Genomic DNA, 41760 nt, shown 5'->3' with positions numbered 1-41760 from the left:
GCGGCCTTGTCGAACAGCCCGTTGACCTCGGGGTCGTTCAGCTCGGTGTAGTTGTTGTTGCCGTTCGGCAGGATGAACGAGCCGTCGACCAGCGGGCCCGCCCCGCCCCGGCCGGAGCCGCGCTCCTCACCTCCGACGCCGCCGGTACGGCCCCGCCCGGGGGCCGGGTCGCCGAACGCCTCCGCCCCGCCGCCGAGCCGCCCGCCCGGGAGGCCGGACCCGCCGGCGGAGGAACGCGTACGGCCGGGGTCCGGGTCGTCGGACGACCGGCCGCCGCCGATCCGCCCGACGCCGATCCGCCCGACGGGGACCCGCGCCCCGGGACCGCCGGACCCCGCACCCCGCCGGAGGCGCCCCGGCGGATCGAGGGGCTGCTCCTCGGGCTCGCCGCCGGCGACGCGGCCGGCTGGCCCGCCGCCCGGCACCGGGCCAGCCGGATGCCCGAGTGGACCCGCCGCCTCACCCGCGAGCTCGACACCTTCGCCGAGCACAACGCCACCACCACCCTCCCCGTCCCCATCGCCCTGAACCAGCCCCCCGAGCCGCTGCGCCTCGGCCCGTCCGACGACGCCGAATGGGCGGCCTTCGCCGCCGAGTCCGTGCTCACCGCCGCCGGGGTGCTGCTCAGCGACCTCTCCCGGTCCCGCCGCATGCGCGCCGCCATCGACCTGGCCTGGAACGCCCTGGCCTCCGAGGTCGCCGCGGCGGCGGAACGCGCGCCCGAGGTCGAGTCGGCCGTCCTGCCGCTGCGCGCCCGGATCTCCGTCCGCGCCGGCCTCGGCAACCTCGCCGCAGGACTGCGCCCGCCCGCCACCGGCCACGACAACCCGCACTACTTCGACGACGCCGCCTGCGTCCGCGCCTGCGTCCTCGCCGTCGTCCACCCCGGCGACCCCCGGGCCGCCGCCGACCTCGCCGAGTTCGACGCCCGCTACACCCAGGACGGCGACGGAGTCCACGGTGCCCGCGCCATGGCGGCCGCCCTCGCCACCGCGCTCGGCGGCGCGGACACGGACGCCGCCGTCGACGCCGCCCTGCACCAGCTCCCCGGGTCCACCGAGATCGGCCGCAACGCCCGGCACGCCGTCGCCCTCGCCCGCGCCGAACCGGACGGCGGCGCCTTCGCCCTCGTACCGCTGCTGGAACACCAGATCGTCGACCACGTCTACAGCTACGGCATCGCCGCCGCCGAGACCGTCCCCGTCGCCCTCGCCCTGGCCACCGCCGCCCGCGGCCGGGTCTCCGAGGCCGTACCCGCCGCCGCCTGCCTCTCCCGCGTCGCGGACTCCGCCCCCGCCCTCGCGGGCGCCCTCACCGGAGCCCTCGGAGGCGGGGACTCCCTCCCCCCGTCCTGGCGCGAGGCCTGCCGCGTCCTGTCCGGCTGCGCCCTGCCCCGGCTCGCCGGAACGGACCTCGTCGAACTCGCCGCGCTCCTCACCCGCACGGAACTCACCTCACCCAAGGGATGATTCGGACATGACCCACACCCCCCTCACGCTCGACGACCGGGTGGCCGGCTGCCTGGTCGGGGCCGCCGTGGGAGACGCGCTCGGCGGCCCCGTGGAGGGCTGGTCCCCGGAGCAGATCGCCGAACGGCACGGCGGCCGCGTGCACGGCATCGTCGGCCCCTGGTACGAGGACTGGCGCACCGCCCGGCCCATCGCGCCGTACCACAAGGGCGACGGACACGTCACGGACGACACCCTCATGACGCACGCGCTGGTACGGGTCTACGCGGCCGTGCGCGACCACCTCGACGCCTACGCGATCGCCGAGCACCTCGTCCCCGACCTCATGTCCACCCCCCGCTGGATCCCCGAACTCGAAGCCGAGGCCCTCCCCCTCCAGCGGGTCTTCCTCGCCGAGAAGTGGATCGTGACCCGGATCCACTACGCCCACGCCGACCCGCGCGAAGCCGGCACCGGCAACATCGTCAACTGCGGCGCCGCGATGTACACGGCGCCGGTCGGGCTGGTCAACGCGGGCAACCCGGCGGCCGCGTACGCGGAGGCACTGGACGTCACCGGCGCGCACCAGTCCTCGTACGGACGGGAGGCCGCGGGCGTCTTCGCGGCGGCCGTCGCGGCCGCCTGCACCCCGGGCGCGACGGCGGCCTCGGTCGTGGAGACGGCCCTGTCCCTGGCCAAGGACGGCACCCGGTCCGCGATCGCCGCCGTCTGCGAAGTCGCCTCGCGGCACCGGGACTTCGAGTCGTCCCTCGTCCCGCTGCGCGCGGCGGTGGCCCCGTACGACTCGGTCGGCCCGGACTACCGCAACCCCTCCCTCGGCGCCCGCCGCCCGTCCCGCCTGCACTCGATCGAGGAACTCCCGGTCGCCCTCGGCATGCTGCTGATCGGGAACGGCTCCTACGAGACCTCCGTGCTCGGCGCGGTCAACTACGGCCGGGACTGCGACTCGACCGCGACGATGGCCGGGGCGATCGCCGGCGCGCTGGGCGGGGAGGGCGCGGTGCCGGCCGGCTGGGCGAAGCAGGTCGCCGAGGCCAGCCGCCTGGACCTGCACGCCCCGGCCGCGGAACTGGCCACCGTGGCGCGGGAGGTGTTCGCGCGGGACCGTGACCGGCGCCGCGCCCACGAGAGCGCCTTCACGGCGATGGCGTCCCCCCGGTGACGGGATCCCCCGCCGGGGATCCGGCGCCGCCGGCCGGCACCCGGCCCGCCCCCGGTGCGCCGGCGGGTCCGCCGGACGGGCCGGCCCCCGCCCACCTGGTACGGCTCACCTGGGCCCAGCCGGAGGACCTCCTCGGGCACGAGCTCCGCCAGGCCGCGGAGGACGGCCGCGATCCCGGCCCCGTCCTGCGCGCCTGGCTCGCGGCGGGCGGCCGCCCGGCCCCCGCCCGCGCCGGGGCCTCCCCCGCCCCGGCCCCGCCGGAACTGCGCGCCCTCGCCGCCCGCCTCCTGACGGACCTCGACGCCCTCCCCCTCCCCGCCCCCCACGACGAACCCGACACCTGGCCCGCCATCCAAGCCACCTGGCCCCCGGCCACGTCCCCGGCCGCCACCCCGCCCGGACGCGCGGCCTTCCCCGGCGGCTCGCCCGCCGCCCACCGCCCCGCACCCGCCCCGGGCCCGGTCGGGGCGCCCCCACCACCCGGGCCCGCCGACACGAACCGCACGCCCGGCCCCGGGCCCGGGGCCGGCCCGGGCGGCCGCGGCGTGGAGGGCGGGCTGCGGCGCAGGCTGGAGGCGGCGTGGGTCGGCCGCGCCGTCGGCTGCGTGCTCGGGAAGCCCGTCGAGAAGCTGCCGCTCGACGGGATCCGGGCCCTGGCCCGTGCCACCGGCAACTGGCCGCTGGACGACTGGTTCACCGCCCGCGGCGTCCCGGCGGAGCTCCTCGCCGCCCACCCGTGGAACCGCCGCTCCGCCGCCACCTCCCTCGCCGAGAACATCGACGGCGCGCCCGAGGACGACGACCTCAACTACCCCCTGCTCGGCCTGCTGCTGCTCCAACGGCACGGCAAGGGCTTCACCACCGCCGACGTCGGCCGGCTCTGGCTCGACGAACTCCCGGCGGGCCGGACCTTCACCGCCGAGCGGATCGCCTACCGCAACCTCCTCCAGGGCCTCGAACCCCCGCTCACGGCCCGCCACCACAACCCGTTCCGCGAGTGGATCGGCGCCCTCATCCGTGCCGACGTCCACGGCTGGACCAACCCCGGCGACCCGGCCGCCGCCGCCGCGCAGGCCCACCGTGACGCCGTGCTCACCCACACCGCCAACGGTGTCTACGCCGCCCTGTTCGTGGCCGCCGCGATCGCCGAGGCCGCCGGCGGCCGGGCCGACGTCCACGGGGCGCTCCGGGCCGGGCTGGCCGTCGTACCGCCCCGCTCGCGGCTCGCCGCGGCCGTGCGCTTCGGGATCCGTACCGCCCGCGACGAGGCGGACTTCGACCGGGTCGTGGACCGGCTCCACACCTGTTACGGCCACTACCACTGGGTACACGCCCTGCCGAACACCGCGCTGCTCGCGGCCGCCCTCACCCACGCGGACGGCGACTTCACCCACTCCGTGTGCCGGGCGGTGTCCGGCGGCTGGGACACCGACTCCAACGGCGCCACAGCCGGTTCGATCGCCGGGATCCTGGCGGGGTCCCCCGACCGGATCCCGGACCGGTGGACCGCCCCGCTGAAGAACCGGCTCGCCACGACCGTCCCCGGCTTCGACGGCATCGGCTTCGACACCCTCGCCCACCTCACCGCCCAGGAGGCAGCCCGCTCATGACGGCCATCGCCGTGCTCGGCAGTACGAACATGGACCTCGTCGCCTACGTGCCCAAGGCCCCCCGCCTCGGGGAGACCGTGACCGGCCGCGAGTTCCGCACCGTCCCCGGCGGAAAGGGCGCCAACCAGGCGGTCGCCGCCGCCCTCCTCGGCGGGGAGGTGGTGATGATCGGCGCGGTCGGGGCCGACGCGTTCGGGGTGCGGCTGCGCGCCGCGCTCTCCGCCTCCGGCGTCGACACGACCGCCCTGCGCACCGTCGAGGGCGCCAGCGGCACCGCCCACATCACCGTCGACGACGAGGGCGCGAACAGCATCATCGTCATCCCGGCCGCCAACGCCCTCGTCACCGGCCTGGAGGCGGGCGACGAGGCGCGGATCGGTTCCGCCGACTCCCTGCTCCTCCAGCTCGAACTCCCGCTGGAGGCCGTGGCCGCGGGCGCCCGGGCCGCCCGCGCCCACGGGGTCCGTACGGTCCTCACCCCGGCCCCCGCCCGCCCGCTGCCCCGCGACCTGCTGGAACTGGTCGACGTCCTGGTGCCCAACGAGCACGAGGCCGCCACCCTCACCGGTTTCACCGATCCCCTCGGGGCCGCCGAGGCGCTGCTGCGCGAGGTGCCGGAGGTGGTGGTCACGCTGGGCGCGGCCGGGGCCCTGTACGCGGCCCGGGGGCGGGAGCCGCTGACGGTGGCCGCGCCCCGGGTGCGGGCCGTGGACACCACCGCCGCCGGGGACACGTTCGTCGGCGCGCTCGCGGTGGCCCTGGGCGAAGGCCGTCCGATGCCGGAGGCCCTCGCCTGGGCCGCGTGCGGCGCCGCGCTGTCCGTGCAGCGGCCCGGCGCCCAGGACTCGATGCCCTCCCGTGCCGACCTCGTGGCGTTCGCCGCCGGACAGGGCATCCGCTGATGACCGCCCCCCTCGCGGCCGCCCGGCCCGGCTCCGGTCCCGGTCCCCTCGCCGGGCTCCGCGTCCTCGACCTGGCCACCCTCTTCGCCGGGCCGCTGGCCGCCACCCTGCTCGGCGACTTCGGTGCCGAGGTGGTCAAGGTGGAGCACCCCGGCCGCCCCGACCCGTCCCGCGGCCACGGTCCCGCCAAGGACGGGATCGGCCTGTGGTGGAAGCTGCTGGGCCGGAACAAGCGGACGATGACCCTCGACCTGTCCACGTCCGGCGGCCGGGACACCCTGCTGCGGCTCGCCGCCACCGCCGACGTCGTCATCGAGAACTTCCGCCCCGGCACCCTGGAGAAGTGGGGGCTGGGCTGGCCGGAGCTGTCGGCCGCCAACCCGCGCCTGGTCCTGGCCCGTGTCACGGCCTTCGGCCAGCACGGCCCGTACGCCCACCGTCCCGGGTTCGGGACCCTGGCCGAGGCCATGAGCGGCTTCGCGGCGATCACCGGGGAGCCGGACGGCCCGCCGACGCTGCCGCCCTTCGGGCTCGCGGACTCCATCGCCGCGCTGACCACCGCGTACGCGGTGATGACGGCCCTCGCCGGCCGCGACCGCACCGGGCACGGGCAGGTCGTGGACCTGGCCATCATCGAGCCGATGCTGGCCGTCCTCGGCCCGCACCCGCTCTGGTACGACCAGCTCGGCTACGTCCAGCCGCGCACCGGCAACCGGTCCACGAACAACGCCCCCCGCAACACCTACCGCAGCGCGGACGGCCGCTGGCTGGCGGTGTCCGCGTCCGCCCAGTCGGTCGCCGAGCGCGTCGTACGGCTGGTCGGGCGGCCCGAGCTGGCCGGCGAGCCCTGGTTCGCGACCGGCTCCGGCCGCGCCGCGCACGCGGACGTACTGGACGACGCGGTCGGCGGCTGGATCGCCCGGCACAAGGCGGACGAGGCGGTCGCGGCCTTCGAGGACGCCGAAGCGGCCGTCGCCCGGGTCTACGACGTACGGGACGTCATGGACGATCCGCAGTTCGCGGCCCTCGACACGGTCACCGAGGTCGAGGATCCCGAACTCGGTCCGATCCGCATGCAGAACGTCCTCTTCCGGCTCTCCGGGACCCCCGGCGGGATCCGCTGGGCGGGCCGCCCGCACGGAGCGGACACCGACGAGGTCCTCACCGGACTCGGCCTGACCGGGGACGAGATCGCCGCACTGCGCACCGAGGGGGCACTGTGATCCTGACCTGGCTCTACGCACCGGGCGACCGCCCGGAGGTGGTCGCGAAGGCGCTGCGCTGCGGGGCCGACGCCGTCATCGTGGACCTGGAGGACTCGGTGTCGGTCTCCCGCAAGGAGTACGCGCGCGCCGCCACCGCCGAGCTGCTCACCGAGCGGCCGCCGGTGCCCGTCCACGTCCGCGTCAACGCGCTGGGCTCGCCCTGGGCGGGCGCCGACATGACGGCGCTGGCCCGGCTGCACGGGCTCGCCGGGCTGCGCCTGCCCAAGATCGACGCCCCGGAGCAGATCACCCGCGTCGCCGACCGCACGGGCGGGGTGGCCCTGTACGCGCTGCTGGAGTCGGCGCTGGGCGTGGAGAGGGCGTACGAGATCGCCCGCGCCCACCCGTCGCTGCACGGGCTGACCCTCGGTGAGGCGGACCTGCGGGCCGACCTGGGGGTGAGCGCGGAGGCGGGGCTGGACTGGCCACGGTCCCGGGTGGTGGTCGCCGCCCGCGCGGCCGGGCTCGCGCCGCCGGCCCAGTCGGTGTTCCCCGACATCCGGGACCTGGAGGCGCTGGCCGCGTCCTGCGTGCGCGGCCGGTCGCTGGGTTTCCTGGGCCGGGCGGCGATCCATCCGCGCCAGCTCCCGGTCATCGAGCGGTCCTACCTGCCGGGGCCCGAGGAGGTCACCGCCGCCGAGGAGATCGTGTCGGCGGCCCGGGCGATGCCGGGGGCGCTGGCGCTGCCCGACGGCCGGTTCGTGGACCCGGCGGTGGTGGCGGCGGCGCACCGGACGCTGACCCTGTCGCGGCGGTCCGGGTAGCCGGAAGGGGGCGCCGCGACCCGCGACGCCCCCTTCCGGAGGAAACCCCTGGCGAAATCCCCGGCGAAGACCCCCGGGGAATCCGGTTCAGCTCTTGCCCGCCCCCGCGGCCTCGTCCTCGCCGCCCTTGGCGAGGTCGGTCTTGGCGAGGTCGGTCTTGGCGAGGTCGGTCTTGGCGAGGTCGGTCTTGGCGAGGTCGGTCTTGACGCCGCCCGCGGGCTTCGGGGCCTCGGCACCCGGCGTGCCCGGCTTGGCGCCCGGCTTGGCGGGCTCGGCCGGCTTGCGCGGTGCGTCCTTGACGGCCTTGGCACCGGCCACGGCGGCCTTCGGCGCGTCCTTCCCGCCCTCGGCCGGGGTGTCGCCCGCGGCCACCTGGGGCTCCACGACCTCCTCGCGGCCGGGCCGCAGCCTCGCCGACAGGACGAAGTAGGTCACGGCCAGGACGAAGACCACGATCGCGGTCCACACGTTCAGGCGCAGGCCCAGGATGTGGTGGGCCTCGTCGACGCGCATGTACTCGATCCAGGCGCGGCCCGCGCAGTACGAGGCGACGTACAGGGCGAAGGCGCGCCCGTGGCCGAGCTTGAAGCGCCGGTCGGCCCAGATCACCAGAAGGGCGACGCCGACGCACCACAGCGACTCGTACAGGAAGGTCGGGTGGTAGGTTCCGGCCTCCCGGTTCGGGCCCTCGGTGATCTTCACCGCCCACGGCAGGTCGGTGGCCCGGCCGTACAGCTCCTGGTTGAACCAGTTGCCCCAGCGGCCGAAGGCCTGGGCCAGGGCGATGCCGGGGGCCAGGGCGTCGGCCCAGGCCGGCAGCGGGATGCCGCGCAGCCGGCAGCCGATCCAGGCACCGACCGCACCGAGCGCGATCGCGCCCCAGATGCCGAGGCCGCCCTCCCAGATCTTGAAGGCGTCGACCCAGTTGCGGCCGGCGCCGAAGTACAGCTGGTAGTCGGTGATCACGTGGTAGAGGCGACCGCCGACAAGGCCGAAGGGCACCGCCCACACGGCGATGTCCGCGACCGTGCCCGGCTTTCCGCCGCGCGCGATCCAGCGCTTGTTGCCGAGCCAGACGGCGACGAAGACGCCGATGATGATGCAGAACGCGTAGCCGCGGAGCGGGATCGGTCCGAGATGGATCACGCCGGTCGACGGACTGGGGATATAGGCAAGGGTCATGGCAGACCTGACGCTACCCTGCCGGGCGGTACCGACCGCAACCCGCCCGGCAAGCTGACATCAAAACCACACACGGCCCGCACCCGCTCCGGGCCGCCTTCCCTCCCGCGGTCACCCGCCGCGGCCCCTCTCCGCGGCCCGTCTCCGCTCAGTCCCGCGCGGTGCCCCCGTCCACCGCCTTCGCCCCGGTCGCGGGGGACGTCTTCCCGGAGCCCGACGGGGACGCGGAGGCCGAGGGGGAACCCTTGCCGGAGGTCTTCGGGGCCCCGGACGCGCCGCCGGGGGCCTTCGCCGCCGCCTCGACCTTCGCCCTGAGCTTCTGCGGGGTCAGCGGGTCGGCCTGGTCGGCGAAGATGTCCTTGCCGTCGAGCAGCACGGTGGGGGTGCCCCGGAAGTTCCCGGCCCGGAAGGCCTCCTGTGACTTCCCGACCCAGCTGTTGTGCGTGCCGTCCTCCACGCAGCTGCGGAAGGCGGGGGTGTCGAGCCCGTCGACCTTCCCGGCCAGCTCCAGCAGCTTGGCGTTCTTGCCGTAGGCGTCGTCGACCTCCTCGGGCTGGTTCGCGAAGAGGACGTCGTGGTACTCGGCGAACTTGCCGGCGTCCTGCGCGCAGGCCGCGGCGTTCGCGGCCTTCAGCGAACCGCTGCCGCCCATGTTTCCGTCGATGAGGGTGACGATGTGGTAGTCGGTCTTGAGGAGCCCCTTGGCTTCGAGCTCGTGGATGGTGTCCTTGTAGTTGGTCTCGAAGGACTTGCAGGCGGGGCAGCGGAAGTCCTCCCAGACGGTCAGCTGCGAGGGGGCCTCGCCCTTGCCCGTCTGGATGGCGAGCGCGTCCTTGCCGGTGGCCCCCGACGGCGCGACCACCGGGCCGGCCTTCGCGGACTTGTCGCCGGATCCGGCATTGGCGGCGATCAGGCCGACGACGGCCGCCAGGCCGAGTACGCCGACCACCGCCGCCGACACGACGAGGGTCCGCCGGCGCTTGTCCCGGGTCTTCTGCCGCTCGCGCTCCACTTGGAGTCGCTCCCGGGCCGATCGTTTCGTCGCATCGCGGTTCGCACCGTCGTTCTTCTCGCTCACGTTCGGCCAAACGAAGCGGGGAGGCACTCGCGTGCCTCCCCGCTCCCACTTCCACCCGATCGGGCTACAGAACCCCCGATGGGGCCCGCCCGGCGTCAGGACCTGCGTACGCCTTCCGCAAGTTCGCCCGCCAGGGCCCGCACGGCGGTCAGGCCGGACGGCAGGTCCGGGGCGTCCAGCAGCAGCTTCACGAAGGCCGAGCCGACGATGACCCCGTCGGCGAAGCCCGCGACCTGCTTGGCCTGTACGGCGTTCGAGACGCCCAGGCCGACGCAGACGGGGAGCTCGGTCGTGGCGCGGGTGCGGCGCACCAGCTCCTGGGCCTCGTTGCCGACCGACTCGCGGGTGCCGGTGACGCCCATGAGGGAGGCGGCGTAGACGAAGCCGGAACCGGCCGCGGTGATGGTGGCCAGCCGCGCGTCCTGGCTGCTGGGGGCCACGACGAAGACGGTCGCCAGACCGTGCTTCTGGGCGTGCTCGCGCCACAGCGCGGACTCCTGGACCGGCAGGTCGGGCAGGATGCAGCCCGCGCCGCCGGCCGCCGCGAGCTCGGCGGTGAACCGCTCGACGCCGTAGCGGTCGATGGGGTTCCAGTACGTCATGACCAGGATCGGGACCCCGGTCGCCTCGAAGGCCTCGCGGACGGTGCGCATGACGTCGGCGATCTTCACGCCGCCGCGCAGGGCGATGTCGTCGGCGGTCTGGATGATCGCGCCGTCCAGGACCGGGTCGCTGTGCGGCAGGCCGATCTCGACGACGTCGGCGCCGCCCTCGATGACGGCCTTGACGGCCTCGATGGCGCCGTCGACGGTCGGGAAGCCGGCCGGGAGGTAGGCGACGAGGGCCGCCCGGTCCTCGGACTTGGCCTTCGCGAGGGTGCTGCTCAGCAGTTCGATGTTGCCGTTGCTCACTTCGACTCCCCCTCGGTGCCTTCGCCGTCGTACAGCCCGAAGTAGCGGGCCGCCGTGTCCATGTCCTTGTCGCCGCGGCCGGACAGGTTGACCACGATCAGGCCGTCCTCGCCCAGCTCCTTGCCCAGGTCGAGGGCGCCGGCGAGGGCGTGCGCCGACTCGATGGCCGGGATGATGCCCTCGGTGCGGGAGAGCAGGCGTAGGGCCTGCATGGCGGCGTCGTCGGTGACGGCGCGGTACTCGCCGCGGCCGGTGTCCTTGAGGTAGGAGTGCTCGGGGCCGATGCCCGGGTAGTCCAGACCGGCGGAGATCGAGTAGGGCTCGGTGATCTGGCCCTCCTCGTCCTGGAGGACGTAGGAGCGGGAGCCGTGCAGGATGCCGGGCTCGCCCGCGGTCAGCGTGGCGGCGTGCTCGCCCGACTCCACGCCGTGTCCGGCGGGCTCGAAGCCGACCAGGCGGACGCCGGCGTCCGGGATGAAGGCGTGGAAGAGGCCGATGGCGTTGGAGCCGCCGCCGACGCAGGCCGCGACGGCGTCGGGGAGCCGGCCGGTGCGCTCCAGGATCTGGCGGCGGGCCTCGACGCCGATGACGCGGTGGAAGTCGCGGACCATCGCGGGGAAGGGGTGCGGGCCGGCGACGGTGCCGAAGAGGTAGTGGGTCTCGTCCACGTTGGCGACCCAGTCGCGGAACGCCTCGTTGATGGCGTCCTTGAGGGTCCGGGAGCCGGACTTCACGGCGATGACCTCGGCGCCGAGCATCCGCATGCGGGCCACGTTGAGGGCCTGGCGCTGGGTGTCGATCTCGCCCATGTAGATGGTGCAGTCGAGGCCGAAGAGGGCGCAGGCGGTGGCGGTGGCCACGCCGTGCTGGCCGGCTCCGGTCTCGGCGATGACGCGGGTCTTGCCCATGCGCTTGGTGAGCAGCGCCTGGCCCAGCACGTTGTTGATCTTGTGCGAGCCGGTGTGGTTCAGGTCCTCGCGCTTGAGGAAGATCCGCGCGCCGCCCGCGTGCCCGGCGAAGCGGGGCACCTCGGTGAGGGAGCTGGGCCGGCCCGTGTAGTTGACCATGAGCTCGTCGAGCTCGGCCGCGAAGGCCGGGTCGTTCTTGGCCTTCTCGTACTCGACGGCGACCTCGTCCACGGCGGCGACGAGGGCCTCCGGGATGAACTTGCCGCCGAAGTCGCCGAAGTAGCCCTCGGCGTTGGGGACGTGACCCTCGGGGTCCGGGATGAAGAACGAGCTGGTGGGCATGGCCACTACTCCTACGTGATGCGGAAGCGGTACCGACGGCTGGCTGGCGAGCACCGTATTGCGCCCCCGGTCCACGGCCCGTGCGCCCCGCCGGGGGCTCTGGGCGTACGGACGGGCCGGTCCGCGCCGGGAGCCTGGGGCTGCGGGCGAGGGACCGTACGCGGCCGCCGGCCGGTCACCCCTCGGGGGGTACCGGGCCGGGAACGGCCGTCGTCAGGGCGCGGTTCAGCCGCGCCATCGCATGCCGTTGACCTGACCGGGCTCGGAGCCGATCACGTAGCGCACCCGCCGGCCGTGCACGCGCCGGGCCGGGGCGCGGCAGCCGCGGGGGCGGCAGCCGCGCGCCAGGGGCGCGTGCGTCGTCGGCACACCGGCCGGGCCGTTGCCGGGCCGGGTGCGGACGCAGGAGCGGGGGGCGGCCACGGAGGGGTCAGCTCCGGCCGTGGCGCAGGGCGGGGTGGGCGCCGGCGGCGACGAGGTCGGCCACGGCCGCCTTCGGGTCGCGGCCGGTGACCAGGGATTCGCCGACGAGCACGGCGTCCGCACCCTCGTTGGCGTAGGCGATCAGGTCGTGCGGTCCGCGGATGCCGGACTCGGCGATCTTCACGATGTGGTCGGGGATCTCCGGGGCGACGCGCTCGAAGGTGGAGCGGTCGACCTTGAGGTCCTTCAGGTTGCGCGCGTTGACGCCGATGATCTTGGCGCCCGCGGCCACCGCGCGTTCGACCTCGTCCTCGTCGTGGACCTCGACGAGCGGGGTCAGGCCGATGGATTCGGCCCGCTCGATGAGGGAGACCAGGGCCTCCTGCTCCAGGGCCGCGACGATCAGCAGCGCGAGGTCGGCGCCGTAGGCGCGGGCCTCCCACAGCTGGTAGGCCGTGACGATGAAGTCCTTGCGCAGGATCGGGATGTCCACGCGGGCGCGGACGGCCTCCAGGTCGGCCAGCGAACCGCCGAAACGACGCTGCTCGGTGAGGACGGAGATGACCGCCGCACCGCCCGCCTCGTAGTCGGCGGCGAGCCCGGCCGGATCTGCGATCGCGGCCAGCGCGCCCTTGGACGGGCTGGACCGCTTGACCTCGCAGATCACCTTGACGCTGTCGCCACGCAGCGCGGCGACACCGTCCTTGGCCTGGGGCGCCTTGGCGGCACGCTCCTTGAGCTCGTCGAGGCTCACGCGGGCCTGCCGTTCGGCAAGGTCTTCGCGGACCCCTTCGATGATCTCGTCGAGCACACTCACGCGAGCGGCCCCCTTCCGGGTTGATGACGGTCGGCCGCCTTGCGGAACAGGTATCACTGCAAGGTCGACACTCAAATGGTATCCGCAGGTCGCCGCGGCCTCCGCACGGACTTCGACGTTTCCCATTGACTGGACAGTCGGAATATGGCCTTCCCCTAGGCCACGCCTAGGCCCCGCCCGGGTTCAGGGCGCCAGAGCGGAGCCGAACGGGAAATTCCGGACAACGGCGAAAGCCGTCGTCAGCGCGGCGACCGTCCACCAGGCGACCGGACCCAGCGCGAGCCGGGGCGCCGGCCGGCCCCGGAAGGCCCGGACGAGCCACAGGGCCGCGAAAGCGGCGAAGACGAGGTAGCCGGCCACCGCGAGGGCGTTCGCCCCGAGGGCGGTCACCAGGTCGCCGTGGGCGAAGGCGTGCGCACTGCGCAGGCCGCCACAGCCGGGACACAGGACACCGGTCAGGCGGAACAGCGGGCAGACCGGATAGTGCCCGGGCTCGTTGGGATCCACGGCGCCCACGTACGCGAAGGCGGCCGCGGCCCCGGCCACGGCGAGCACGGGCACGGCCAGCCGCCGGGCCCGGCAGGCCGGTACGGGCCCAGCCGGCGGCCGGGGCGCCGCGGGCACCGGGGGCGGCGGAGCGGAGGGGGTGCGAGGGGCGTCCACCCGCAGATTCTCTCCGCTCATGACAAAAGGCGCAGCCCGACGGGCCGCGCCTTCCGCATCTGCGGGCCCTGCCGGACCACGGTCCGCGCTCAGACCTTGGCGGGAACCCGGTTCGCGGCGATGACCTCGGCGAGGTCGCGGTGGGTGGCCTTCGGCGCGCCCATGCCCGCGGCCCGCATCGCGAGACCGACGACGCCGCCGAGCGCGACGACGACGAGGCCCGCCCAGAACCCGAGCGGGTTCGCCAGCACCATGAAGGCGCCGGAGACGCAGAAACCGATGAAGGCGATGATGACACCGGTCCAGGCGGCCGGGGTGTGTCCGTGGCTCGTGCCCGCCATGAGTTGCTCCTCGTTGCTCTGTCTCACGTGCTGTGCCGCACGCTCGCTGTCATTGTCCCGCACGGGACGAGGTGATCCTTCAGCGGGTCGGGTCCTCGCCGCGGTCCAGAGCCTTCCACAAGTCCTCCGGCCGGTCCGGGTCCACCACCGCCGGTTTGCGCGTGCGCGGGCTGCCGTCCCGCTCGTAGCGGCCCCCCATGGCGGGCCAGCTCCGGCCGAAGCGCAGCGCGAGCAGCCCCGCGAGGAGGATCAGCACCGCTCCGCCGGCCGTGATGTACGGCCACGCCGTATGGGTCACCTCCGCCACCCGCGCGGCCGTGTCCGCCGTCGCGGTGGCGGCCCGGTCGTCCAGCGTGCGGCGGTCGTCGGCGGCGGCCAGCGCGGACAGGGCGGCGCCGAGGCCGCTCAGCGCGAGCAGCCCGGACACCAGCAGCCGGCTCCGGCCGCGCACGGCGAACACCGCGACCAGGGCCGCGAGGCCGACGATGGCCAGCGCCGCCGGCAGGCCGGTCACGGCCCGGCCGTCCGCGCTCAGCGGGAGCAGGCCACCGCCGACGGCGGCACTGCCCCGCGCCCAGACGCGGCCGGAGGCGAGCAGGACGACGGTGGCACCGAGCGCGCCGAGCAGCAGGGCGACAGCCACACTGCGGCGGCCTGCGGAGCTCTCGGGGGCCTCGGCTTCGTTCCGGGGGTGGGGTACGGCACTCACATACCCCACTATCCCCTACGGCCTCAGGCCCGGTGGAGGCGGTTCGCCGCTCCCACCGCGCGGAGCACGGCCGCCGCCTTGTTGCGGCACTCGTTGTCCTCCAGCTCGGGCACCGAATCCGCGACGACACCCGCGCCGGCCTGCACGTACGCCGTCCCGTCGCGCAGCAGCGCGGTACGGATGGCGATAGCCGTGTCGGAGTCCCCGGCGAAGTCCAGGTAGCCGACGCAGCCGCCGTACAGGCCGCGGCGGGAGGGCTCCAGCTCCTCGATGATCTGCATCGCGCGCGGCTTGGGCGCGCCCGAGAGGGTGCCGGCCGGGAAGCAGGCGGTGAGCACGTCGAAGGCCGTCCGGCCCTCGGCGACCCGCCCGGTGACCGTGGACACGATGTGCATGACGTGCGAGTACCGCTCGATGCTCATGAAGTCGACGACCTCGACGGAGCCCGGCTCGCAGACCCGGCCCAGGTCGTTGCGCCCCAGGTCGACGAGCATCAGGTGCTCGGCGCGCTCCTTGGGGTCGGCCAGCAGCTCCTCGGCGAGGTCGTTGTCCTCCTGCGGGGTCGCGCCGCGGTGGCGGGTGCCGGCGATCGGGTGGACCATCGCCCGCCCGTCCTCGACCTTGACCAGCGCCTCGGGGCTGGAGCCGACCACGTCGAAGCCGTTCTCGAAGCGGAAGAGGTACATGTACGGCGACGGGTTCGTGGCCCGCAGCACCCGGTACACGTCCAGCGCGGACGCCTCGCAGGGGGTCTCGAACCGCTGCGAGGGCACCACCTGGAAGGCCTCGCCGGCCCGGATCCGCTCCTTGACGTCCTCGACGGCCGCCTGGTACTGCTCGCCGCCCCACAGGGCGGAGAACTCGGGCAGCTCGGAGGCCGGCAGTGGGGTCGGGACGTACGGGGCGGGCCGCGCGAGGTCCGCCTCCATGGCGTCGAGGCGGGCCACGGCGTCCGCGTACGCCTCGTCCACGCCCGTGTCCAGGTCGTTGTGGTTGATCGCGTTGGCGATCAGCTGGACCGTCCCGTCCCAGTGGTCCAGGACCGCCAGGTCGGAGGTCAGCAGCATGGTGAGCTCGGGCAGCTCCAGGTCGTCGCGGGTGTGCTCCCCGATGCGCTCCAGGCGGCGCACGATGTCGTAGCCGAGGTAGCCGACCATCCCTCCCGTGAAGGGGGGCGTGCCGCCCGCGAGGTCGCGGGGGGTGTGCAGGGCCTCGACGGTGGCGCGCAGCGCGTCGAGGGGGTCGCCGTCCGTGGGGACGCCGACGGGCGGGGTGCCGATCCAGTGCGCCTGCCCGTCCCGGACGGTCAGGGTGGAGTCGCTGCGCACGCCGATGAAGGAGTACCGGGACCAGGAGCGGCCGTTCTCGGCGGACTCCAGCAGGAACGTCCCGGGGCGCTCCCCGGCCAGCTTGCGGTAGAGCCCCACCGGGGTGTCCCCGTCGGCGAGCAGCTTGCGGCTGACGGGGATGACGCGGCGGTCCACCGCGAGTTTGCGGAACGTCTCGAGATCCATGGCGTGGGAACCTACCTATTCGGCGTCGGCGAGCAGGACATCGGCGTCGAAGCACGTGCGGGCGCCGGTGTGGCAGGCGGCCCCTACCTGGTCGACCTTGACGAGCACGGTGTCCGCGTCGCAGTCCAGGGCGACGGACTTCACGTGCTGGAAGTGGCCGGAAGTATCCCCCTTGACCCAGTACTCGCCGCGGCTGCGGGACCAGTAGGTGCAGCGGCCCGTGGTCAGGGTGCGGTGCAGGGCCTCGTCGTCCATCCAGCCGAGCATGAGCACCTCACCGGTGTCGTACTGCTGGGCGATGGCCGGTACCAGGCCGTCCGCGGAGCGCTTGAGGCGCGCGGCGATGGCGGGGTCGAGGGAGGACGTACTCATGTGGGACATTGTGCCGGGTCACCGGGGCCGGGATGGATCACTGTCCACGTGATGGGCGGGCGGGGGGCTGCTTCCGGCCGTAGGCTTGCCGCCATGTCTACCCATGCGAAGCGTGAACGACTGCTGCTGGCCGACCTGTTGGAAGCGGCGGGCCCGGAGGCGCCGACGCTGTGCGAGGGCTGGCGGGCGCGGGAACTGGCCGCGCACGTGGTGGTGCGGGAGCGGCGGCCGGACGCGGCGGGGGGTCTGCTGCTGAACGTGCTCAAGGCGCGGCTGGACAAGGCCATGGAGGAGTACACCGCCAAGCCGTACGAGGAGCTGCTTCAGCTGATCCGGACCGGGCCGCCGAAGATGTCGCTGTACGCGCTGAAGCAGATCGACGAGGCGGCGAACGCGGTGGAGTTCTACGTCCACGCCGAGGACGTGCGGCGGGCCCAGCCGGACTGGTCGCCGCGGGAGCTGGACCCGGTGTTCTCGGACGTCCTGTGGTCCCGCCTGGACCGGCTGGCCCGCCTCACGGGGCGCCGCTCGCCGGTGGGCCTCGTCCTGCGGCGGCCGAACGGCCAGACCACGGTCGCCCACAAGGGCACCCCGGTGGTGACGGTCACCGGGGAACCGGGGGAGCTGACGCTGTTCTGCTTCGGCCGCCAGGCCGCTGCCGCGGTGGAACTGGACGGCCCGAAGGAAGCGGTGGCGACCCTGACGACTACCCGCCTGGGCCTCTGACCTGGCCGGTCGGAGGTCACGACCCCGGGCCGCGGGCTGCGGGTGGGGTCGGGGCCGGGGCCGGGGTGGGGTGTCGTCCGGGACGGGCATGATTTATGGCGCCTGGTCCGGGCCCCCTTTGCCGGTCGGCACAGGGCGCCAACAAATCACGTTTTAGTCCCGGACGACACCCCACCCCGGCCCCGGCCCCTACCGCTCGCCCCCGGACAAGTCCAGCCGCACCGGGCATGGTGGGCAGAGGGGCCGGGGGGCGGGTCAGGTGAGGGAGAGTTCGGCGCGGCGGACCGCTGGGGCGGAGGTGCCGATGGCCGCGCCGGCCATGCTCAGCGCGCCGCCGGCGAGGAACACCGGGGTGATCCCCCACAGGTCGGCCGCGACCCCGAAGACGGGGTACGCCAGCGGCGCCAGCCCCACGGCGGTGAAGGCCATGACCGAGCTGACCCGGCCCAGGTAGGAGGGGTCGGTCGCGGTCTGGATCAGGGCCACCGCCAGCCCCCCGCAGATCCCGCACACCAGCCCCGTGACCAGCGCGAGCGCCACCGCCGAGGCGAGGGTCGGGGCCAGTGCCAGGGCCCCGATCCCGGCCGAGCCGACGATCAGGGTGGCGTTCTGCCAGGCCCCCGCGTGCGGGAAGCGCGGTACCAGGGTGAGGAGCAGCGCACTGGCGGCCGCCCCCGCCCCGAGCGCGCCGACGATCCAGCCGACCCCGCCGGGCCCCCAGCCGCGTTCCCCGGCGAGCAGGATCAGCCCGAGGGTGAGCGGCGCCGAGGTGCCGAGGTGGCTCAGCGCGCCGGAGAGCACGAGGGGCCCGATCAGCCCGTGGCGGCGTATGTAGGCGAGCCCCGAGCGCAGCTGCCGCCAGGGGCTCTCCCCGGGCCCGGAACCCGGACCGGAGCCGGAGCCGGATCCCGGGTCGGCGGTCGGCGCCGGCAGTGGGGAGATCCGTACCGTGAGGAGGAGCAGCAGCGACAGCCCGAACAGGCCCGCCGCCACCCCGAACGCCGCCCCCGGACCGCCCAGCCCCATGGCGAGTCCCGCGGCCGGCGGCCCGGCGGTGTGCCCGACGCGCTCGGCGAGGCTGCGCAGCCCCTGGACGCGTACGAGCTGGCCGGGCGCGGCGATCCGCGGCGGCAGGGCCCCGACGGCCGGCAGGAACAGGGCGTCGACGAGCCCGAACACGAGGGCCACCAGGACCAGCACCCACAGGCCCGGGGAGGTGAGGCCGACGGCCGCCGCGAGGGCCAGGACCACCGCGCACCGCACGGCGTCGGAGGAGAGGACCACCAGGCGGGGTCCGAAGCGGTCGGCGACCACGCCGCCGCCCAGCATCAGCAGGGCCCGGGGCACGGCTCCGGCGGCCATGACCAGGCCGACCTCTCCGGGGCCGGCGGTCTGCGCGGCGGCCCACCCGAGGGCGAGGAAGTAGATGCCGTCCCCGATGAGGGAGGCGGCGTACGCCCCGAGCCACCGCAGGACGTTCCCGTCACGCAACACGGCTGCCGCGCCCACCGCACCCCCCTCGACTGGTCTGGACCAGACTAGGCGGGGCGGGCGGGACGCGGCAGGTGATTTACGGCGCGCGGGCCGGGCGGGGTCAGCGGACGGGGTGTCCGGCCTCGCGCAGCGCCGACTTGACCTCGGAGATCCGCAGGTCGCCGAAGTGGAACACCGAGGCGGCGAGCACCGCGTCGGCCCCGGCCCCGATGGCCGGCGGGAAGTGCGCGAGGGTGCCCGCGCCGCCGGAGGCGATCACGGGGACGCTGACGTGCTTGCGGACGGCGGCGATCATCTCGGTGTCGTAGCCGTCCTTGGTGCCGTCGGCGTCCATCGAGTTGAGGAGGATCTCCCCGGCGCCGAGTTCGGCGGCGCGGTGGGCCCATTCGACGGCGTCGATGCCGGTGCCCCGGCGGCCGCCGTGGGTGGTGACCTCGAAGGAGCCGGTGGCGGTGCGGCGGGCGTCGACGGACAGGACGAGCACCTGGCGGCCGAAGCGCTCGGCGATCTCCTGGATGAGCTCGGGGCGGGCGATGGCGGCGGTGTTGACGCCGACCTTGTCCGCTCCGGCGCGCAGCAGCTTGTCGACGTCGTCGGCGGTGCGGACGCCGCCGCCCACCGTCAGCGGGATGAATACCTGTTCGGCGGTGCGGCGCACCACGTCGTAGGTGGTCTCGCGGTTGCCGGAGGAGGCGGTGATGTCGAGGAAGGTCAGCTCGTCGGCGCCTTCGGCGTCGTAGAGCTTGGCCATCTCGACGGGGTCGCCGGCGTCGCGCAGGTTCTGGAAGTTGACGCCCTTGACGACGCGGCCGTTGTCCACGTCGAGGCAGGGGATCACGCGTACGGCGAGGCTCATGCGGTCCCTCCCGCGGGGGTGCCGGGCGCCCTGTACGCCTCCACCTCCACCTCGACGACCATCGACGGGTCGACGAAGCCGGACACGATGAGCATCGTCGCGGCCGGGCGGACCGCGTCGAAGAGCTCCTTGTGGGCGCGGCCCACCTCCTCGACGTCGCGCGCGTGCGTCAGGTACATGCGGGTGCGGACGACGTCCTCGGGGCCGAGGCCGGCCTGGGCGAGCGCCTTGAAGGCGACGCCGAACGCGGCGACGCTCTGGTCGTACGGGCCGCCCGCATCGGCGGCGGTGCAGCCGGAGACGAGGACGAGCCCGTTGGGGAGCTGCACCGCGCGGGAGTACGCGATGACGTCCTCGTAGGCGCCGCCGGAGGAGATGCGCCGTACGGCGGCCGAGGAGTCGGGGGAGCTGCTCATGCGGAGACCACCTTCAGGGCTTCTTCCAGGGTGAAGGCCTTGGCGTACAGGGCCTTGCCGACGATCGCGCCCTCGACGCCGAGCGGCACGAGCTCGGACAGCGCGCGCAGGTCGTCCAGGGAGGAGATGCCGCCGGAGGCCACGACGGGCCGGTCGGTGGCGGCGCAGACGTTCTTCAGCAGCTCCAGGTTGGGGCCGGTGAGGGTGCCGTCCTTGCCGATGTCGGTGACGACGTAGCGGGCGCAGCCTTCGGAGTCCAGGCGGGCGAGGGTCTCGTAGAGGTCGCCGCCCTCGCTGGTCCAGCCGCGGCCCTTGAGGGTGGTGCCGCGGACGTCGAGGCCGACGGCGATGCGGTCGCCGTGCTCGGCGATGGCCCTGGCGGCCCACTCGGGGGTCTCCAGGGCGGCGGTGCCGAGGTTGACGCGGGTGCAGCCGGTGGCGAGGGCCGCGGCGAGCGAGGCGTCGTCGCGGATGCCGCCGGACAGCTCGACCTTGATGTCCATGGCGCCGGTGATCTCGGCGACCAGGGCGCGGTTGTCACCGGTGCCGAAGGCGGCGTCCAGGTCGACGAGGTGGAGCCACTCGGCGCCGGCGCGCTGCCAGGCGAGGGCCGCCTCCAGCGGGGACCCGTAGGAGGTCTCGCTGCCGGAGACGCCGTGCACGAGGCGTACGGCCTGGCCGTCGCGGACGTCGACCGCGGGGAGGAGTTCGAGGAGGGGTGCGGTCATCACAGGGTCTCGATCCAGTTGGTGAGGAGCTGGGCACCGGTGTCGCCGGACTTCTCGGGGTGGAACTGGGTGGCCCACAGTGCCCCGTTCTCCACGGCCGCGACGAAGGGCTCGCCGTGGGTGGCCCAGGTGACCTTGGGGGCGCGGATGGCCGGGTTGGTGACTTCCAGGCTCCAGTCGTGCGCCGCGTAGGAGTGCACGAAGTAGAAGCGGGCGTCGGCGTCGAGGCCGGCGAAGGCCTGGCTGTCCGCCGGGGCCCGGACGGTGTTCCAGCCCATGTGCGGGACGACGGGGGCCTTGAGCGGGCCGACCGTGCCGGGCCACTCGTCGAGTCCCTCGGTCTCCACGCCGTGCTCGATGCCGCGTTCGAAGAGGATCTGCATGCCGACGCAGATGCCCATGACGGGCCGGCCGCCGGAGAGCCGGCGGCCGATGATCCAGTCGCCGCGGACGTCCTTGAGGCCCTGCATGCAGGCGGAGAAGGCGCCGACGCCGGGGACGAGGAGGCCGTCGGCGTCCATGGCCTTGTCGTAGTCGCGGGTGATCTCCACGTCCGCGCCGACGCGCGCGAGGGCGCGCTCGGCGGAGCGGACGTTGCCGAAGCCGTAGTCGAAGACGACGACCTTCTTGGTGGGACGGGTAGCGCTCATTCCCAGATTCCTCGGATCCGCAGGACTCCGGCGACGAGGCACATCACGGAGCCGATGGCGAGCAGGACGACGACCGACAGGGGCATCTTCTGCTTCTGGAAGGAGTAGACGCCGCCGGCCAGGAAGAGGCCGACGACGATCAGGATGGTGTTGAGGCCGTTCACGGCTAGAGGGCGCCCTTCGTGGAGGGCAGGATCCCGGCGGCGCGGGGGTCGAACTCGGCGGCGTAGCGCAGGGCCCGGGCGAGGGCCTTGAACTGGCACTCCACGATGTGGTGGGCGTTGCGGCCGTACGGGACGTGGATGTGCAGGGCGATCTGGGCCTGCGCGACGAAGGACTCGAAGATGTGCCGGGTCATCGTCGTGTCGTACGAGCCGATCATCGGCGCCATGTTCTCGGGCTCGGTGTGCACGAGGTACGGGCGGCCGGACAGGTCGACGGTCACCTGGGCGAGGGACTCGTCCAGGGGGACGGTGCAGTTGCCGAAGCGGTAGATGCCCACCTTGTCGCCGAGGGCCTGCTTGAAGGCGGCGCCGAGCGCGAGGGCGGTGTCCTCGATGGTGTGGTGGGTGTCGATGTGCAGGTCGCCGTCGGTCTTGACCGTGAGGTCGAAGAGGCCGTGGCGGCCGAGCTGGTCGAGCATGTGGTCGTAGAAGCCCACGCCGGTCGACACGTCGACCTTGCCCGTGCCGTCGAGGTTTATCTCGACGAGGACCGAGGTCTCCTTCGTGGTGCGTTCGACCCGTCCGATGCGGCTCATGCCTGCTGCTCCTTCTTCAGTGCGCGAACCGCTTCCAGGAACGCGTCGTTCTCGGCCGGGGTGCCGGCGGTGACCCGCAGCCAGCCCGGTACGCCGTTGTCCCGGACCAGGACGCCCCGGTCGAGGATCTTCTGCCAGGCGGTGTGGGAGTCGTCGAACCTGCCGAACTGGATGAAGTTCGCGTCGGACTCGGTGACCTCGAAGCCGATGGCCCGCAGTTCGGTGACGAGGCGGTCCCGTTCGGCCTTGAGCTGCTCGACGTAGCCGAGCAGGGTGTCGGTGTGTTCCAGGGCGGCCAGCGCGGTCGCCTGGGTGACGGCCGACAGGTGGTACGGCAGGCGCACCAGCTGGACGGCGTCGACGACGGCGGGGTGCGCGGCCAGGTAGCCCAGGCGCAGGCCCGCGGCGCCGAAGGCCTTGGACATGGTCCGGGAGACCACCAGGTTCGGGCGGCCCTCGATGAGGGGCAGCAGCGAGTCCCGGTGGCTGAACTCCACGTAGGCCTCGTCGACGACGACGAGGGAGGGCTTGGCGGCCTGGGCGGCCTCGTACAGCGCGAGGACCGTCTCCGCCCCGACCGCGGTGCCCGTGGGGTTGTTGGGCGAGGTGATGAAGACGACGTCGGGGGCGTGTTCGGCGATCGCCCGCTCAGCCGCTTCGAGGTCGATCGTGAAGTCCTCGCGGCGCGGGCCGGAGATCCAGCCGGTGCCGGTGCCGCGGGCGATCAGGGCGTGCATCGAGTACGAGGGCTCGAAGCCGATCGCGGTGCGGCCGGGCCCGCCGAAGGTCTGGAGCAGCTGCTGGAGGACCTCGTTGGAGCCGTTGGCGGCCCAGACGTTCTCCCGCGCCACCGGGTGCTTGCCGGTACGGGTGAGGTAGGCGGCCAGCTCGGTGCGCAGCTCGACGGCGTCCCGGTCCGGGTAGCGGTTGAGGGTGCGGGCGGCGTCGGCGACGCGTTCGGCGATCCGTGCGACGAGTTCCTCGGGGAGCTCGTACGGGTTCTCGTTGGTGTTCAGCTGGACGGGCACGTCGAGCTGGGGGGCGCCGTACGGGGTCTTGCCGCGGAGCTCGTCCCGGATGGGGAGGTCGTCGATCCCGATGTCCGCGGTCACTGCTGGGGGACCTTCCATCCGAAGCGCGCCTTCAGGGCGGCGCCGTGCGCGGGCAGGTCCTCGGCCTCGGCCAGCGTCACCACGTGGTGGGTGACCTCGGCGAGGGCGTCGCGCGTGTAGTCGACGATGTGGATGCCGCGCAGGAAGGACTGCACGGACAGGCCGGAGGAGTGGCAGGCGCAGCCGCCGGTGGGCAGCACGTGGTTGGAGCCGGCGCAGTAGTCGCCGAGGGAGACCGGGGCCCACGGGCCGACGAAGATCGCGCCGGCGTTGCGCACGCGGGCGGCCCAGGCGGCGGCGTCTGCGGCCTGGATCTCCAGGTGCTCGGCGCCGTACGCGTCGACGACCTTGAGGCCGTCCTCCAGGCTGTCGACGAGGACGATCGCGGACTGCTTGCCCGCGAGGGCGGGCTTGATCCGGTCCTCGACGTGCTTGGTGGCCGCGACCTGGGGTTCCAGCTCCTTCTCGACGGCGTCCGCGAGCTCCGCGGAGTCCGTGACGAGGACGGCGGCGGCCAGCGGGTCGTGTTCGGCCTGGCTGATCAGGTCGGCGGCGACGTGGACCGGGTCGGCCGTGGAGTCCGCGAGGACCGCGATCTCGGTGGGGCCGGCCTCGGTGTCGATGCCGATCCTGCCGGTGAAGTAGCGCTTGGCGGCGGCGACCCAGATGTTGCCGGGGCCGGTCACCATGTTCGCCGGCGGGCAGCCGTCCGGTCCGGTGGTTCCGTACGCGAACATCGCGACGGCCTGGGCGCCGCCGACCGCGTACACCTCGTCCACGCCGAGCAGCGCGCACGCCGCCAGGATGGTGGGGTGCGGCAGGCCGCCGAACTCCTTCTGCGGCGGGGAGGCCAGCGCGATCGACTCGACGCCCGCCTCCTGGGCCGGGACGACGTTCATGACGACCGACGACGGGTACACGGAGCGGCCGCCCGGGGCGTACAGGCCCACGCGCTCGACCGGAACCCACTTCTCGGTCACCGTGCCGCCGGGGACCACCTGGGTGGTGTGCTCGGTGCGGCGCTGGTTGCGGTGCACGATCCGGGCGCGCCGGATCGACTCCTCCAGGGCGGCGCGGACGGCCGGATCCAGCTGCTCCAGGGCGGCCTTGACGGCCTCCGCGGGCACCCGGACCTGCGCGAGCTCGACCCCGTCGAACTTCTGCGCGTACTCGATCAACGCCGCCGTGCCACGATGATGGACGTCCTCGCAGATGGGCCGCACCTTCTCCAGGGCAGCTTCTACGTCGAACTCGGCACGGGGCAGCAGATCGCGCAGGGCGCCGCCCTCGGGGAGGGCGTCACCGCGCAGGTCGATACGAGAGATCACGTCCCAATTCTCTCAGACCGTCTCCCGCGACCGTTCGCCCGTATCACTGGCTGATACACACCCCGGATGTCACAGCCGCCCCTTAGCGTTCCCCTACACGTACGTGACAGCAGGGGGGCTGCCATGACCGAGGTGACGACGGGCGCGCCGCCGGGGGACCTGAGCGACGCCGAACGGCTGATGTGGGAGACCTTCCGGAACGGGACCGTCTGTGACTTCCGCTCCGCGCCGGCGGATCACGACGAACCGTTCGACGGCCGGGAGTGGGGTCCCGAGCGGACCGTGCGGGCCGAGGTGGTGGCCCTGCTGCTGCTGGCCGGTCCGGTGCCGGTGCCGGGCCGGGTGGGCTGCCTGAAGCTGCGCGGGGCGCGGATCACCGGGCGGCTGGACCTGTCCGGCGGCACGGTGGCCCCGTACGTGGAGATCCGCTCGTGCCGCTTCGACGACGAGGTCCAGCTGTCCGAGACGCGCTGCGGCACGCTCCGGCTGCACAACTGCGCGATACCCCGGGTGGAGGCGGCCCGGCTGCACACCGAGGGCGACCTGCACCTGGTGTCGTCCCGGGTGGCGCGCGGGATCCGGCTCACCGACGCGCAGATCGGCACGGACCTGCTGATCAGCCGCGCGGTGCTGCGGGGCGACGCGCGCGGCCGGGCGGTCGCGGCCGACGGGATCTCGGTCGCGCAGGACTTCCACGCCGACATGCTGGAGACGTACGGGGAGGTCAGCCTGCGCGGGGCGAAGGTCGGGGCCTCGATGAGCCTGCGCGGGGCCCGGCTGTCCCACCCGGGCGGCGGGCGCGCCCTGAACGCCCCCACGCTGACCGTCGAGCGGACCTTGTACCTGACGTCGATCGCCCTCGCCCCGGGCGGCGCCGATCCGGCCCCCCTGACGGGCGACTGGAGCCGGACGCCCGCGCGGGGCGGGCCCGGGCGGGCCTTCGAGTGCCGGGGCGGTCTGCGGCTGGACGACGGCCGCTTCGGCGACTCGGTCGACTTCTACGGGGCCCTCTTCGACCTCGGCCCGGACCAGGAGGTCTCGCTGCGCCGGATCCAGACCCCGGAGTTCCGGTTCGTCGGTGAGGCTCCCGAGCGGGGCAGGGTGGTGGTGTCCGGAGCGAAGGTGGTCAAACTGGTCGACCGGCACACGAGCTGGCCGGGCCCGGGCCGGCTGTCGATGGAGGGGTTCGTCTACGAGGCGCTGGCTCCCCGCGGCGACTTCACCCTGGCCCGCCGCCTCGCCTGGGTCGAGGCGGCCACCCCCGAGTACTCCCCCGAGCCGTACGAGCGGCTGGCGGCCGTGCTGCGGGCCGGCGGTGAGGACGCGGAGGCCCGCGAGGTGCTGGTGGCCAAGCAGCGCCGGCGCCGGACCACCCTGCCCCCGGCCGCCCAGGCCTGGGGGCACCTCCAGGACTGGACGGTGGTCTACGGCTACCGGCCGGGCCGGGCCGCGCTGTGGATGGCGGTGCTGTGGGCGGCGGGCACCCTGATGTTCCTCGGCCACGCCCCGGAGCCGGTCAAGGCGGACGAGCACCCGCACTGGAACGCGGCCCTGTACGCCCTGGATCTGCTGCTGCCCGTGGTCGATCTCGGCCAGGAGGGCCACTGGAAGACGGCCGGCGGCTGGCAGTGGGGCGCGGCGGCCCTGGTGGTCCTGGGCTGGATCCTGGCCACGACGGTGGCGGCGGGCGCGTCGCGGCTGCTGAGGCGGGGGTGACGGCTCTGGCCGTCCGGCCACTACCCTGTGCCTCGTGACCACCGTTCGCCTGCCCCTCTTCCCGCTGAACTCGGTGCTGTTCCCGGGCCTCGTGCTGCCGCTGAACATCTTCGAGGAGCGCTATCGCGCCATGATGCGCGAGCTGCTGAAGACGGGCGAGGAAGAGCCGCGGCGCTTCGCGGTCGTCGCGATCCGCGACGGCCGGGAGGTCGCCCCGACCGCGCCCGGCCTGCCCGACCAGACGGCCCTGCCCGAGCGGGGCCCGGCGGCGGGCTTCGGCGCGGACCCGATCCAGGCCTTCCACCGGGTCGGCTGCGTCGCCGACGCGGCGACGATCCGGGAGCGCGAGGACGGCAGCTTCGAGGTCCTCGCCACCGGCACCACCCGGGTCCGGCTGCTGTCGGTCGACGCCTCGGGGCCCTTCCTCGTCGCGGAGCTGGAGGAACTCGCCGAGGACGCGGGCGACGGCGCGGGCGCGCTGTCCGAGGGGGTGCTGCGGGCGTTCCGCAGCTACCAGAAGCGGCTGGCGGGCGCCCGGGAGCGGTCCCTGACCTCAGCGCCCGAGCTGCCGGACGAACCGTCGGTGGTGTCGTACCTCGTGGCGGCCGCGGCCGTGCTGGACATCCCCGCGAAGCAGCGCCTGCTCCAGGCCCCGGACACCGCGACGCGGCTGGCGGAGGAGCTGAAGCTGCTCCGCGCGGAGACGGCCGTGATCCGCCACCTGCCGTCGCTCCCGGCGGTGGAGCTGACCCGTTCCCCGACGAACCCGAACTGACGACTGCGAACCGACGACGACCGCGAACCGACGGTGAAGGCGAACTGATGGCGAAGAAGAAGCCGGCGGGCCCGGCCGGCACCCCGGCGATCGTCGCGCTCACCGCGGCCGGGGTGGAGTTCACCACCCACGCCTACGAGCACGACCCGGCCCACTCCTCCTACGGCGAGGAGGCCGCCCAGGCCCTGGGCGTGGGCCCGGACCGCGTCTTCAAGACCCTCGTCGCGGACGTGGACGGGACCCTCACGGTGGCCGTGGTGCCTGTCTCGGGGTCGCTGGACCTGAAGGCCCTGGCCGCGGCCGCGGGCGGCAAGCGCGCCGCGATGGCCGACCCGGCGCTGGCGGAACGCACCACGGGCTACGTCCGGGGCGGGATCTCCCCGCTGGGGCAGCGCAAGCGGCTGCGTACGGTCGTGGACGCCTCGGCCACCGCGCACCCGACCATCTGCGTCTCGGCGGGCCGCCGGGGCCTGGAGGTCGAGCTGGCCCCGGCGGACCTGGCGGCCCTCACGGGCGCGGTGGTGGCCGCGATCGCCCGGTCCTAGGGCGCGGGCACGGCCCGGAGCGGCGCGTCAGTCGCGCGGGTCGTCCTGCGGCGGGTCGGCGTGGACGTGCGGCGGCGGGTACGTCCCGTACCACTCGGCGGACGGGGAGGTTTCGCGGGGCGACCACAGCGCGGTCAGGCCCAGGTGCAGGGCGACGGCCGTCATCGGCCACACCAGCAGGACCCCGTGGGCCAGCAGCTGGAGCGGCGCGTCGAACGGGACGCCCTTGCCCGCCTCGGCGGCGGCCGCCGGCAGGTTCCCGCCCGGCCCGAGCAGCAGACCGAGCCGCCAGCCGGCGAGGGAGGCGAAGCAGGCTCCGACGGTCAGCCCGATCACCAGGGGCACTCCGCCGCGCCGGCGCCACAGGAAGACGGCCACCGCGCTGAGCACGCCGAAGCCGAGGGCCAGCAGGAAGAAGGTGCCGTCGGCGCCGATCCGCGCCTCGCTCTCGGTGTCGCGCAGGAAGACGGCCTCCCCGTTGGAGACGTACTGCACCCGAGGGGCGAGCCACGCCCACAGCAGCCCGAGGACCACACCGGCCACGCCGACCACGAGGGTGACGGCGGCCCCGTCACGGACGTCCGCGGGGGTGATGCCCGCGGACGCCGCGCCCGGCTTCGAGGGCGCCTCGGCGTCCAGCGGCTCCGGCAGGTCCGTACGGTCCTGCCGGTCATGCGGCCCGGGCTGGTCCGCCCGCTCCGCCGCGGGCGGGTGCGTCGGCGGGTCGTACGGGGACGGCGGCGGGGTCACGGCTTCGGTCACCCCCACATCGTGCCAGGTACGCCCGGCACCGGCTTCAGCGGACCGCCGCCCGGCGGTACGCCCACGTCGCCAGGGCCAGGGACAGTACTCCGACGGCGCCGCACACCCCGAGGTCGAGGACGACGGCCGCCCAGTCGGGGTGCGGGGCGAAGGTCTCCGCGAAGGCCTCGACCCCGTACGTGGACGGCAGCAGGTCCCGCGCCCACACGATCACGTCCGGCATCCGCTCGGGCGGCAGCACCCCCAGCAGCAGCGCGGCCGACATGCCCAGCTGCCCGGCCAGGGTGGCCAGCTCCTGGCGCGGCGCGAGCAGCCCCAGCGCCGCCCCCAGCCCGGCGAGGGCGGCCCCGGCCAGCGGCACCACCGCCGCGAGGATCCACAGGCCGCCCATCGGCAGCCCGAACAGCAGGCTCCCGAAGACGGCCGTGACCAGGGTCCCCGGCAGGGTGAAGGAGGCGTACGCGCCGGCGGCGCCGAGCACCACGGAGGCGGGCGGCACGGGCAGGGTGGCGTAGTGGTCGAGGCCGCCGCCGGCCCGCAGCTGCCCGAAGTACTGCGCGAGCAGGTTCAGGGCGACGAAGGCGACGACGAGCACCGAGGATCCGGCGACGACGGCCCGCGCCTCGGAGCCCCCGTCCACCACGCCCCGCATCAGGATCATGATGCCGACGGACTGGAAGGTGGCCACGAACAGCAGCGGGATCCGCGCGACCCGCGCCCGGGACAGCTGGGCCCGGTAGACGGCGGCGAGCGCGGGGAAGAACCGGGCGCGGGGTGCGAGGACCCCGGGAACGACAGCGGTGGTCACGACTTGACCAGACCCTTCATCCGTCCACCCAGCGCGAGGTAGACGTCCTCCAGGCTCGGCGTGGCCAACGTGAAATCGTCGAGGGCGGCGAAGGCCGGGCCGCCGGTCACGGCGGCCACCGCGGCGCGCGCCTCGTCCTGCGGCAGCCGCAGCACCCAGCGGCGGCCCGATTCGGCGGCCGTCGGGGCGAGCGCCGCGACTTCGGGGACGTCCAGCGGCGGGGCGGTGCGCCACACCAGTTCGAGGCGGACCTCGTCGGAGACCATGGCCTTGAGTCCGGCCGGCGTGTCGCAGGCGATGACCTTGCCCTGGTCGATGACGGCGACCCGGTCGAGGACCGTCTCGGCCTCGATGACGTTGTGGGTGACGAGCAGGACGGTGGCGCCGTGGCGGGCGCGGCGCCGGTCCACGGCCGCCCACACGGCCCGCCGGGCCACGGGGTCCATGCCGGTCGTGGGTTCGTCGAGGACCAGCAGCGGCCGCTCCCCGACCAGGGCCGTGGCGAAGCAGGCGAGGCGCCGCTGGCCGCCGGAGAGCTTCTTCAGGGCCCGTCCGGCGATCTCGGTCAGCCCGAGTTCCTCCAGTACCTCGTCCCGTGCGGCCCGCGCGTCCCGCAGTCCGAGCCCGCGGAGGCGGCCGGTGGTCTCGGCCGCGAGGGAGACGGTGAGCTCGTCGAGGGCGGTGGACTCCTGCCCCAGGTAGGCGAGCAGCCGGGCGGCCCGCTCGGGGTGGCGCACGAGGTCGTGGCCGAGCAGGGTCACGGAGCCGGTGTCGGGCCTGAGCAGGCCGGTGAGCTGGCGGACCAGGGTGGACTTGCCGGCGCCGTTGGGGCCGAGCAGGCCGAACACCTCGCCGCGGCGGACCTCCAGGGAGATCCCGTCGGTGGCACGGGTCTCGGGCAGCGCGGGGGCCCCTCGCCGGCCCCGGACCGCGGGGTAGGTCTTGACCAGGTCACGCACCGCGCAGACCACGTCGGAGGCCGCTCCCGCGGCTGCCGCCTCGGTGTGCCCTGCCTGTGCTGTGCCCGTACTCACGAGGGAGCAGCCTACGCGGCTTTCGCCCCTACCCGGCCGCCGGGGTCGCCGGGCCCGGGGGCGGCGGGGCGCTCCCGGCGCCCGGGACGCCGCTCACGTGCTCGGCGGCCGCGCGGACGTCGATCTCCCGCCAGAAGCCGGCCCGGATGGCGTACCGGTCGTGCTCGTCGATCTGGTCGTCCTTGTGCGCGAGCAGTCCGAAGCGGGCGGCGTAGCGCAGCAGCTCCCCGTCGATGCGGTGCGGGACGCGCGGGTACATGGTGGCGAGCTTCTGGAGGTGGACGGTCTCGGGGAGGCGTTCCATCCAGCGGCGGGCGAAGACCTGGCCCACCTCGAAGGGGTCTCCGCCGACGGTGGTGATGTCCTCCTCGCGGTCGGCCCAGCGCTGTTCGGCGCTGGTGAGCTGGGCGAGGGTGGGCAGCGAGGCGGTCTCGGCGGGCTCGCCGAGGGGGCCTGCGCGGTCGATCCAGCCCTTGTCGGAGGACCAGCGCAGGGCGCTGGAGGGGGCGGGCGCGTTCTGCGCGGGGGTTCCCGCGGCCGGCTGGGCCGGGCCGGGGGCGCGCAGCGAGGCGAGGTCCTTGGGGGTGGGTACGGGTTTGGCGCCTTCGGCGGCGGGGGCGGGTACGGGCGTCCCGTTGGCGGCGGTCCCGGTGGCGGGCGGGGCGCCGTTGCGTGCGGCCTCGGCGAGGGCGGCCTCGGGCAGGGGCGCGGAGAGGATCGCGGCGATCTCGGGGCGCGGTGCGGGGGCCGGGGCGCACAGGCCGGTGAGGTCGCGGGCACGGACGGCGCGGGTGATCCAGGCGCGGTCGAGGACGCGGCGTTCGTCGGCCTCGGCGACGAGGTCCTCGGACTGGTTGTAGTCCCCGTCGGCGGCCTGGACGGCCCACAGGTGGACGGCGACGCCGTGTTCCTTGGCGGACATCAGGCCGGGCAGGAGGTCGCCGTCGCCGGTCACCAGGACGACGTCGGAGCAGGCTCGGTTGCGGGCCAGTTCGGTGAGCTCGGCGTGCATGGCGGCGTCGACGCCCTTCTGTGCCCAGCGGCCGTCGCTGCGGGTCAGGGCGCCGAGGCGGACGGTGACGCGGGGCATGACGCGCAGCCGGCGGTGTTCGGGCTGCGGCACCCGGTCGGGTGCGCCGTCGAACCAGTAGATCCGCAGCAGCGGCTGTTCGGTGTCGGCCTCGGCCCGCTCGCGCAGGCCCTGGATGAGGGCGGCGTGGTCGACGGTGATGCGGGAGCGGGAGGGTTCCCCCGCGAGGAGGCTCGCGGCGGCGCCGAGCAGGTACCCGGCGTCCACCAGGACGACGCAGCGGTCCACGCGTTCCACCCTCTTCCCTGGGGGTCCTCGATTGGGTTTCCCCGAGTCTGCCCGACCGCAAGGGCGTTGAAGGCCGGAACTCGATCATCGGCGTGGCGGATCTCCCGGGGCGGCCGGGAGATCCGCCACTACGCGCAGTAATGATCCAAAATGCGCGGGTTGTGGTGCTGTGTGAGTGTGAAGGCGGCCCTGGCCCCTACACCCCCACGGAGGCATCCCATGGCCAAGAACAAGAACCAGAAGCAGCCCGCGAAGTCGCAGGAGCGCACGGCGGCGCAGGATCCGGGCAAGAGCTCGGCGCAGCCGCAGGGCGAGTCGGTCTCGCCGTCCCCGAGCCCGCTGGACATGGCGCGCAAGGGCAAGCAGAAGAAGTTCGGCCACAACTGACGCCTCCGCGTGCGGTGTGGGAAGGGGCTCGACCGGCGGTGCCGGCCGAGCCCCTTCCTTTGCGCGCTGACGCCCGTACGGCGAGGTGACGCCCGTACGGCGCGCTGACGTCCGTTAGCCGGCCAGGCAGGACGGGCCGAGCAGCACCTTGAGGTCGCCGAAGAGCGCCGGGTCGGGCTGGACGCGGTGCTTGTCGAGGCGGAGCACGGTGGTGGTCCGCGGCCCCTGGAGCTTGATCCGGACCTCGGTGTTGCCCCGGTGGTGGCGCAGGATCTCCCCGAGGCGGGTGACCATCGGCGGGGTGACCTTGACGGTGGGGATGGTGAGGACGACGGGGGCGTTGGTGCCGGCCGAGGTCAGGTCGGGGACCATCAGCTCCATGGCGACCAGCCGGGGGACGTCCTCGCGCTTGTCCAGGCGGCCCTTGACGAAGACGACGGTGTCCTCGACCAGCTGGGTGGAGACGAGCTGGTAGGTCGCGGGGAAGAACATGCATTCGATGGAGCCGGCGAGGTCCTCGACGGTGGCGATGGCCCAGGCGTTGCCCTGCTTGGTCATCTTGCGCTGGAGGCCGGAGATGATGCCGCCGATGGTGACGACCGCGCCGTCGGAGTGCTCTCCGCCGGTCAGCTGGGAGATGCCGGCGTCGGTCTTGTCGGAGAGGACGTGCTCCAGGCCGAAGAGCGGGTGGTCGGAGACGTAGAGGCCGAGCATCTCGCGCTCCTGGGCGAGCAGGTAGGACTTCTCCCACTCGACGTCGGAGAACTCGACGTCCAGGCCGAAGCCGGGTTCGTCGCCGCCGCTCTCGTCACCCATTCCGCCGAAGAGGTCGAACTGTCCCTCGGCCTCCTTGCGCTTGACCGCGACCACGTTGTCGATCATCGGTTCGTGGTGGGCGACGAGTCCCTTGCGGGTGTGGCCCATCTCGTCGTACGCGCCGGCCTTGATCAGCGATTCGACGGTCCGCTTGTTGCAGACGACGGCCTCGACCTTGTCCAGGAAGTCGGGGAAGGAGGAGAACTTCCCCTTGGCCTTCCTCGTCTTGATGATCGACTCGACGACGTTCTGGCCGACGTTGCGCACGGCGGTGAGCCCGAAGAGGATCACGTCGTCGCCCTGGGCGGCGAAGTTCGGCTCGGACTCGTTCACGTTCGGCGGGAGCACCTTGATGCCCATGCGGCGGCACTCGTTCAGGTAGATCGCGGACTTGTCCTTGTCGTCCTTGACCGAGGTGAGCAGGCCCGCCATGTACTCGGCCGGGAAGTTCGCCTTCAGGTAGGCGGTCCAGTAGGAGACCAGGCCGTAGGCGGCCGAGTGGGCCTTGTTGAAGGCGTAGCCGGCGAAGGGGACCAGGACGTCCCACAGCGCCTTGATCGCCTGGTCGCTGAAGCCCTTCTTCTTGGCCCCCTCCTCGAAGATGACGAAGTTCTTCGCCAGCTCCTCGGGCTTCTTCTTGCCCATCACGCGGCGCAGGATGTCGGCCTCGCCGAGCGAGTACCCGGCGATGATCTGGGCGGCCTTCTGGACCTGCTCCTGGTAGACGATCAGGCCGTAGGTGACCGCGAGGACCTCTTCGAGGGGGCCCTCCAGCTCCGGGTGGATCGGGGTGATCTCCTGCTGCTTGTTCTTGCGCAGGGCGTAGTTCGTGTGCGAGTTCATGCCCATCGGGCCCGGCCGGTACAGGGCCGAGACGGCGGAGATGTCCTCGAAGTTGTCGGGCTTCATCAGGCGCAGCAGGGAGCGCATGGGGCCGCCGTCGAACTGGAAGACGCCGAGGGTGTCACCGCGGCCGAGCAGTTCGAAGGTCTTGGGGTCGTCGAGCGGGAGGGCCAGGAGATCGATGTCGATCCCCTTGTTGGCCTTCACCATCTTGACGGCGTCGTCCATGATCGTGAGGTTGCGCAGGCCGAGGAAGTCCATCTTCAGCAGGCCGAGCGACTCGCAGCTCGGGTAGTCCCACTGGGTGATGGTGACGCCGTCGGAGTGCCGGACCCAGACGGGCACGTGGTCGGTGATCGTCTCGCTGGACATGATCACGCCGGCGGCGTGCACGCCCATCTGGCGGACCAGGCCCTCGACGCCGCGGGCGGTGTCGATGACCTTCTTCACGTCGGGTTCGTTCTCGTACATCCCGCGGATCTCGCCGGCCTCGCCGTAGCGGGGGTGCGTGGGGTCGAGGATGCCGGAGAGCGGGATGCCCTTGCCGAGGACGTCGGCGGGCATGGCCTTGGTGAGCCGGTCGCCCATGGCGTACGGGTAGCCGAGGACGCGCGCGGAGTCCTTGATCGCGTTCTTGGCCTTGATGGTGCCGTAGGTGCCGATCATGGCGACCTTGTCGGCGCCGTACTTCTCGGTGACGTACCGGATCACCTCGACGCGCCGACGCTCGTCGAAGTCGATGTCGACGTCGGGCATGGAGACGCGCTCGGGGTTCAGGAAGCGCTCGAAGATCAGGCCGTGGGTGAGCGGGTCGAGGTCGGTGATGCCCATGGCGTACGCGACGATCGAGCCGGCCGCGGAGCCTCGGCCCGGGCCGACCGCGATGCCCTGGTTCTTGGCCCACATGATGAAGTCGGCGACCACGAGGAAGTAGCCGGGGAAGCCCATCGAGATGATCGTGTCCATCTCGTACTCGGCCTGCTTCATCCGGTCGTCCGGGATGCCCGCCGGGTAGCGGCGGTGCATGCCCCGCATGGTCTCCTCGCGGAACCAGGTGACCTCGGTGTAGCCGTCCGGGATGTCGAACTTCGGCATCAGGTTCCGGAACTGGAACATGCCCTCGGTGTCGATCTGGTCCGCGACGAGCTTCGTGTTGGCGCAGCCCTCCTGCCAGGCGTCCGAGGAGTCGATGGCGTACATCTCGTCCGTGGACTTCAGGTAGTAGCCGGTGCCGTCGAAGCGGAAGCGGTCCGGGTCCGAGAGGTTCTTGCCGGTCTGGATGCACAGCAGGGCGTCGTGGGCGGTGGCCTCGCTCGCGTACGTGTAGTGCGAGTCGTTCGTCACCAGCGGCGGGATGCCGAGCTTCTTGCCGATCTCCAGCAGCCCGTCGCGGACCCGGCGCTCGATCTCGATGCCGTGGTCCATCAGCTCCAGGAAGTAGCGGTCCTTGCCGAAGATGTCCTGGTACTCGGAAGCCGACTTCAGGGCCTCGTCGAACTGGCCGAGGCGAAGGCGCGTCTGGAGCTCGCCGGAGGGACAGCCGGTGGAGGCGATCAGGCCCTCCGACCACTTGCTGATGGTCTCCTTGTCCATGCGCGGCCACTTCGTGAGCCAGCCCTCGGCGTACGCGTCGGAGGACAGCCGGAAGAGGTTGTTCAGCCCGGTGGCGTTCGCCGCCCAGATCGTCTTGTGGGTGTAACCGCCGGAACCGGAGACGTCGTCGCGCTTCTGGTGGGGCTGGCCCCACTGGATGCGCCGCTTGTTGCGCCGGGACTCGGGGGCCACGTAGGCCTCGATGCCGATGATCGGCGTGACCCCGGCCTTCTTGGCGGTGTGGAAGAAGTCGTAGGCCCCGTGCAGGTTGCCGTGGTCGGACATGGCGATGTGCGTCATGCCCATCTCGTTGCACGCGTTGAACATGTCCTTCAGCCGCGCGGCACCGTCCAGCAGCGAGTACTGGGTGTGGACGTGCAGGTGCGTGAACGGCGGCTTGGTCACGGTGGGAGTCCTCCGGGGGGAGAGAGGGGCGGCAGCTCTGAATCCTACGTCTCCCGGCTGACACATCCGGGGCACCGACGGGTACCTTCATCCGTTGCAGAGCCAAGGACACCTGTCCGGAATGCGATCGACCAGCGATCCACCCAGCGCCACCAGGAGGCATCCGCCATGGCGGTTCCCGAGACGACCGACGAGCAGCGCGCCGAGCAGATACTCGATGTGTTCGACACCGCGTTCGGCGAGCTGCTCGCCGCCGACCCCGCCGCCTTCCAGGTCAAATTCCGGAAGATGGCCGCCTCCGCGTTCGCCTTCTACCGGGGCACCGCCTGCCTGTTCTACGCCGACCTGGAGCGCGACCGGCACGGCGGCCCGTACCTGGACGAGCGGACCGGCCGGGTCTGGATCCACGGCGATCTGCACGCCGAGAACTTCGGCACGTACATGAACTCCGAAGGCCGGCTGATCTTCAATGTGAACGACTTCGACGAGGCGTACGTCGGCCCCTTCACCTGGGACCTCAAGCGCTTCGCCGCCTCCGTCGCCCTGATCGGCTACACCAAGGCCCTCAGCGACGAGCAGATCAGCGAGCTCGTCCGGATCTACGCCGGCGCCTACCGGGAGCGGATCCACCGCCTGGCCGCCGGCGCCAAGCACGAGGAGGTCCCCTCCTTCACCCTGGACACCGCCGAGGGCCCGCTGCTGTCGGCCCTGCGCGCGGCCCGCTCGCGCACGCGGTTCTCGCTGCTCGACTCGATGACGGAGATCCGCGACCACGAGCGCCGCTTCACGGCGGGCGGCGGCGCCATCGAGCTGGACGCGGCCACCCGCTACAAGGTGCTGGCCGCCTTCGACGGCTACCTGGAGACCCTGCCGGAGGAGTCCCTCGTACGCCCGGACTCCTACCGGGTCAAGGACGTGGTCGGCCGCCGGGGCGTGGGCATCGGCTCGGCCGGCCTGCCGTCCTACAACATCCTGCTGGAGGGCCACAGCGACGCCCTGGAGAACGACGTCGTGATCTACCTCAAGCAGGCGCAGACCCCCGCCGTGTCCCGGCACATCACCGACCGGGCCGTCCGGGAGTACTTCGAGCACGAGGGCCACCGCACGGTGATCTCCCAGCGGGCGCTCCAGGCGCACGCCGACCCCTGGCTTGGCTGGACGGAGCTGGACGGGGCCGGACAGCTGGTGGCGGAGGTCTCCCCGTACGCGGTGGACCTGGACTGGTCGGACCTGGACGACCCGGAGGAGATCGCGGCGGTCGTCGCCGACCTCGGGCGGGCGACGGCCACCATGCACGCGGCGGCCGACGCGGCGGAGAGCGGCCAGTCCCTGGTCCCGTTCTCCACGGAGCGCGCCATCGACGCGGCGATCGCCGCCGACGAGGAGGGCTTCGCCCGGCTGCTGGTGGACTTCGCGCACGCCTACGGGGCCCGGGCGCGCGCCGACCACCAGATCTTCGTGGACCTGTTCCGCAACGGCCGGATCACGTCGTAGGTCCCCACGGTGTCCGGGGCCCAGGGCCCGGCTTCACAGGGAGTCATGGCACACTCGCGACGATGGACGTATCAGGGGCAGGACTCCGGGGGCTGAGGGCCGCGCTGTTCAGCGCGCTCGTCGTGCTGCTCTCGGCCGGGTCCCACGTGCTGATGTCCCGGGTGCCGCTGCCGCCCGCGCTGGTGGCCGGCGCCTTCGCGGGCGTGTTCGTGATCGCCTTCGCCCTGGCGGGCCGGGAGCGCGGCTTCGGACCGATCGCCGCGCTGCTGGTACCGCTGGAGCTGGCGGCCGACACCGTCTTCACCGCCGGGCAGCACCTCTGCTACGGCCCGGCGGGCGGTCCGGTCTCCGGGCCGCTGCGCGCGATGGGCCTGGACGCGCTGTGCGGCGGGACTCCGGTGGGCGGGCCGCTGGCCGAGGTGGCCGCGCCCGGCAGCGACCCCGCCGCGCTGCTCGCCGCGCCCGGGCCGTGGACGCCCTGGCTGCTGCTGGGCGCCCACGTCACGGTCGGGGTGCTGGCCGCGGCCTGGCTGCGGGGCGGCGAGCGGGCCCTGGCCCGGCTGCTGCGCGCGGTGGCCGGCGCCGCGTTCCGGCCGCTGCTGCTGGCGGTGGCCGCGGTGTCGGTGGCCTCCGGCACGGCCCGGCGGGCGCTGCGTCCGCCGGTCGCGGGCACGGGGACCCGTACGCGATTCCCCGCACATTCCGTGGGACGGCGGGGACCTCCCGTACGCGCGGCGCTCGTGAGCGTCTGACGTACGTACGGCAGTCCCCCGACCCTTCACATCCCACGGAGATCATCATGAGTGCACGCAACAGCCAGGCGAACAAGGCGGCGGCCCGCGAGAAGCTGCGGATCGAGCGCGAGAAGCAGGCCAAGAAGGACCGGGCCCGCCGGCAGCTGGTCGTGGCCGGAGCCGTCGTCGGCGTCCTGGCGCTGGCGGGCGGCGTCGGCTACGCGGTCGTGCAGGCGAACGAGCCCGGCTACTGGGACAAGGCCGCCGAGGCCACCCTGGTGAAGCCCGCGAACACCACCGGCGAGGACGGCACCACGGTCGTCATCGGCAAGCCCGAGGCGAAGAAGACCCTGGAGCTCTACGAGGACTCGCGCTGCCCGGCGTGCGCCTCGTTCGAGCAGGCGGTCGGCGAGCAGGTCAAGAAGGACGTCGACGCGGGCAAGTACAAGCTCCAGTACTTCGGGGCCACCTTCATCGACAACGCCGTGAAGGGCGAGGGTTCGAAGAACGCGCTGAGCGCGCTCGGCGCCGCCCTGAACGTCAGCCCGCAGGCCTTCCTCGACTACAAGGGCGCGCTCTACTCGAAGGAGCAGCACCCGGAGGAGACCGTCGACAGCTTCGCCAAGGACGACTACCTGCTCAAGGTCGCGGACACGGTGCCCGCGCTCAAGGGCAACGCCGAGTTCAAGAAGGCCGTCGAGGACGGTACGTACGACCGGTGGGCGCTGGAGATGTCGAAGGCCTTCAACAAGTCCGAGGTGAAGGGCACCCCGACGCTGAAGATGGACGGCAAGAAGATCGAGACCCCGCAGACGCCCGAGGCATTCACGGCGGCGCTCGACAAGGCGCTCGCCGGCTGACCCTCCGCCGGCCGCACGACCGCTCACGGGCGGGCGAACTCCTGGAGTTCGCCCGCCCGTTGCCTTCCCAGGGCTGTTCCCACGGGTGTACCGATCAGTAATATGATTGTCCGTGACCAGTCATCTCACCCCCTCCGCCGGCTCCGCCGCGCGCCCGGCGCACCCGCGCCGCCGTTCGGTCGTCCTCGCCGCAGCGGCCACCGCCGCACTCGCGCCGATCACCGCCCTGGGCGCCCCGGCCGCCCACGCGGCGACGTCCGCACCCGCCTTCCTGCACGGCGTCGCCTCCGGCGACCCGCTGCCCGACGGGGTCCTGCTGTGGACCCGCGTCACCCCGGGCCCGGAGGCCGTCCCCGGCTCCGGACTCGGCCCGGCCCTGGCCGTGGGCTGGGAGGTGGCCGAGGACAAGGCCTTCTCCCGGATCGTGGCGAGCGGCACCGTCACCGCGAGCGCCGTCTCCGACCACACGGTCAAGGCGGACGTGCGCGGGCTGCGCCCCCACACCCCTTACTGGTACCGGTTCACCGCCGGCGCCACCGTCTCCCCCGTCGGCCGCACCCTGACCGCGCCGGGCCACGACGAGACCACGCCGGGGGTGCGCTTCGGCGTGGTCTCCTGCGCCAACTGGGAGTCCGGGTACTTCTCGGCGTACCGGCACCTCGCGGCCCGCGCCGACCTGGACGCGGTCCTGCACCTGGGCGACTACATCTACGAGTACCAGAGCGGCGGGTACCCGGAGGCGAAGTACACCGTCCGCGCGCACGAGCCGCGGCACGAGATCGTCAGCCTGGCCGACTACCGCGTCCGGCACGGCAAGTACAAGACCGACGCCGACCTCCAGGCGCTGCACGCGGCCCACGCGATCGTCGCGATATGGGACGACCACGAGTTCGCCAACGACGCCTGGGCGGGCGGCGCCGAGAACCACACCCCGGGGGCCGAGGGCGAGTGGGCGGCCCGTGCGGCCGCCGCCAAGCAGGCCTACTTCGAGTGGATGCCCGTACGCACCTCCGTCGCGGGCACCGTCTACCGCCGCCTGCGCTTCGGCACCCTCGCCGACCTGCACCTGCTGGACCTGCGGTCCTTCCGCTCGCAGCAGGTCAAGGTGGGCAGCGGTTCGGTGGACGACCCGGAGCGCACGCTCACCGGGCGGGCGCAGCTGGACTGGCTCAAGCAGGGGCTGGCGAGCTCGAACGCGACCTGGAAGCTGGTCGGCACGTCGGTGATGATCTCGCCGGTGGCCTTCGGCGCGCTGCCCGCGCACCTGCTGAAGCCGCTGACCAAGCTGCTCGGGCTGCCCGAGGGTGGAATCGCGGCCAACGTGGACCAGTGGGACGGCTACACCGACGATCGCAAGGAGCTCCTGGGCCACTTGAAGGACCGGAACATCAAGAACACGGTGTTCCTGACCGGCGACATCCACATGGCGTGGGCGAACGAGGTCCCGGTGCAGAAGGCGACGTACCCGGGATCGGGCAGCGCGGCGACCGAGTTCGTGGTGACCTCGGTGACCTCCGACAACGTGGACGACATCCTCCACGTGCTGCCGGACACGCTCTCGCTGGTCGCCGAATCGGCCATCAAGGCCGCGAACTGGCACGTCAAGTGGCTGGACATGGACGCTCACGGATACGGCGTCCTGGACGTCACGGCCGAGCGCGCGCAGATGGACTACCACGTGGTCTCGGACAAGCGCCGGCCGGACGCGACCTCCTCCTGGGCCCGCTCGTACCGCACGCTGAACGGCACGCAGAAGGTGGAGCGGACCGACCACCCGGTTAACTGACAGACCGTCAATTCTCTTGTCCGATGGGGCGCCTGGTGCATACCAGGCGCCCCATCCGCATCATTGGCAACAAGATTTTTACTTCCGGGTACTTGTCAATTGAATGACATGCACACGTAAGATTCCGGCCAGCGTGAGGAGATCCCTCACCCCCCACCACGCTTCGCGAGGAGTCAACGTGCGCGCTGTTGCCCGCATATCCCCCCTTCTCCGGCGCCGCCTCATGGGCACGGCCGTCCTGGCCGGAACCCTGGCGTTCGCCCCGCTCTCCGCCCCCACCACCCTGGCCGCCGCCCAGACCCCCGCCGAGGTCTGCGCCGAGGAGGGCGCGACGGCCGGGTCCGCGAACGCCCGCGTCGCCCGCCCGAAGGACGAGCACGCGGCCGACCCCAACGAGGTCACGGACGCGCAGGTCAAGGCCATGGACGCCGACCTGAAGAAGAAGCTCGGCCAGCTCGGCCCGCAGCAGCTCGACGGCATGCGGGCGGGCGCCGCCGCGGCGGCCACGAACATCCCGGTCTACTTCCACGTGATCCACAACGGCACCGCCGGGAAGCTCACCGCGACCGACATCGGCAAGCAGATCGCGGTCCTCAACGCGGCCTACGGCGGCCAGGGCACCGGCAACGTCAACTCCGGCTTCCAGTTCACCCTGGCCGGTACCGACTACACGGACAACGCCACCTGGTACAACGTCTCGGACGGCACCACCGCCGAGAAGAACATGAAGAACACCCTGCGCAAGGGCGGCAAGAACGCGCTGAACGTCTACACCGCCAACCTCGGCGGCGGCCTGCTCGGCTGGGCGACCTTCCCGAGCTCCTACGCCTCCCAGCCCAAGATGGACGGCGTGGTCCTGCTCAACAGCTCACTGCCCGGCGGCTCCTCCGCGAACTACAACGAGGGCGACACCGGCACCCACGAGGTCGGCCACTGGCTCGGGCTCTACCACACCTTCCAGGGCGGCTGCTCGGGCAGCGGCGACTCCGTCTCCGACACCCCGGCCGAGAAGAGCGCGGCCTTCGAGTGCCCCACGGGCCGTGACACCTGCACCGCGAGCGGCGCGGACCCGATCCACAACTTCATGGACTACACGTACGACTCCTGCATGTACCAGTTCACGGCCGGCCAGGTGTCGCGCATGAAGAGCATGTGGACGGCCTACCGGGCCTGATCACGTACGGAACGCGTCACGTACGGAACGCGTACGGATCACCCGCTGATCCCCGCATGACCGTGGGCACGGCTCCGGCGCTCGTCGCCGGGCCGTGCCCACCGGTCTTCCGCGCCTAGTGCCGTGACCGGAAAGGTCCACCGGGTCGCGACGCCCGGCACGGCACCTCTCCGCGTTGTCGGACCACGGAGGTACGTCCAGTACGAGC

General features: G+C 73.3%; 40 protein-coding genes and 2 pseudogenes. 16 read left to right on the top strand and 26 right to left on the bottom strand.

The window, feature by feature from the left end; genetic code table 11:
* Positions 1 to 425 (bottom strand): annotated as a pseudogene (locus ABZZ17_RS35525) (hypothetical protein); the annotation flags it as partial.
* Here ABZZ17_RS35525 and ABZZ17_RS35520 point away from each other — a divergent pair.
* From ABZZ17_RS35520 to ABZZ17_RS35495, 6 genes and pseudogenes are all read left to right on the top strand, one after another.
* Positions 360 to 1469, top strand: a pseudogene (locus ABZZ17_RS35520) (ADP-ribosylglycohydrolase family protein); the annotation flags it as partial. The pseudogenes ABZZ17_RS35525 and ABZZ17_RS35520 overlap by 66 nt on opposite strands.
* A 7-nt stretch (positions 1470 to 1476) precedes the next feature.
* Positions 1477 to 2631: an ADP-ribosylglycohydrolase family protein gene (locus ABZZ17_RS35515; protein ID WP_356882664.1), complete on the top strand. Its 1155-nt coding sequence runs from the start codon at positions 1477 to 1479 to the stop codon at positions 2629 to 2631.
* 95 nt (positions 2632 to 2726) lie between these two features.
* A complete protein-coding gene (locus ABZZ17_RS35510; protein WP_356882671.1) occupies positions 2727 to 4241 on the top strand; it encodes an ADP-ribosylglycohydrolase family protein in 1515 nt (504 codons plus the stop codon).
* Positions 4238 to 5143 (top strand): ribokinase, encoded by a 906-nt coding sequence (gene rbsK, locus ABZZ17_RS35505; protein ID WP_356882662.1) that lies wholly within the window; start codon positions 4238 to 4240, stop codon positions 5141 to 5143. The genes ABZZ17_RS35510 and rbsK overlap by 4 nt, the downstream gene beginning before the upstream one ends.
* Complete coding sequence (locus ABZZ17_RS35500; protein WP_356882660.1) at positions 5143 to 6366, top strand: CoA transferase; 1224 nt, start codon at positions 5143 to 5145, stop codon at positions 6364 to 6366. Before rbsK ends, ABZZ17_RS35500 begins: the two co-directional genes overlap by 1 nt.
* Entirely contained in the window at positions 6363 to 7172 is an 810-nt protein-coding gene (locus ABZZ17_RS35495) for a CoA ester lyase (protein WP_356882658.1), read from the top strand. Before ABZZ17_RS35500 ends, ABZZ17_RS35495 begins: the two co-directional genes overlap by 4 nt.
* Before the next feature lie 87 nt (positions 7173 to 7259).
* Here the strand turns inward: ABZZ17_RS35495 and lgt are convergent, their stop codons facing one another.
* The 11 genes from lgt to hisI all read right to left on the bottom strand — a co-directional run bounded on the left by lgt (position 7260) and on the right by hisI (position 16441).
* Positions 7260 to 8354, bottom strand: coding sequence for a prolipoprotein diacylglyceryl transferase (lgt, locus tag ABZZ17_RS35490; protein WP_356882656.1), 1095 nt, complete (start codon positions 8352 to 8354; stop codon positions 7260 to 7262).
* Positions 8355 to 8502: 148 nt separating this feature from the next.
* Positions 8503 to 9432, bottom strand: coding sequence for a thioredoxin domain-containing protein (locus ABZZ17_RS35485; protein ID WP_356882654.1), 930 nt, complete (start codon positions 9430 to 9432; stop codon positions 8503 to 8505).
* A 95-nt stretch (positions 9433 to 9527) separates the two neighbouring features.
* The gene (gene trpA / locus ABZZ17_RS35480) at positions 9528 to 10343 is read right to left on the bottom strand and encodes a tryptophan synthase subunit alpha (RefSeq protein WP_356882652.1); all 816 of its coding nucleotides are present in this window, start codon (positions 10341 to 10343) and stop codon (positions 9528 to 9530) included.
* Positions 10340 to 11593: a tryptophan synthase subunit beta gene (gene trpB / locus ABZZ17_RS35475; RefSeq protein ID WP_356882650.1), complete on the bottom strand. Its 1254-nt coding sequence runs from the start codon at positions 11591 to 11593 to the stop codon at positions 10340 to 10342. The genes trpA and trpB overlap by 4 nt, the downstream gene beginning before the upstream one ends.
* Positions 11594 to 11818: 225 nt before the next feature.
* Positions 11819 to 12016, bottom strand: a complete 198-nt coding sequence (locus tag ABZZ17_RS35470; RefSeq protein WP_356882673.1) for a tryptophan synthase subunit(beta) — start codon at positions 12014 to 12016, stop codon at positions 11819 to 11821.
* A gap of 7 nt (positions 12017 to 12023) precedes the next feature.
* Positions 12024 to 12833, bottom strand: a complete 810-nt coding sequence (gene trpC / locus ABZZ17_RS35465) for an indole-3-glycerol phosphate synthase TrpC (protein WP_266788879.1) — start codon at positions 12831 to 12833, stop codon at positions 12024 to 12026.
* Positions 12834 to 13016: 183 nt separating this feature from the next.
* Positions 13017 to 13517: a DUF2752 domain-containing protein gene (locus tag ABZZ17_RS35460; protein WP_356882648.1), complete on the bottom strand. Its 501-nt coding sequence runs from the start codon at positions 13515 to 13517 to the stop codon at positions 13017 to 13019.
* 68 nt (positions 13518 to 13585) lie between these two features.
* Positions 13586 to 13837 carry an HGxxPAAW family protein gene (locus tag ABZZ17_RS35455; RefSeq protein WP_356882646.1) on the bottom strand — a complete coding sequence of 84 codons (252 nt, stop codon included), beginning with the start codon at positions 13835 to 13837 and terminating at the stop codon, positions 13586 to 13588.
* A gap of 79 nt (positions 13838 to 13916) precedes the next feature.
* Positions 13917 to 14555, bottom strand: a complete 639-nt coding sequence (locus ABZZ17_RS35450; RefSeq protein ID WP_356882644.1) for a TIGR02234 family membrane protein — start codon at positions 14553 to 14555, stop codon at positions 13917 to 13919.
* Positions 14556 to 14569: 14 nt separating this feature from the next.
* Positions 14570 to 16060, bottom strand: a complete 1491-nt coding sequence (locus ABZZ17_RS35445; protein ID WP_356882642.1) for an anthranilate synthase component I — start codon at positions 16058 to 16060, stop codon at positions 14570 to 14572.
* 15 nt (positions 16061 to 16075) lie between these two features.
* Complete coding sequence (gene hisI, locus ABZZ17_RS35440) at positions 16076 to 16441, bottom strand: phosphoribosyl-AMP cyclohydrolase (protein WP_356882640.1); 366 nt, start codon at positions 16439 to 16441, stop codon at positions 16076 to 16078.
* An 84-nt stretch (positions 16442 to 16525) separates the two neighbouring features.
* Between hisI and ABZZ17_RS35435 the strand changes: the two genes are divergently transcribed.
* Positions 16526 to 17158 carry a TIGR03085 family metal-binding protein gene (locus ABZZ17_RS35435; protein WP_356882638.1) on the top strand — a complete coding sequence of 211 codons (633 nt, stop codon included), beginning with the start codon at positions 16526 to 16528 and terminating at the stop codon, positions 17156 to 17158.
* 255 nt (positions 17159 to 17413) lie between these two features.
* Here ABZZ17_RS35435 and ABZZ17_RS35430 read toward each other — a convergent pair whose 3' ends face one another.
* The 9 genes from ABZZ17_RS35430 to hisD form a co-directional block, all read right to left on the bottom strand.
* Complete coding sequence (locus tag ABZZ17_RS35430) at positions 17414 to 18667, bottom strand: MFS transporter (protein WP_356882636.1); 1254 nt, start codon at positions 18665 to 18667, stop codon at positions 17414 to 17416.
* An 85-nt stretch (positions 18668 to 18752) separates the two neighbouring features.
* A complete protein-coding gene (hisF, locus tag ABZZ17_RS35425) occupies positions 18753 to 19508 on the bottom strand; it encodes an imidazole glycerol phosphate synthase subunit HisF (RefSeq protein ID WP_356882634.1) in 756 nt (251 codons plus the stop codon).
* A complete protein-coding gene (locus tag ABZZ17_RS35420) occupies positions 19505 to 19924 on the bottom strand; it encodes a RidA family protein (protein ID WP_356882632.1) in 420 nt (139 codons plus the stop codon). Before ABZZ17_RS35420 ends, hisF begins: the two co-directional genes overlap by 4 nt.
* The gene (gene priA, locus ABZZ17_RS35415; RefSeq protein ID WP_356882630.1) at positions 19921 to 20652 is read right to left on the bottom strand and encodes a bifunctional 1-(5-phosphoribosyl)-5-((5-phosphoribosylamino)methylideneamino)imidazole-4-carboxamide isomerase/phosphoribosylanthranilate isomerase PriA; all 732 of its coding nucleotides are present in this window, start codon (positions 20650 to 20652) and stop codon (positions 19921 to 19923) included. Before priA ends, ABZZ17_RS35420 begins: the two co-directional genes overlap by 4 nt.
* Entirely contained in the window at positions 20652 to 21302 is a 651-nt protein-coding gene (gene hisH / locus ABZZ17_RS35410; RefSeq protein WP_356882628.1) for an imidazole glycerol phosphate synthase subunit HisH, read from the bottom strand. Before hisH ends, priA begins: the two co-directional genes overlap by 1 nt.
* Entirely contained in the window at positions 21299 to 21466 is a 168-nt protein-coding gene (locus tag ABZZ17_RS35405) for a hypothetical protein (RefSeq protein ID WP_356882626.1), read from the bottom strand. The genes hisH and ABZZ17_RS35405 overlap by 4 nt, the downstream gene beginning before the upstream one ends.
* A gap of 2 nt (positions 21467 to 21468) precedes the next feature.
* Positions 21469 to 22062: an imidazoleglycerol-phosphate dehydratase HisB gene (gene hisB, locus ABZZ17_RS35400; RefSeq protein ID WP_356882624.1), complete on the bottom strand. Its 594-nt coding sequence runs from the start codon at positions 22060 to 22062 to the stop codon at positions 21469 to 21471.
* Positions 22059 to 23192 (bottom strand): histidinol-phosphate transaminase, encoded by a 1134-nt coding sequence (locus tag ABZZ17_RS35395; RefSeq protein WP_356882622.1) that lies wholly within the window; start codon positions 23190 to 23192, stop codon positions 22059 to 22061. The genes hisB and ABZZ17_RS35395 overlap by 4 nt, the downstream gene beginning before the upstream one ends.
* Complete coding sequence (gene hisD / locus ABZZ17_RS35390; protein WP_356882620.1) at positions 23171 to 24502, bottom strand: histidinol dehydrogenase; 1332 nt, start codon at positions 24500 to 24502, stop codon at positions 23171 to 23173. Before hisD ends, ABZZ17_RS35395 begins: the two co-directional genes overlap by 22 nt.
* A gap of 123 nt (positions 24503 to 24625) precedes the next feature.
* Here hisD and ABZZ17_RS35385 point away from each other — a divergent pair, with 123 nt between their 5' ends.
* Genes ABZZ17_RS35385 through ybaK form a run of 3 tightly spaced genes read left to right on the top strand, consistent with a single transcriptional unit; the run spans position 24626 to position 27538 of the window.
* Positions 24626 to 26218 carry an oxidoreductase gene (locus ABZZ17_RS35385; protein WP_356882618.1) on the top strand — a complete coding sequence of 531 codons (1593 nt, stop codon included), beginning with the start codon at positions 24626 to 24628 and terminating at the stop codon, positions 26216 to 26218.
* Between the two features lie 34 nt (positions 26219 to 26252).
* On the top strand, positions 26253 to 26993 hold the full coding sequence (locus ABZZ17_RS35380; protein ID WP_356882616.1) for an LON peptidase substrate-binding domain-containing protein: 741 nt from the start codon (positions 26253 to 26255) through the stop codon (positions 26991 to 26993).
* Positions 26994 to 27040: 47 nt separating this feature from the next.
* On the top strand, positions 27041 to 27538 hold the full coding sequence (gene ybaK / locus ABZZ17_RS35375) for a Cys-tRNA(Pro) deacylase (RefSeq protein WP_356882614.1): 498 nt from the start codon (positions 27041 to 27043) through the stop codon (positions 27536 to 27538).
* 27 nt (positions 27539 to 27565) lie between these two features.
* On the opposite strand, the gene ABZZ17_RS35370 is transcribed toward ybaK, so the two are convergent.
* From ABZZ17_RS35370 to ABZZ17_RS35355, 4 genes are all read right to left on the bottom strand, one after another.
* Positions 27566 to 28300, bottom strand: coding sequence for a hypothetical protein (locus ABZZ17_RS35370; RefSeq protein ID WP_356882612.1), 735 nt, complete (start codon positions 28298 to 28300; stop codon positions 27566 to 27568).
* A gap of 34 nt (positions 28301 to 28334) precedes the next feature.
* Entirely contained in the window at positions 28335 to 29108 is a 774-nt protein-coding gene (locus tag ABZZ17_RS35365; protein ID WP_356882610.1) for an ABC transporter permease, read from the bottom strand.
* Entirely contained in the window at positions 29105 to 30079 is a 975-nt protein-coding gene (locus ABZZ17_RS35360) for an ABC transporter ATP-binding protein (RefSeq protein WP_356882669.1), read from the bottom strand. Before ABZZ17_RS35360 ends, ABZZ17_RS35365 begins: the two co-directional genes overlap by 4 nt.
* Positions 30080 to 30170: 91 nt before the next feature.
* Entirely contained in the window at positions 30171 to 31469 is a 1299-nt protein-coding gene (locus ABZZ17_RS35355) for an NYN domain-containing protein (RefSeq protein WP_356882608.1), read from the bottom strand.
* Positions 31470 to 31679: 210 nt separating this feature from the next.
* Between ABZZ17_RS35355 and ABZZ17_RS35350 the strand changes: the two genes are divergently transcribed.
* Positions 31680 to 31847: a hypothetical protein gene (locus ABZZ17_RS35350; RefSeq protein WP_356882606.1), complete on the top strand. Its 168-nt coding sequence runs from the start codon at positions 31680 to 31682 to the stop codon at positions 31845 to 31847.
* 114 nt (positions 31848 to 31961) lie between these two features.
* On the opposite strand, the gene dnaE is transcribed toward ABZZ17_RS35350, so the two are convergent.
* Positions 31962 to 35504: a DNA polymerase III subunit alpha gene (dnaE, locus tag ABZZ17_RS35345; RefSeq protein WP_356882604.1), complete on the bottom strand. Its 3543-nt coding sequence runs from the start codon at positions 35502 to 35504 to the stop codon at positions 31962 to 31964.
* 168 nt (positions 35505 to 35672) lie between these two features.
* Between dnaE and ABZZ17_RS35340 the strand changes: the two genes are divergently transcribed.
* The 5 genes from ABZZ17_RS35340 to ABZZ17_RS35320 all read left to right on the top strand — a co-directional run bounded on the left by ABZZ17_RS35340 (position 35673) and on the right by ABZZ17_RS35320 (position 41552).
* Positions 35673 to 36998 (top strand): DUF2252 domain-containing protein, encoded by a 1326-nt coding sequence (locus ABZZ17_RS35340; RefSeq protein ID WP_356882602.1) that lies wholly within the window; start codon positions 35673 to 35675, stop codon positions 36996 to 36998.
* A 62-nt stretch (positions 36999 to 37060) separates the two neighbouring features.
* A complete protein-coding gene (locus tag ABZZ17_RS35335; protein ID WP_356882600.1) occupies positions 37061 to 37750 on the top strand; it encodes a hypothetical protein in 690 nt (229 codons plus the stop codon).
* Between the two features lie 47 nt (positions 37751 to 37797).
* Entirely contained in the window at positions 37798 to 38592 is a 795-nt protein-coding gene (locus tag ABZZ17_RS35330; protein WP_356882598.1) for a DsbA family protein, read from the top strand.
* A 112-nt stretch (positions 38593 to 38704) separates the two neighbouring features.
* Positions 38705 to 40378, top strand: coding sequence for an alkaline phosphatase D family protein (locus tag ABZZ17_RS35325; RefSeq protein ID WP_356882596.1), 1674 nt, complete (start codon positions 38705 to 38707; stop codon positions 40376 to 40378).
* A 223-nt stretch (positions 40379 to 40601) separates the two neighbouring features.
* Positions 40602 to 41552 (top strand): zinc metalloprotease, encoded by a 951-nt coding sequence (locus tag ABZZ17_RS35320; RefSeq protein ID WP_356882666.1) that lies wholly within the window; start codon positions 40602 to 40604, stop codon positions 41550 to 41552.
* Positions 41553 to 41760 lie beyond the last annotated feature (208 nt).

This window comes from Streptomyces sp. NPDC006512 (genome assembly GCF_040611935.1).
GTDB lineage: Bacteria > Actinomycetota > Actinomycetes > Streptomycetales > Streptomycetaceae > Streptomyces.
This window is presented reverse-complemented; position numbering and strand designations above follow the sequence as displayed.

Excerpts from the sequence above, each read along its gene's own strand:
- ABZZ17_RS35420 (WP_356882632.1), bottom strand. The coding sequence starts at position 19,924 with ATGAGCAGCTCCCCCGACTCCTCGGCCGCCGTACGGCGCATCTCCTCC.
- trpB (WP_356882650.1), bottom strand. The coding sequence starts at position 11,593 with ATGCCCACCAGCTCGTTCTTCATCCCGGACCCCGAGGGTCACGTCCCC.
- hisF (WP_356882634.1), bottom strand. The coding sequence starts at position 19,508 with ATGAGCCTCGCCGTACGCGTGATCCCCTGCCTCGACGTGGACAACGGC.
- hisI (WP_356882640.1), bottom strand. The coding sequence starts at position 16,441 with ATGTCCCACATGAGTACGTCCTCCCTCGACCCCGCCATCGCCGCGCGC.
- ABZZ17_RS35395 (WP_356882622.1), bottom strand. The coding sequence starts at position 23,192 with ATGGAAGGTCCCCCAGCAGTGACCGCGGACATCGGGATCGACGACCTC.
- ABZZ17_RS35335 (WP_356882600.1), top strand. The coding sequence starts at position 37,061 with ATGGACGTATCAGGGGCAGGACTCCGGGGGCTGAGGGCCGCGCTGTTC.
- ABZZ17_RS35435 (WP_356882638.1), top strand. The coding sequence starts at position 16,526 with ATGTCTACCCATGCGAAGCGTGAACGACTGCTGCTGGCCGACCTGTTG.
- priA (WP_356882630.1), bottom strand. The coding sequence starts at position 20,652 with ATGACCGCACCCCTCCTCGAACTCCTCCCCGCGGTCGACGTCCGCGAC.
- ABZZ17_RS35340 (WP_356882602.1), top strand. The coding sequence starts at position 35,673 with ATGGCGGTTCCCGAGACGACCGACGAGCAGCGCGCCGAGCAGATACTC.
- hisH (WP_356882628.1), bottom strand. The coding sequence starts at position 21,302 with ATGAGCGCTACCCGTCCCACCAAGAAGGTCGTCGTCTTCGACTACGGC.
- ABZZ17_RS35445 (WP_356882642.1), bottom strand. The coding sequence starts at position 16,060 with ATGGATCTCGAGACGTTCCGCAAACTCGCGGTGGACCGCCGCGTCATC.
- ABZZ17_RS35385 (WP_356882618.1), top strand. The coding sequence starts at position 24,626 with ATGACCGAGGTGACGACGGGCGCGCCGCCGGGGGACCTGAGCGACGCC.
- ABZZ17_RS35350 (WP_356882606.1), top strand. The coding sequence starts at position 31,680 with ATGGCCAAGAACAAGAACCAGAAGCAGCCCGCGAAGTCGCAGGAGCGC.
- ABZZ17_RS35455 (WP_356882646.1), bottom strand. The coding sequence starts at position 13,837 with ATGGCGGGCACGAGCCACGGACACACCCCGGCCGCCTGGACCGGTGTC.
- ABZZ17_RS35460 (WP_356882648.1), bottom strand. The coding sequence starts at position 13,517 with ATGAGCGGAGAGAATCTGCGGGTGGACGCCCCTCGCACCCCCTCCGCT.
- lgt (WP_356882656.1), bottom strand. The coding sequence starts at position 8,354 with ATGACCCTTGCCTATATCCCCAGTCCGTCGACCGGCGTGATCCATCTC.
- rbsK (WP_356882662.1), top strand. The coding sequence starts at position 4,238 with ATGACGGCCATCGCCGTGCTCGGCAGTACGAACATGGACCTCGTCGCC.
- hisB (WP_356882624.1), bottom strand. The coding sequence starts at position 22,062 with ATGAGCCGCATCGGACGGGTCGAACGCACCACGAAGGAGACCTCGGTC.
- ABZZ17_RS35515 (WP_356882664.1), top strand. The coding sequence starts at position 1,477 with ATGACCCACACCCCCCTCACGCTCGACGACCGGGTGGCCGGCTGCCTG.
- ABZZ17_RS35500 (WP_356882660.1), top strand. The coding sequence starts at position 5,143 with ATGACCGCCCCCCTCGCGGCCGCCCGGCCCGGCTCCGGTCCCGGTCCC.
- ABZZ17_RS35320 (WP_356882666.1), top strand. The coding sequence starts at position 40,602 with ATGGGCACGGCCGTCCTGGCCGGAACCCTGGCGTTCGCCCCGCTCTCC.
- ABZZ17_RS35330 (WP_356882598.1), top strand. The coding sequence starts at position 37,798 with ATGAGTGCACGCAACAGCCAGGCGAACAAGGCGGCGGCCCGCGAGAAG.
- ybaK (WP_356882614.1), top strand. The coding sequence starts at position 27,041 with ATGGCGAAGAAGAAGCCGGCGGGCCCGGCCGGCACCCCGGCGATCGTC.